The sequence below is a fragment of the Streptomyces solicamelliae genome (assembly GCF_045348655.1).
Lineage (GTDB): Bacteria > Actinomycetota > Actinomycetes > Streptomycetales > Streptomycetaceae > Streptomyces > Streptomyces solicamelliae.
This window is the reverse complement of sequence record NZ_CP160404.1, coordinates 3401524-3455471: the sequence shown is the minus strand read 5'-3', so window position 1 is coordinate 3455471 and position 53948 is coordinate 3401524. Positions and strand designations below refer to the sequence as shown.

Sequence of the window (53948 nt, the reverse complement as noted above, 5' to 3'; positions counted from 1 at the left end):
CGCCTCGCGGGCGAGCTCGGTCAGGTCGGACAGGGTCTCCACGTCGTCGAGTTCCGTGTCGCTCGCTTCCCACCCGTCTTCGGTGCGCGCGAGCAGTGCGGCGAAGTACACCGTGACTCTCCCACTGATCAGAGGTGTGTCGAACCGGCGGTGCGCTCCGTAGCCCCGCCCAATCGGCATCGTGGCAGAAAGAGCGGCTTCAGGAGAGGTCTTCTGCTCTTGCGTCGTGCATCAGTCTGACCTCCGGACGCGCTTGGCAGACCCGTGCGGGTCACCAGCGGAACGTCCGCATGCGCATCGCCTGGCGCATTCGGGCCGCCCTGGCCCGGCGTGGCTGGACGCGTTCGCGCAGCGCCCTGGCCTCGTTCAGATCGCGCAGGAACTGGGCGCGTCGCCGCCGGCGCTCGGCGTCGGTCTCGCGCGGTTCGTCGTCCTGTCGCTGCTGCGGCATGGCCCACCACCCCACGGGCAGGGTTCCGTGTACGACTCCGTGTACGGAACCGTGTACGAGCCCACCTTCTCTCCACGGCGTGGGTGGACGCCAGTGCGGGCTACTGTTGGCGCATGCGTCTCCACGTCGTCGATCACCCGCTGGTCGCCCACAAGCTCACCACTCTGCGCGACAAGCGCACCGATTCCCCGACCTTCCGCCGACTGGCCGACGAGCTGGTCACCCTGCTCGCCTACGAGGCCACCAGGGACGTGCGCACCGAGCAGGTCGACATCGAGACCCCCGTCACGCCGACGACCGGCGTGAAGCTGTCGTACCCGCGGCCGCTGGTGGTCCCGATCCTGCGGGCCGGCCTCGGCATGCTCGACGGCATGGTGCGGCTGCTGCCGACCGCCGAGGTGGGCTTCCTGGGCATGATCCGCAACGAGGAGACGCTGGAGGCGTCGACCTACGCCACGCGGATGCCGGAGGACCTCTCGGGCCGCCAGGTCTACGTCCTGGACCCGATGCTGGCCACCGGCGGCACGCTGGTCGCCGCGATCCAGGAGCTGATCAAGCGCGGCGCCGACGACGTGACCGCGGTCGTGCTGCTCGCCGCCCCGGAGGGCGTCGAGCTGATGGAGCGCGAGCTGGCGGGCACGCCGGTGACCGTCGTGACGGCCTCCGTCGACGAGCGGCTCAACGAGAACGGCTACATCGTGCCGGGCCTCGGCGACGCGGGCGACCGCATGTACGGCGCGGCGGAGTAACCGGCCGTACGACCGTACGGAAGACGGAACCGGCCGCGCGGGCCGGTTCCGTCAGCGCTTCAGCACTTCTTGGCGGGCGCGGGCTTGGGCGCGTTGAGCGCGACCAGGGCCGCGTCCGCCGTCGTCTTCGGGTCGAGGGTCTTGAAGGCCGTACCGATGATCAGGTCCACGTCGGCGGTGGCCCGGGTGTCGGTCTTCGTCGCCGCGCCCTTGAGCTGGGTGCCCAGGACCGGGAACGCGCCCTTCACGGCCGCCGGCGCGCCGAGCAGGATCGCGGAGCCGGGGACCTTCTTGTCGTACGCGACGGGGGCGTTGCCGACCTTGCCGATGGCGAAGCCGCGTTTCTTGAGCTCGTCGGCGGTCGCCTTGGCGAGTCCGCCGCGCGGGGTCGCGTTGTAGACGTTCACCGTGATCTGCGCGGGCTTCGGGAGCACGGCCGCGGGCGGGGCGGTGGGTTTCGCGACGGGTTTGCAGTCGGCGCCGCTGCGGGCGGCGGCGTTCGCGGTGTCTTCCCCTCCGGAGAAGACGTCGACCAGTTGCATCGTCCCCCACCCGGCCGCGCCCAGCACGACCACGGCGGCGAGCGAGGCGAGGACGATCCTGCGCCGGCGGCGGGGGCGGCGCATGCGCGGGTAGACGTCCCCCGTGATGCGGTACTTTCCGCCCATACCGGGTGGAGTGAGCATGCTCATGGGCGCAGCGTAATGCGGCCCGCCGGAGTTGCCTACTTGATGATCATGTGATCGCGTCCGGATGGACCAGTGGTGCCGTCGCGTCAGTCCAGTTCGAGCACGCGGGCGTGCAGCACCTGGCGCTGCTGGAGCGCGGCGCGGACGGCGCGGTGCAGCCCGTCCTCCAGGTAGAGGTCGCCCTGCCACTTGACCACGTGCGCGAAGAGGTCGCCGTAGAAGGTCGAGTCCTCGGCGAGCAGGGTCTCCAGGTCCAGCTGACCCTTGGTGGTCACGAGCTGATCGAGGCGGACCGGGCGCGGCGCGACGTCCGCCCACTGGCGGGTGCTTTCCCGGCCGTGGTCGGGATACGGCTTCCCGGTACCGATACGCTTGAAGATCACACGGAAAGCCTACCGGGCGACCGGTCCCCTGCGCAGCCACGCGGACGCGGTGCGATGCTGGTCGAAACACCGCAAACCCGGAATCGGGGTCCCGTGATGAGCGTGAGCGACCAGCCTCCGACCTCCACCGATGCGGTGCCGGAGGCCGTGTCGGGGGTCGTGCCGGAGGGGCCCGCCGCCGCGATCGCGGCCGGCTACGCCTTCCGGGGAGACGCACTCGATCTGGGGGCCCTGCTCTGGGACGGCGCCTGTCACCCGGGCGCGCGGATCCGCGTCCCGCTCGGCCTGCTCAACCGGCACGGACTGGTCGCCGGAGCGACCGGCACCGGCAAGACCAAGACCCTCCAGCTGATCGCCGAACAGCTCTCCGCGCAGGGCGTCCCGGTGTTCCTCGCGGACGTGAAGGGCGACCTGTCCGGGCTCTCCGCGCCGGGCCGGGACGGCGAGAAGGTACGGGAACGCGCCGCGCAGGTCGGCCAGGAGTGGACGGCCACCGGCTTCCCCTGCGCGTTCTACGGCCTCGGCGGTCTCGGCGCGGGCATCCCCGTACGGGCCACGGTGACCAGCTTCGGCCCGGTGCTGCTCGCGAAGGTGCTGCAGCTCAACCGGACGCAGGAGCAGTCGCTCGGCCTGATCTTCCACTACGCGGACCGGAAGGGTCTGGAGCTGGTGGACCTCAAGGACCTGCGGGCGGTGGTGGCCTTCCTCGTCTCGGACGAGGGCAGGCCGGAGCTGAAGGGCGTCGGCGGCCTGTCGACCGCGACGGCCGGGGTGATCCTGCGGTCCCTCACGGCCTTCGAGCAGCAGGGCACAGCCGAGTTCTTCGGGGAGCCGGAGTTCGACACCGCGGAGCTGCTGCGGACGGCGGAGGACGGGCGCGGGGTGGTGTCCGTGCTGGAGCTGCCGGCGGTCCAGGACAAGCCGCAGCTGTTCTCGACGTTCCTGATGTGGCTGCTCGCTGACCTGTTCCACGATCTTCCGGAGGTCGGCGACCTGGACCGGCCGAAGCTGGTGTTCTTCTTCGACGAGGCGCATCTGCTGTTCAGCGGGGCGTCGAAGGCGTTCCTGGAGTCGATCACGCAGACGGTGCGGCTGATCCGCTCGAAGGGCGTCGGGGTGTTCTTCGTGACCCAGACGCCGAAGGACGTCCCGGCGGACGTGCTCGCGCAGTTGGGCAACCGGGTGCAGCACGCGCTGCGGGCGTTCACACCGGACGACGCGAAGGCGCTGAAGGCGACGGTGCGGACGTTCCCGGACTCGGCGTACGACCTGGAGGAGGTTCTCACCGGCCTCGGCACCGGCGAGGCGGTGGTGACGGTGCTCGGCGAGACCGGCGCGCCCACGCCGGTGGCGGTGACGCGGCTGAGGGCCCCGGAGTCGCTGATGGGCCCGGTCGACGCGGCCGCGCTGGACGCGGCGGTGCGGGGCTCGGAGGCGTACGGGCGGTACGCGACGGCGGTGGACCGGGAGTCGGCGTACGAGCGGCTGACGGCGGAGCAGCCGAGAGCGGACGAGGAGCCGGTCCCGGAGAAACCGAGGGCGGCGGAGCCTGCGCGTCGGGCGCCGGAGTCGGGGGACGACGAGTCCCTCGTCCGGCAGGTCGTCGGCAGCGGGATGTTCAAGTCCCTTGCCCGGTCGGTGGGGACGCAGCTGGGCCGCGAGATCACCCGCTCGCTCTTCGGCACGTCGAGGAGAAGGAGGTAGGACCCGGCCCCCTGGGTGCCGGGTCCTACCAGGTGGTGCGGTGCTTACTCGGTGACCTCGTGGTCGTGGCCCTCGTGCAGACCGCCGCCGCCGCCCGAGCCGCCGTCGGTCGGGGTGGACACGACCGGACGCTTCAGGGAGCTGATGTCGTGGGCGTAGGTGCCCACGGCGTTGGCGATGACGTCGATGTTGGCGTCGAACGCCTTCATGTTGATGTTGCTGATGTCGTCGCCCGCGGCGTGGTAGTTCACGTCGTACGCGACACCCGCCTCGCCGCCGAACTTCTCCGCCTCGGCCGCCGTCTTGATGCCCTCGGCGCCGGTGAAGGTGCCGCCGGACGGGATGCCGACCTCGATGAACGGGCCGTAGTCGGAGCGGCCGGAGAAGTCGGTGCCCGCGTGCGGCAGACCGCGCTTGTCCATGAAGTCGGTGATGTCGCGCTCGAGCTGGGCCGAGCCCGTTGGGCCGGGGCCCGCGCCGACGCCGTCGGAGTTGTCGCCGTCGTACACGAACAGGCCGTAGTTGGGCGAGGCGATCATGTCGAAGTTGAGGTAGAGCTTGACTTCCTTCTTGTCCAGCTCGCTCATGTTCGCGACGTAGTGCTCGGAGCCGAGCAGGCCGTTCTCCTCGGCGGACCACCAGGCGAAGCGGACCTTGTTGGTCGGCTTCTTCTCGGCCTTGGCCAGCTTCAGGGCGACGTCGAGGATGCCGGCGGAGCCGGAGCCGTTGTCGTTGATGCCGGGGCCGGCGGTGACGGAGTCGAGGTGGGCGCCGAGCATCACGGTGTTGGCCGCGTTGCCGGTCTTCGTCTCCGCGATGACGTTGTTGGTGGTGCGCTTCTCCTGGAGCTGACGGATCTCGTAGGAGAGCTCGACCGGGCCCTTGGCCAGGTCGGCGGCGAGCTTCTCGCCCTCGGCCTGGGTGATGCCGCCGGTGGGCAGCTTGCCGGCGGCCGGGTCGCCGAGGGTGCCGGAGAGGGCGCCGTCGGTGTTGTTGTAGATGATCGCGCCGACCGCGCCCGCGGCGGCGGCGTTCTCCTGCTTGGCGGCGAAGGTGCAGCCGCCGCGCTTGATCAGGGCGATCTTGCCGGTGAACGTGCCGGCGGCGAAGTCGCCGGGCTCACAGCCGTTCGTGCCGTCGGCGTCGACCGGGGCGGCGGCCAGCTCGGCCTTGATGCCGCCGACCGGGGTCGACTTGGTGTACGTCATCGCCGCGACCTCGATGTCACGGGGCGCGGGCGAGACGACGGAGAGCTTCTCGGCCTGGGTCTCGGTGTACTGGAACTCGAACTTCTGGTACGAGACGTTGTATCCGGCCTTCTTGAGCAGCTGGTACACGTACGCCGCGGAGGCGTCGTGCCCGAGCGAGCCGGCGGCGCGGTGGCCGCCGGCCGAGTCGGCTATCGCCTGGAACCGCTCGAGGTGCTTGCGGGCGTCCTTGCCGGACGCCTCGCGGACCAGCTTCTGCGCCAGCTTGGCGGCGTCCTTGGACGCCGCCTTCCCCGGTTCGGGGGCGGCGGAGGCGGGGGAGGCGGCCAGCAGGAGCGGGGTCGCGAGTGCGGCTGCGGCCAGGGTGGCCGCGGCTCTGCGATGGGTTGCGTTCACAGAGGTCCTTCCCGGTGCGAACGAGGTTGAAGGGAAGTTAGCGATCTCCGGGGCAATCTGTGAACATCTCGGCGCCAATTCATGCGGCATTTAGCAGAATTGACATGCGGAATCGTCAATTCCCGCCCGCTTTTGCGGCTTTTGCGGCTCGTTTGGCCTCCTGCTTGAACTCGCGCACCTTCGCCAGCGACTCCGGTCCGGTGATGTCGGCGGCCGAGCGGTGGCAGTTCGCCTCCCCGTACGGACCGGCCGCCTCCCGCCAGCCCGTCGGCCGCACACCGTACTGCTTGCCCAGCAGGGCGAGGAAGATCTGCGCCTTCTGCGTCCCGAATCCGGGCAGCGCCTTGAGCCGCGCCAGCAGCTCCTTGCCGCTCTCCGCGTCCGCCCAGACGGCCGTCGCGTCCCCGCCGTACTCGTCGACCAGGAACTGGCACAGCTGCTGGATCCGCTTGGCCATGGAGCCGGGGTAGCGGTGCACGGCCGGCTTCTCGGACAGCAGCGCGGCGAACGCCTCGGGGTCGTAGGCCGCGATCTGCCCGGCGTCGAGGTCGTCCGTCCCCAGTCGCTGCGTGATCGTGTACGGCCCGGAGAACGCCCACTCCATGGGCACCTGCTGGTCCAGCAGCATCCCGGTGAGCGCCGCGAGCGAGGACCGCCCGAGGAGCGCGTCGGCCTCGGGCTGCTGGGCGAGATGGATCTCAGTACTCATGCTTCGATGATCCCGCCGCCCACGGCGTCACGCGAAGCGGGCGAGGGCCTCGCGGACGAGGTCGCGGGTCTCGGTGCCGCCGAGATGCCCCGCGGCCTCGACGACGTGCAGTTCGGCGTCCGGCCAGGCGCGGGCCAGTTCCCAGGCGGTGACCAGAGGGCTGCCCATGTCCTGACGGCCGTGGATCAGCACCCCGGGGATGCCGGCCAGGCGGTGCGCGTCGCGGATCAACGCGCCTTCCTCCAGCCACGCTCCGTGCGCGAAGTAGTGCGCGCAGATGCGGACGAAGCCGAGGCGGGCGGCGTCGACGCGGTCGGAGTACGGCGTGCCCTGCCCCTCCCCGGACAGCACGGCGTCCTCCCAGGCGCACCAGTCGGCGGCGGCGCGCTCGCGGACCGCAGGGTCGGGGTCGTCCATGAGCCGCGCGTACGCGGCGACGAGCTCGGCGGCGGTCGCGTCGTCGTCCGCGCCGACCGCGGCCCGGAAGCGGGCGTGCGCCTCGGGGAAGAAGCGGCCCACGCCCCCGTACAGCCAGGCGATCTCGGACCGCCGGGTGGTGGTGACGGCGGCGATCACGAGCGCGGAGACCCGCCAGGGGTGGGCCTGGGCGTACGCCAGGATCAGCGTGGATCCCCACGAGCCGCCGTAGAGCAGCCAGCGGTCGATCCCGAGGTGTTCGCGCAGTCGCTCCATGTCCGCGACCAGGTGCGCCGTGGTGTTCACGGACAGGTCCGCGGCGGGGTCGCTCGCGTGCGGCACGGAGCGCCCGCAGCCGCGCTGGTCGAACTGCACGATCCGGTACACGGCGGGGTCGAAGCCCCGCGGGGCGCTCGGGCCCGACCCGGAGCCCGGCCCGCCGTGCACGACGAGCGCGGGCCTGCCGTCGGGGTTCCCGAAGACCTCCCAGTGGATCCTGTTCCCGTCCCCGACCTCGAGCAGCCCCTGAGCGTGGGGTCCGGTGTCCGTGAGCATTCCGCCGACGTTACCGATTGCCGCCTACGCGCGTCTCGGGGTTCTCGCACCACTCCAGGATCGAGGGCCAGGGGCCGTAGCCGGAGTCCATGTTCAGGTGGGCGCCCGGGGGGATGTGGTCGGTGTCCAGGGAGAGCGGGGCGGCGTAGTGCACGTCGGCGCCTTCGGGGCAGTACGGGTCGTCGTCGCCGTACACCAGGCGGGTCGGGGCCTTCAGGCGGATGCGCGCGGGGTCGAGGCCGTCGGCGAAGGCGGCGATCTCGGGGATGGCGGCGGTCACCGGGGGCGACGGCGGGGCCACCAGAAGGACGCGGTCGGCGTCGGGGCGGCGGTCGCCGGCGCGGAGCCAGAGGAGGACGGACAGGCTGTGGGCGAGGACCACGAACTCGCCGTGCTCCGGGCGGCCGCCGTGCTCCTCCAGGGCCGCCACCCAGTCCTCCAGGACCGGCGCGTCCGGCTCCGGCAGCTGCGGGTACCGGACCTCGTGGCCGCGTTCGCGCAGCTCACCGGCGAGCCAGTGCTGCCAGTGGCCGACGGGGCGGTGGTTCTGGAAGCCGTGGAGGATGAGGAAGGTCTTCGGGTCGCGGCGCGTCGTCATGGCGTGATCGTCGGGCAGGGGCGGGGGTTCGGTCCAGGCGGTGTCTGAAGGGTGGACCGTGCCCCGTCACGCACCCAGCTTCAGCAGGTCCGCCATGCCGGACTTCAGGTCCTCCGCCGTGAGGTTCCGTTCCGCCGACAGGTGGTGCATCAGGCTCGGCGAGAACGGGGCGAGCAGCAGGTGCGCGAGGAGCGCGCCGTTCGCCTCCGGGCGGACCCGGCCGAGCAGCATCGTCAGATGGGCGTGCATCGCCAGGTACGCGCCCGAGGTGTAGCGGGCGCTCGGCGCGGCCGCCTGCGCCGCGAGCAGGATCTCCCGCTGCTCGATGACCCGGTCCACCAGCGCGTCCAGGAACGCGTGCAGCCGCTCCCCGGCCGGCGCGCCCGGCCCCAGCGGCGGCGGGCCCGCCAGGTACGCCTCCTGGAACTGCCGCTCCCGCTCGTCGAGCAGCGCCCACAGCAGCTGCGACACGTCGCCGAACCGCCGGTACACCGTCCCGACGCCGATACAGCTCGCATGCGCGACCGCGTTCATCGTGACGGCCTCGGGGCCCTGCTCGCTGACGATGCGCGCGGCGGCGTCCAGGATCTTGCGGCGGTTGCGGGCGGCATCGGCCCGCTCGCCCGCGGGGCGGTCCGCGGTGGGCAGCAGCGGGATCGCCAGCGGGATCGCCTGGGGTTCGTTCGTGCTCATCCGTGTCGCCGCCTTCCTGTCTTCCGAGCATATCGGGAGCGGTATCCGGTTCCCCGAGGGTCGCCCTTGCGAACTGGAACACTATCCGCTTAAGCTCGGGGACGGAAGAAGCGGAAACCAATCCGTTTGAGCGGTCTGTGGAGGCCTGAAACATGTCCGTGAAGGTTGCAGTCGTCTACTACTCGGCCACAGGGAACGTCCACCAGCTGGCGCAGGCCGTCGCCGAGGGCGCCGAGAAGTCCGGTGCCGAGGTCCGTCTTCGCCGCGTCCCCGAGCTCGCCCCCGACGCGGCCATCGACGGGAACCCCGCCTGGCGTGCCCACGTGGACGCCACCAGCGAGTCGATCCAGGTCGCCACGCTGGACGACCTGGAGTGGGCGGACGCGTACGCGTTCGGCTCCCCGACCCGGTACGGCAACGTCTCCGCGCAGCTGAAGCAGTACATCGACACCACCGGTGGCCTGTGGCAGCGCGGGGTCTTCGCGGACAAGCCCGCGACCGCCTTCACCAGCGCCCACAACGTGCACGGCGGCAACGAGTCGACGCTGCTCGCGCTCTACAACACCTTCCACCACTGGGGCTCGGTCATCGTCTCCCCCGGCTTCACCGACCCGTCCGTGTACGCGGCCGGCGGCAACCCGTACGGCACCGCCCACCCGGGTGCCAACGGTGCGCCGGAGGAGAACGTGCTGCAGGCCGCCCGCTACCAGGGTGAGCGGCTGGCGAAGATCGCGAAGCGGCTGAAGGGCATCGCGGTCGACTGATCATCTGCATCTACTGAAACGCCTGGTCAGAGGGCCGGGACTCCGTGCGACGGAGTCCCGGCCCTCTTCGTCGTGGGGTGGCGCTCCCCGGCGACTGAATACCCCCGGGGGTAATTCTGCTATGGTTGATACATACCCCGGGGGGTAATCGCAACCCATCGAAGGTGAAGGAGCGACCGTGTTCTTCGTGGACACCGTCGCGGTGCCGGGTCTCGGCAACCGCAGTTATCTGGCCGGCGGTCCCGCCACCGCCGTGGCGATCGACCCGCCCCGCGACATCGACCGCGTACTGGAGGCCGCCGCGCGCCGCGGTGTGCGGATCTCCCATGTGGTCGAGACCCATGTGCACAACGACTATGTGTCCGGCGGACTGGAGCTGGCCCGGATCGCCGGTGCGCAGTACGTCGTCCCGGCCGCGGCCGCCGTCTCGTACGCGCGGCTGCCGATCGCCGACGGCGACGAACTCCCCGTCGACGAGGGCCTGGTGCTGCGCGCCATGGCCACCCCCGGCCACACCCCGCACCACACCGCGTACGTCCTCGCCGAGGCGGGCGCCCCGGTGGCCGTCTTCACCGGCGGCTCCCTGCTCGTGGGCACCGTCGGCCGCCCCGACCTGGTCGAACCCCGGCTGACCGAGGCGCTCGCGCACGCCCAGCACGCCTCCGCGCACCGGCTCGCCGCCGAACTCCCCGACGACACCGCCGTCCTGCCCACGCACGGCTTCGGCTCCTTCTGCTCCGCCGGGGCGTCCCCCGCCGGGGCGGACGCCGCGCCGACGACGATCGGCGAGCAGGCCAAGGTCAACGAGGCGCTGCTGAAGGACGCGGACGACTTCGTCGCCGAGCTGCTCGCGGCGCTCGACGACGCCCCCGCGTACTACGCCCACATGGCGCCGATCAACACCGCGGGCCCCGCGCCCGTGGACCTCACCCCGCCGGCCGTCGCCGACGCCGGCGAGCTGGCGGCGCGGCTCGCGGCCGGCGAGTGGGTGGTCGACCTGCGCAGCCGGGTCGCCTTCGCGGCCGGGCACGTGGCCGGCTCGTACAACATCGAGGCGGGCGGCCAGCTCGCCACGTACCTGGCCTGGCTGATCCCGTGGGGTCGCCCGGTGACCCTGCTCGCCGAGTCCCCGGAGCAACTGGCGGAGGCGCAACGCGAGTTGGTGCGGGTCGGCATCGACCGCCCGGCCGCCGCGGCGACGGGCGGCCCGGAGGACTGGCTGCGGGCGGGGGACAAGCCGGAGTCGTACCGCCGGGCGACGTTCGCGGAGCTGTCCGCGGAGGACGGGGAAGGCGCTCTGGTCCTGGACGTCCGGCGTGCCTCGGAGCGGAAGTCGACCGGCGGCATCCTCGGCTCGGTCTCGATCCCCCTGCACGAACTGCGCGGCAGGACATCCGAGTTGCCGAAGGACCGGACGGTCTGGGTGCACTGCGCCGGCGGCATGCGGGCCTCGATCGCCGCGTCGATGCTGGCGGCCGCGGGGTACGACGTGGTGGCGGTGGACGACTCGTTCGCGAACGCGCCCGTACCGCCCCGATGCTGATCGCGCTCGCGGCCGGCGCGGTCGTCGGGCTGGCGCTCGGCGCGCTGGGCGGCGGGGGCAGCGTCCTCGCCGTACCGGCCCTGATCTACCTGCTCGGCTTCACCCCGCAGGCTGCGGCCACCGCAAGCCTGCTGATCGTGCTCGCGACCTCGGCGACGGCGCTGTACGGCCACGCCCGGGACGGCAGGGTGAGCTGGGCGACGGGCGCGCTGTTCGCGGCGGCCGGCCTCGTGCCGGCCGCGCTCGGCGGCCTGCTCTCCACGCGCCTGCCGGAACCGGTGCTGACCGTGGGGTTCGCGGCGGTGGCGGGACTGGCGGCGGTACGGATGATGCGCCGCGCACCGGCGGAGGCGGAACCCGCCACGGCATCGGGGTCGTCGGTCGCCGCCGCGGGCGCCGGGCTGGGCGCGGTGACGGGTGTCCTGGGAGTGGGCGGCGGGTTCCTGACGGTTCCGGCGCTGGTCCAGGTCGTCGGTCTGCGGATGCGTACGGCGGTGGGCACGAGCCTGCTGGTCGTCGCGGCGAACGCGCTGGTCGCGCTGCTGGCCCGGGCCGGCTCGTCCGTCCCGCTGGACTGGTCCGTGATCGCCCCGTTCACCGGTGCGGCCGTGCTGGCCGCCTGGGACGGCCGCCGGCTGTCCACGAAGATCCCGGCCGACACCCTCCGCCGCGTCTTCGGCGCCGCACTCCTCGCGGTGGCGGCGCTGATGCTGGTGGACGCGGTGGTCGGCGGGTGAGAACCGGCGCGGTGAGCCCGGCGGTCCGGCTCGGGCCGGCGGTCCGGCTCAGGCCAGCGAGAGGAACAGCTTCTCGAGCCGGGCCCGCATCTGCTCCGGGTCCTCCCCGTTCCTGCGGCCGCTCTCCATGTCCGTGAGGCACTGCTGCAGCCCCGTCGCGATGATCGCGAAGCCCGCGCGGTCCAGGGCGCGGGAGGCGGCGGCGAGCTGGGTCACGACCTCCTCGCAGTCCCGCCCCTCCTCGATCATCTTGATCACACCGGAGATCTGTCCCTGTGCCCGGCGCAGCCGGTTCAGGACGGCCTTCAGTTCCGCGCCCGCGAGATCGAGTTCCACAACCACTCCTCCAACAGATACCCCAGGGGGTAATTTACTCCCTTACACGGGGTTCCGTCGAAAACCAAGGATGACACTCTTCATGCAGCACCCCACCTCTCCCGCGTCTCCCGTCGACCTCGACGCCGACCAGGCCCTCGGCCGGCTCGCCGCGCTGACCGTCGTCGACGTCCGCACCCCCGCCGAGTACGCCTCCGGCCACGTCCCCGGCGCGCTCAACGTGCCGCTCGACCGGCTCGGCCAGGCGGTCCCCGCGCTGCGCGATGCCGCCGCGCGCGGCGAACTGCTCGTCGTCTGCCAGTCCGGCAACCGCTCCGCCACCGCCCGCGACCGCCTCGCCGCGGAGGGCGTCCCCGCGCTGAACCTCACCGGCGGCACCTCTGGCTGGGCCGCCCGCGGCCACGCCCTGGACCGCCCGGCCGGCGCCCCCGTGAAGCCGGTGTGGGCGATGGACCGCCAGGTCCGCCTGGTGGCCGGCTCCCTGGTCCTGATCGGCATCGCCCTCGGCCTCCTGATCCACCCGGCCTTCCAGCTCCTGTCGGCCGGCATCGCGGGCGGCCTCGTCTTCTCGGCCCTCACCAACACCTGCGGCATGGCCGCGATGCTCGGCAGGCTCCCCTACAACCGCGCCACCACCTGCGGCCTGCCCCTGGACACCACCCTGCAGCGCCTGCGCCAGGGTTGAGACCTCGGGAGGAAGCCGACCTCGTCGTCACGCGCCGGGGACGACCTCGTCGATCGGGCGGATGACGACCGGGTAGTCCTTGCTGCCGGGCGGGACCGGGCATTCGGTGATGCGGGCGGCGATCTCGGTGACGCGTTCGAGGGAGTCGCACTCGAGGATCCAATAGCCGGCCAGGAGCTCCTGCCCGCGGTCGTACGGGTCGTCCCGGACGGTCGGGGCGCCGCCGGACGGGTTCGCCGTGACGAAGCGGGCGCGGGCGGGTTCGGCGAGGCCCTGGCCGTCCAGCATCTCGCCGTTCGCGGTCAGCTCACCGTTGAGCTTGTCCATGAACGTGATCATCTTGCGCACGTCGTCCTGGCTCCACGCCGGGGAGCCCGAGGAGCCCTCGCCCCTCATCGCGTCGTAGTCCGCCTGCGAGCCGAGCACCATCACCATGTACTTCACGACCAACGCTCCCTCTGTGCGCCTTCCGGTCCATCCGGCGTCCTTCCAGGGGACGCCGTACTCCCCGGTAGGGCCCGTCAGCGCGCCCGTGGGGCGCTGATTCCACCCGGGAGGAGCACCGCTCCTTACACCGCCCCCGCCGACAGCAGCGCGTCCGCCACCGTCGTCCGCGCGTACAGCACCGAGCGTCCCGCCCGGTGCGCGGTGACCAGGCCCGCGTCCCGCAGCGCGGTGAGGTGCTGGGAGACGCCGGCGGCGGACAGCCCGGAGTGGCGGGCGAGTTGGGTGGTGGAGGCCGGGGTGTCCAACTCCGTGAGCAGCAGCGTCCGCGACTTGCCGATCACCGCGGCCACCGCCTCCGCCGCGGCCGTGGTCCGCGGCTCCCACAGCGTGCCGATCCCCCGCGCCGGGTAGGCGAGTTGCGGCGGCTCGGGCGGTACGGAGCGGGTGAACACCCGCGGCCAGGCGAAGGCGGACGGTACGAGCAGCAGCCCCGCGCCGGTCTCGTCGCGGCTCAGCGTGCAGTGCCGGCGCACCAGTCGCAGACTGCCGGCGTCCCAGGTCACCGACTCGTGCAGCTCGTTGAGGACGTGCGCGACCCCGTGCTCGGCGACCTGCCGGGCCCGGTGGAAGACGTCCGCCTCCAGGACGTCGCGGACCCGGGCCCAGTACGGCGCGAGCCCCAGCTCCCAGTACGCACGGATCTCGGCGACGATCTTCTCGAGCGCCGCCTCCGGGGCCTCCCGCAGCACCCGCAGCCGCGCCGCGGGCCGGCTGCCCGGCGGGGCGGCGTCGGCCAGCGAGTCGAGGTCGCTCTCCAGTTGCGCGGCCGTGGTGCGCAGGATCGCGTCGAGTTCGGTGTCGAGGGTCGGGAACGGGGAGCCGGGCGTCGGGTTGAGGAAGTCCGCCACGTACCGGGTGGGTGGGACCAGCTCCGCCAGCCACCCCCGGTCGAGCCCGGCCTCGACGAGCCGGGGCCGCACCTGCGCGGCCCAGCGCCGGTGCGGCCCGGCGTCGGCCCCCGCGTGCAGCACGCGGTAGCTGGTGACGACCTCCCACATCGGCGAGACCGCGAAGCGGGTCTGCGCCAGGTCGGCCGTGGAGAAGCTGAGTTGGGTCTCCATGCGCGTTCGTACCCCCGTCGCCGTAGCGTGCGCTACCGCCATCGCATCGTCGTTGGATTCGGTCTGAGCTTAATCATTGGAGTGGCCTGGGGGTGGGCGAGCACGCTGCACCGCATGGTCACCACCTTCCGCGGGCTGCCGCGCACCGTCTGGACCGTCTTCGCCGGCACCGTCGTCAACCGGATCGGCTTCATGGTCACGCCGTTCCTGGTGTTCTTCCTCGCCGAGCGGGACGTCACCGGCTCCGACGTCGGCTACGTCCTCGGCGCCCTCGGCGCCGGCAACCTGATCGGCCCGGCCGCGGGCGGCCTGCTCGCCGACCGCATCGGCCGCCGCCCGACCATGCTGGCCGGCCTCCTCGGCTCCTCGGCGGCGGTCGCCGCGCTGTACGTCGCCCCCGGCGTGTGGACGATGGCGGCCGCGGCGCTGCTGATGAGCGCCACCGGCATGATGGTTCCGCCCGCCGCGTACGCGCTGATGGCGGACGCGGTCGACGCGTCGCGGCGCCGGCAGGCGTACGCGCTGTTCGGCTGGGGCGTCAACATCGGCACCGCGGTGGCGGGCGTCCTCGGCGGCTTCCTGGCGGCGCGCGGGTACTGGCTGCTGTTCGCCGTCGACGCGGCGACGATGCTCGTGTACGCGATGGTCGTCGCGGCCCGCCTGACGGAGACGCGCCCGGCGCGGAAGCCGCGGGCGAGGGCTGACGACGGCATCGGGTACGGCGTCGTCCTGCGCGACCGGCTGCTGCTGGCCCTGCTCCCGCTGCTCGGCGTGCAGCTCTTCGTGTACTCGCTCACCGAGGTCGCCCTGCCGCTCGCCGTCCACGACAGCGGGCTCTCCCCGGCCGTGTACGGGACGATGGCCGCGATCAACGCGGTCCTGGTGGTCGCCCTTCAGCCCTTCGCCACCGCCCGTCTGGCCCACCTGCCGCAGTTGAGGGTGCAGGCCGCGGGCAGTGTGCTGATCGCGGTGGGCGTGGCGCTGACCGGCCTGGCCGACAGCGTCGCCGGATACGCGCTCTCGGTGGCCGTCTGGTCCCTGGGCGAGGTCGTGGTCGCGGGCATCGGCGCCGCGCTCGTCGCGAACCTGGCCCCGGCGCACGCCCGCGGCCGGTACCAGGGGGCGTTCAGCTGGACGTGGGGCGTGGCGCGGTTCGCCGCGCTGACGCTGGGCGTGACGGTGTACACGGAGCTGGGGGCAGCGACGCTGTGGTGGTCCGCCCTGGTCGCGGGCGTCGTGACGGCGGCGGGCGTGCTGACGCTGCGGGGGCGGGTGGAGCGGCGTACGGCGGAGACGCAGGAACAGGAGCAGGCGCAGGAGCAGGCGGAGGCGGAGGCGCAGGAACAGGCGACGGCGCAGAAGACCCCCACGCCCGAACCGGCCGCCGTGTGAAGCTACTCGGCCTCCCCGCCCTCCAACCGCCGTGCCAGCTCCGTCAGATGGCGCCGCTCCGGTGCACTGGTCGTGCGCCGGGCGGCCTCGCGGTACGCCTGCGCCGCCGGGCCGGTCTCGCCGCGCAGCTCCAGCAGATGCGCGCGGGTGGCCAGCAGCCGGTGGTGGCGGGCCATCCGCCTGTCGCCCTCCAGCGTGGCGAGCAGCTCCAGTCCGGCGGCCGGTCCCTGCACCATCGCGAGGGCGACGGCGCGGTTGAGGGTGACCATCGGGTTGGGCCCGAAGCGCTCCAGGAGCTCGTACAGGGCGAGGATCTGCGGCCAGTCGGTGGCGTCCGCGTCCGCCGCCTCGTCGTGGACGGCGGCGATGGCCGCCTGCACCTGGTACGGCCCGACCCGGCCCTGCGGCAGCGTACGGCTGATGAGCTCGACGCCCTCGGTGATCAGCGCGCCGTCCCAGCGCCCGCGGTCCTGCTCGGCGAGCGGGACGAGTTCGCCGAGCGGTCCGGTGCGCGCGGGGCGGCGGGCGTCGGTGAGCAGCATGAGGGCGAGCAGCCCGGCGGTCTCGGTGTCGTCGGGGACCAGGCGGTGCAGCAGCCGGGTGAGCCGGATCGCCTCACCGGACAGTTCGGGAGCGGTGAGGTCGGCGCCGGTGGTGGCGGTGTAGCCCTCGTTGAAGACGAGGTACAGCACATGCCGTACCTCGCCGAGGCGTTCGGCGCGGTCGGCGCCCTCGGGGAGGGCAAGCGAGGCGCTCTTGACCGTCTGCTTGGCGCGGCTGATGCGCTGCGCCATCGTCGCCTCGGGCACCAGGAACGCCGCCGCGATCTGCGCGGTCGTCAGACCGCCGACCGCGCGCAGGGTGAGCGCGATGCGGCTGGACGGCGAGAGGTCGGGGTGGCAGCAGAGGAACAGCAGGGCCAGCGAGTCGTCCCGGTCGGACGCGGGCCGTTCGTCGGCGGGGTGGGCGAGCAGCGCGGACTGCGGCGTGGCGAGGGCCAGGGTGTCCTCGCGCCGCCGCCGCGCGGCCTCGCTGCGCACCTGGTCGACGAGCCGGCGGGCGGCGACGGTGACCAGCCAGCCGCGCGGGTTGTCGGGCACGCCGTCCTTCGGCCATTGCAGGGCGGCGGCGAGCAGGGCCTCCTGCACCGCGTCCTCGGCCTCGTCGAAGCTCGCGTACCGGCGGACGAGCACGCCGAGGACCTGCGGCGCGAGTGCGCGCAGCAGGTCCTCGACGGGGGCGGGTCCGGTGCTCACAGGCCCGCCGGGTCCGCGGCCTCGTGCAGGACGGGCCACAGCTCGACCGGCTCGACGTCGGCGAACGGCATGTCCGCGGCGATCTCCTGCGCCCGCTCCAGGCTGTCGCAGTCGAGCAGGTAGAAGCTGGCGAGGTACTCCTTGGTCTCCAGGTACGGGCCGTCGGTCACCGCCGGGGCGCCGTCGCCGCTGCGCCGGACCAGCTGCGCGTTGGCCGCGTCGGCGAGCCCGTACGCGCCGAGCAGCTCGCCGGTCTCCCGGTACCTGCGGTTGAAGGCGTCCTGCCGGGCGATCGCCTCGGGCCAGGCGTCGGCGGGGAAGGCGTCCCACTTGGCCTGGTTGCCGTAGATCATCGCGACGTACTTCATCTCGGGTGTCCTCCCCGTCGGGCGCACCGGCCGGTGCGCGCTCACCCTGAGGTCGGAGCGAGCCGGGCCTCCTCGACATGGATGCCCGGCCTGTTTCACGAAATCTTGTGGATCTTATGGTCACGCCACTCGTCCGGGCGACGGGACAACGTTTCACCTGCGTCGATGCGCGTTCCGCGGATCGGGGCCGGGCAGTCTGGCGGGCGTGCGACGGTCGGTCCTGGCGTTACTGCTGCTCCTGGTGTCCCTCACGGCGTGTGCGCCGGGAGCGCCGCCCGATGCCGGGGATCCCCTGAGCCGGCAGGAGCAGCAGCTCCTGGCCCGGGCGGAGCAGACGCTGATCGCGCGGTGCCTGACCGGGCAGGGTTTCCGCTACGAGGTACGGGTCCCGCAGCCGCCGCCGCGCCGCTTCCCGTACGTCGGGGACGACGTCGGGTGGGCGCGGGCGCACGGTTTCGGCCGGGACGAGGAGCGCCGGCTCGCGGCGGCCAAGGCGGCCGACCCGAACGAGCGCTGGTTCCGCAGCCTGCCGCCGGCGCGGAAGCGGGCGGCGCTGGCGGCCCTGAACGGCCCGCGCCCGGTCGGCCTGCGGGCGCGGATGCCGGGCGGGGGGACCGTCGCCGCGAGCGACGAGGGCTGCACGGCGCGGGCGCAGCGCCACCTGTACGGCGATCTGCCGGCGTGGTTCGAGGCCCGGCTGACGGCGGCGAACCTGACACCCCTGTACGTGCCGCGGGTCCGCGCCGACCCGGCCTACCGGAAGGCGGTACGGGCCTGGTCGGCGTGCATGAAGCGGCGAGGCCACGCGTACCCGACCCCGGAGGCGCTGCGCGCGGCGCTGCCCGGGACGGGCGCCGCGGTGGGAGAGCGCGAGCTTGCCGTGGCGGAGGCGGAGTGCGCGGCGGACTCCGGCCTGGCGGCGACGGCGAAGGAGCTGGACGCCCGGTACGCCGCGGCGGCCCGCCGCGCCCACGCGGCCCCGCTCGCCACGAAGACCCGTCTGGAACGCGCCGCACTCCCCAGGGCCCGCGAGGTCCTCACGAACCGCCCGTGAGCACAGGCTCGGGGCGCTGAGAAAGGAAATGAGAACGGATGCGCAACGTAAAGCTGACGACGCTGGCAACCGCAGCCGCAGCCCTGATGGCCACCCTGACCCTGACCCCCCAGTCCCAGGCGTCGTCCCCCGCCACGGCGATGGCCGACGGCTACGTCCACGTCTGGGAGCACACCGGCGCGGGAGGCGCGACGTGCCGCTGGAGCGGCGACGACAGCGACTACCGCTTCAACACCGGCTGCGGCGACATGAACGACAAGGTCTCCTCGGCCCGCAACAGCGGCTACTCGGGCGCCTACGAGGACGTCCTCTTCTACGAGAACATCGACCGCCGGGGCTCCTTCGTCTGCCTCCCCAACGGCGCCTACTGGGAGTCCATGCCCGCCGGCTGGAACGACCGGGCCTCCTCCCACTCCTGGGGCAGCGCCTGCTGACCCACTGACCCCAGGGTCGCGACCGTCCGGCTGAGGACAACGGCGAAGGGCCCCGCTGATGATCAGCGGGACCCTTCGTTTCGCCTGTTCAGGCGGCTGCGGAGGATACGAGATTCGAACTCGTGAGGGGTTGCCCCCAACACGCTTTCCAAGCGTGCGCCCTAGGCCTCTAGGCGAATCCTCCGCCGGGAACATTACATGACCGAGGGGGGTGCTCGCGAACTCGTTGTTCCGGGGGTTCGGGGAGGTCGGTGGGGGTGGCGGGGGAGGGGTGCGGATCGGGTACTCTGGGCGGAGCCCCTCACGTGGCGCTATCTGACTGAACTCCCCCAGGGCCGGAAGGCAGCAAGGGTAGGTCGGCTCTGGCGGGTGCGTGGGGGGCGCTTGCGTTCTCGGGCCCGGGTTGTCGGTGCGCGCCTATAACCTCGTATACGTGTCGTCTCTCGCGCTGTACCGCCGCTACCGTCCCGAGTCCTTCGCCGAGGTCATCGGGCAGGAGCATGTCACCGACCCGTTGCAGCAGGCCCTGCGGAACAACCGGGTCAATCACGCGTACCTGTTCTCCGGGCCGCGCGGCTGCGGCAAGACGACCAGTGCCCGGATCCTCGCGCGGTGTCTGAACTGTGAGCAGGGGCCGACCCCGACGCCGTGCGGCGAGTGCCAGTCCTGTCGGGACCTCGCCCGGAACGGGCCGGGGTCCATCGATGTCATCGAGATCGACGCGGCCTCGCACGGTGGTGTCGACGATGCCCGTGACCTGCGGGAGAAGGCCTTCTTCGGGCCCGCCTCCAGCCGGTACAAGATCTACATCATCGACGAGGCGCACATGGTCACCTCGGCGGGCTTCAACGCCCTGCTGAAGGTGGTCGAGGAGCCGCCGGAGCACCTCAAGTTCATCTTTGCCACGACCGAGCCCGAGAAGGTCATCGGGACCATTCGGTCGCGGACGCACCACTATCCGTTCCGGCTCGTGCCTCCGGGGACGCTGCGCGAGTACCTCGGGGAGGTGTGCGGGCGGGAGGGGATTCCCGTCGAGGACGGGGTGCTTCCGCTCGTCGTGCGGGCCGGTGCCGGCTCTGTGCGTGACTCGATGTCCGTCATGGACCAGCTGCTGGCGGGGGCTGCCGATGACGGTGTGACGTATGCCATGGCCACCGCCCTGCTCGGGTACACCGACGGGTCGCTGCTCGACTCCGTGGTCGATTCGTTCGCCTCGGGGGACGGAGCTGCTGCCTTCGAGGTGGTCGACCGGGTCGTCGAGGGGGGCAACGATCCTCGGCGGTTCGTCGCCGATCTTCTCGAGCGGCTGCGCGATCTCGTGATCCTCGCCGCCGTGCCCGACGCCGTCGAGAAGGGGCTGATCGACGCTCCCGCCGACGTCATCGAGCGGATGCAGGCGCAGGCCTCCGTGTTCGGGGCCGCCGAGCTCAGCCGGGCCGCCGACCTCGTCAACGCCGGGCTCACCGAGATGCGCGGGGCCACCTCGCCGCGGCTGCAGCTGGAGCTGATCTGCGCGCGGGTTCTGCTGCCCGCCGCCTTCGACGACGAGCGGTCCCTCCTGGCCCGGCTCGACCGGCTCGAGCGGGGGGCTTCAGCCGCCTCCGTCGCGCCCGTGGTCACGGCCGCCCCGCCCGCGCCCGCGATGGGGTACGTGCCCGGGCCCGAGGCGCACACGCCGATGGCCCCGCCCCCGCCGGCCCCCGCACCTCAAGCCCCGGCCCCGACCCCGCAAGCCCCGCCGACCCCGCAGGCCCCGCCGGCCCCCGCGCCCGTACAGGCTCCTCCCGCCGGTGCCCGGCCCGGCGCCTGGCCCGGGGCCGCCGCGCCCGGCAGTGGTGCGGCGCCCGGTGCGTGGCCCGGTGCGGCCGCCCCGGGCAGCGGCGCGCCCGCGCCCGCTCCGACTCCGTCCGCGCCCCCGCCGCAGGCCGCGCCCGCCCCCGCGCCGGTCTCCGGCGACGCGGCGCAGGGTGCCGCCCAGGTGCGGAACATGTGGCCGTCGATCCTCGACGCCGTCAAGAACAAGCGACGTTTCACGTGGATCCTGCTCTCGCAGAACGCACAGGTCGCCGGCTTCGACGGCACCACCCTCCAGCTCGGCTTCCTCAACGCCGGCGCCCGCGACAACTTCGCGAGCAGCGGCAGCGAGGACGTGCTCAAGCAGGCGCTCGCCGAGCAGTTCAACGTGCACTGGAAGATCGAGGCGATCGTCGACCCCTCCGGCGGCTCCGCCCCGCCGCCGGCGGCGTCCGGCGGCTTCGGCGGCGGCCGTCCCGGCACGCCGCCCCCGGCCCCCGCCCCGCCCGTCCAGCACATGCCGCCGCAGGCCCCGCCGCAGGCCCAGGCGCCGCCGCAGGCCCCTGCCCCGGCCCCCGTACAGCCGCAGGCGCAGGCCCCCGCGCCCGTCCAGGCGCCGCCGCCGGTGGCCCCCGAGGACGACACCCCCGAGGAGGACGACCCGGACCTCGTGGAGTCCGCGCTCTCCGGGCACGACCTGATCGTGCGCGAGCTCGGGGCCACCGTGGTGGAGGAATACACGAACGAATAGGGCCGTCTCGCTCGGTGGCCCGCACAAAGGGCACGCCGCCCCGCGGGCTACCCTGGCTGGCGTGAAGGTCCTCGTCATCGGCGGCGGCGCCCGCGAACACGCCCTGTGCCGCTCCCTCTCCCTCGATCCCGACGTCACCGCACTGCACTGCGCGCCCGGCAACGCCGGCATCGCGGAAGTCGCCGAGGTGCACCCCGTCGACCAGCTGGACGGCGACGCCGTCGCCGCGCTGGCGCGACGCCTCGAAGCCGGCCTGGTCGTCGTCGGCCCGGAGGCCCCGCTCGTCGCCGGTGTCGCCGACGCCGTGCGCGCGGCCGGCATCCCCTGCTTCGGCCCGTCCCGTGAGGCGGCGCAGCTGGAGGGCTCCAAGGCGTTCGCCAAGGACGTGATGGCCGGGGCGAACGTCCCGACCGCCCGCTCGTACGTGTGCACCACCCCCGCCGAGATCGACGAGGCGCTGGACGCGTTCGGCGCCCCGTACGTCGTGAAGGACGACGGCCTGGCGGCCGGCAAGGGCGTGGTCGTGACCGACGACCTCGCCACCGCCCGCGAGCACGCGCTCGCCTGCGACCGCGTGGTCATCGAGGAGTTCCTGGACGGCCCCGAGGTCTCCCTCTTCGCGATCACCGACGGCACCACCGTGCTCCCGCTGAAGCCCGCGCAGGACTTCAAGCGCGCGCTCGACGGCGACGAGGGCCCCAACACCGGCGGCATGGGCGCGTACTCGCCGCTGCCGTGGGCCGACCCGAAGCTGGTCGACGAGGTCATGGACACCGTCCTGCAGCCGACCGTCGACGAACTGCGCCGCCGCGGCACCCCGTTCGCGGGTCTGCTGTACGCGGGTCTGGCGATCACCAGCCGCGGCGTGCGGGTGATCGAGTTCAACGCCCGCTTCGGCGACCCGGAGACCCAGGTCGTGCTGGCCCGTCTGAACACCCCGCTCGCGGGCGTCCTGCTGCACGCGGCGAACGGCACGCTGGAGGACCAGCCGCCGCTGAGCTGGAGCGAGGACGCGGCCGTCACGGTCGTCGTCGCCTCGCACAACTACCCGGGCACGCCGCGCACCGGCGACCCGATCGAGGGCCTGGCCGAGGTCGCCGCCGAGGACGCCCCGCACGCGTACGTGCTGCACGCCGGCACCAGGCGCGACGGCGAGCGCGTCCTGAGCGCGGGCGGCCGCGTCCTGTCCGTCACCGCCACCGGTACGGACCTGGCGCAGGCCCGCGAGCGGGCGTACGCGGCGGTCGGCCGTATCCGGCTTGACGGCTCGCAGCACCGTACGGACATCGCCCGCAAGGCGGCCGGGGAGTAACCGCCGGGCGCCCGGGAACGACCCGGCGGCAGCCCTGACGTGGGGCGGGAGTCATGAGCCTTTACTCCCGCCCCACTGCCATCACCTTTGCCCAAAGCCATTCCATCGAGTGACGGCTGAGCCATCCGGATGACGCCCGCCGAAGCCCTGACTAGGGTGCCGCGAAGGCGGTCCGGCACTTGGCCCACCGGCATTGCGATGTCGGTGACGGGTGCCACAGTGGGGGAGTGAGCTACACCGCCACAGGCAGTCCCGACGAGGGCACGAGGGGGGTGAGGTAGGGCATGTCCGGCATGAGTTCCGGTTCTTTCGCGACAGAGGAGCGGGGTGCGCGCGCCGCGCGCCTGCGCGCCCTCTCCGTGCTCCGCGTCCGCTCGTGGGCCACGGCCCTCGCGCTGCTCCCCGCGGCCGCCGCGGTCGTCCTGCTCGCGGCCGGGCCGGCCGGCCATCTCACCGGCGCGGGCTGGGACGCGGTCCGCTGGACGGTGACCGCGGTCGCGGTCCTCGTCCTGCTCGTGGCCGGCGTGGTCGCGCTGGTGATCGCGCGGGCCCGGCCCGCCGTCACGCCGACGGTCGAGCTCGCCGAGCCGGCCGCCCCCGATCTGTACCGGATGGTGCAGGACCTCGCCGACCGGCTCGGGGTCCCCGCGCCCTCCGCGATAGCCCTGACGCCGGACTGCGACAGCTGGCTGGAGGACCGTACGCACCCGGCGCACGGCCGCCGTCCCAACGGCCTGCGCCGGGCCGCCGACGCCCCGGTGCTGGTCATCGGCTCGCCCTTTCTCTGGTGGATGCGGGTCGGCGAGCTGCGCGCGGTGCTCGCGCCGGTCGTCGCCGGTACGGGACCGTCCGCCCACCCCGACATAGCCGCGGCCCGGCGCTTCGTGCAGGGGCTGGACGCGGCGGTGGCCGCGCACCGGCGCCCCGGGCTCGACCCGGTCCGCTGGCTCGGCGCCCGCGGGGTCGGCGCGGTCGCCCGGGTGCTGCTGCGCAGTTGCCGCGGCGCTGCCGCCGAGATGGAGCGGGGGGTCGCCGTCGCCGCGTCGGAGCGGGCGCAGGCGGTGGACTACGGGGTGCGGATCGTCGCCCAGGAGCAGGTCGGGCTCGCGTACGCGGGCTGGGACCGGCTGCTGACCCGCGTCGCGCTGCCCGCCTGGCGGATGGGCCGCTGGCCTTCGCGCCTCGACGTGGGCGTGGTCTCGGCGCTGACCGAGCTGTCCCGCCGCGACCGGCTCGCGGAGGGCTTCACGTCCCGGCTCGGCGAGCGCCCGGCCTGCGACCTGCTGGAGGAGCCCGGCGCCGTCGACGAGGCCGCCTCGCTGCTGGCCGCCCGGCTCTTCCACGGCGGTCCGGCGGAGCCCGGCCCGGACTGGTCGCCGGTGGACTGGGAGCAGTACCCGGACGAGGTCGTGGACCGGAAGTGGCGTACGGACGCGGCGCGTCTGCTCGCCGTACTGGACCGGCTCGGCGTCCTGGAGGCGTCCCCGGACCCCGCCGACCCGGTGGACGGCCCCACCCTGGCCCGGGTCCTGGGCCACCTCTCGACCGTGCCGGACGCCCCGGCGGAGCCTCCCGCCGATGTCCTCGCCGCCGCGCTCACCGCCGAGGCGGCGCGGGAGGAGGCCCGCAGGCCCGCCCCCGCGCCCGTCGCCCTGCCCGGCGCACCGGGCTCCGCGCACGCCCTCTACGGCTCCGACGCGCTCCCGCTTTTTCCGCTGCAGCCGCCCCGTACCGGGCGCGAGCTGCTCGCCGATCACGTGACGGCGATGGTCTGCTGCGCCGCGGTCGACACCGCGGGGGCCCGTCCCGGGCTCGACTGGCTGGACGGCCCCGCCCTGTTCCTGGGCGACGAGCGCCAGTCGGAGCTGGCCGGGTGTGTGCTGACCCTGGTCGAGGACGGCGATCCGGACCCCCTGAAGACCTGGCTGGCCCGCACCGGCGTGCGGCCCGAGAAGCCCGTCCGGCTGGTCTGAACCCACCCCTCCGCGCCACCCTCGGCACGGCAGGCGGAACCGCCTCCTGCGCCCCTCCACACCCTCCCGAATCCGGAAGGATCTCTTCCGTCTCCGTCAATTAGCGACGAACGGTGACGGACTGCGTGCGTTATGTGATGTGCTGGGTTTCGGCACTGACAACAGATCCGCGTCGACGCTCGCGCCAGGCTCGCGCCAGGCACGCCACGGCGCACGGCCGGCACACACACCACCACAGGCGCGGGGGAGTCGAGGGAGGGGCGCACCATGGGGTCGGAACACATCAGGCGGTGGGAATCGGGCGCGCTCGCCCACGCCGTCACGGACCCCTTCGGACAGGGCCCGCTGCCCTGGCTGCGCGGCAGCGAGCACTACTTCGACGACACCGGCCAGGTCGTCCCCTGGTACGCGGACACCGCGGTCGACGGCAGGAGCAAGACCGCGAGCAGCGGCGGCCCGCGCACGGCCGACGACGTGCGCCGCCAGATCAAGGGCTTCGCCGCCGACGCGGCCGTCGCCCCCGGCGAGGCGATCGACTTCCACATCACCGTGGACCCGCCCCAGCAGTTCTCCGTCGACGTCTACCGGATCGGCCACTACGGCGGCGACGGCGCCGCCAAGATCACCACCAGCCCCCGGCTCTCCGGCATCGTCCAGCCGCCCCCGCTCACCGCCGACCGCACCGTCTCCTGCCACCACTGGTGGCAGTCCTGGCGGCTGCAGATCCCCTCGTACTGGTCCGTCGGCGCGTACGTCGCCGTGCTCACCACCGTCGACGGCTACCGTTCCCACATCCCGTTCACGGTCCGCGACGACCGCCCCGCCGACCTGCTTCTCGTCCTGCCGGACATCACCTGGCAGGCGTACAACCTCTACCCGGAGGACGGCCACACCGGCGCCAGCCTCTACCACGCCTGGGACGAGGACGGCCGGCTGCTCGGCGAGGGGGACGCGGCGGTCACCGTCTCCTTCGACCGCCCGTACGCGGGCGCGGGCCTGCCGCTGCACGTGGGCCACGCGTACGACTTCATCCGCTGGGCCGAGCGCTACGGCTACGACCTCGCCTACGCCGAGACCCGCGACCTGCACGCCGGCCGCGTCGACCCCACCCGCTACCGCGGCCTGGTCTTCCCCGGCCACGACGAGTACTGGTCCGTCCCCATGCGCCGGACCGTGGAACTCGCCCGCGAGCAGGGCACCTCGCTGGTCTTCCTGTCCGCCAACACGCTGTACTGGCAGGTCGAACTCGGGCCCTCGCCGTCCGGCGCGCCCGACCGGCTGCTCACCTGCCGCAAGCGCCGCGGCCCCGGCCGCCCCGCGCTCTGGCGCGAAGTCGACCGTCCGGAGCAGCAGCTCCTCGGCATCCAGTACGCCGGGCGGGTCCCCGAACCGTCCCCGCTGGTCGTACGGAACGCCGAGCACTGGCTCTGGGAGGCCACCGGCGCGGGCGAGGGCGACGAGCTCTCCGGCCTGGTCGCCGGCGAGGCCGACCGGTACTTCCCGCGCACCGCCCTGCCGCCGCACGACAGCCGCATCCTGCTGGCCCACTCGCCCTACCGGGACGGCGAGGGAGCGGTCCGGCACCAGGAGACCTCGCTCTACCGATCCCCGTCCGGCGCCTGGGTGTTCGCCTCCGGTACCTTCGCCTGGTCGCCCGCGCTCGACCGCCCGGGCCACACCGATCTGCGTGTGCAGCGCGCCACGGCGAACCTCCTTGACCGCATCTGCAAGCGCGACTGACCGGGCCCTGAGCGGGCCCGACCTCCGGGTACGCCGCCCGATGGGAGAGAATCGGACAGCTCCTGGATCAACCTACGCGGAGGAACCGTGTCCGGATTCGTAGAAAAGCCCGAGCCCGTCCAGGTCCCGGGCCTCACCCATCTCCACACGGGCAAGGTGCGCGACCTGTACCGCGACGAGGCCGGCGACCTCGTCATGGTGGCCAGCGACCGCATGTCCGCGTACGACTGGGTGCTGCCCACGGAGATCCCCGACAAGGGCCGGGTGCTCACCAGGCTCTCCCTGTGGTGGTTCGACCTGCTCGCCGACCTGGTGCCCAACCACGTCCTGTCGACCGAGCTGCCCCAGGGCGCCCCGGCCGACTGGGAGGGCCGCACCCTCGTCTGCAAGTCGCTGGACATGGTGCCCGTCGAGTGCGTCGCCCGCGGCTACCTGACCGGCTCCGGCCTCGTCGAGTACCAGGAGTCCCGCACGGTCTGCGGCCTCGCCCTGCCCGAGGGCCTGACCGACGGCTCCGAGCTGCCCGCGCCGATCTTCACCCCGGCCACGAAGGCCGCCGTCGGCGACCACGACGAGAACGTCTCGTACGAGGAGGTCGCCCGCGAGGTCGGCGCGGAGACCGCCGCGCTGCTGCGCCAGACCACCCTCGCGGTGTACGGCCGGGCCCGCGACGTGGCCCGCGAGCGCGGGATCATCCTCGCGGACACCAAGTTCGAGTTCGGCTTCGAGGGGGAGTCGCTGGTCCTCGCCGACGAGGTCCTCACCCCGGACTCGTCCCGCTTCTGGCCGGCCGACCAGTGGCAGCCGGGCCGGGCCCAGCCCTCGTACGACAAGCAGTTCGTGCGCGACTGGCTGACCTCGCCGGCCTCCGGCTGGGACCGCAGGAGCGAGCAGCCGCCGCCGGCGCTGCCGCAGGAGATCGTGGACGCGACGCGCGCCAAGTACGTGGACGCGTACGAGCTCCTGACCGGCACGAGCTGGAGCTGACGACACGAAGAAGCCCCCGGTCGGATCGACCGGGGGCTTCTTTCATGGAGCGGACGACGAGATTCGAACTCGCGACCCTCACCTTGGCAAGGTGATGCTCTACCAACTGAGCCACGTCCGCCTGCGCCGAAGCGCTGCGCCTACTATACCCAACCTTTCGCCCGGGCGAGGCGCACGGCGGTGTGCCGGTTCTCCGCGCCGAGCTTCGCCGCGGCGGAGGACAGGTAGTTCCGGACGGTCCCCGGGGAGAGCGAGGCGCGCTCGGCGATCTCCGCGATGGGCGCTCCGTCGGCCGCGAGTTCCAGTACCTCCGCCTCCCGCACGGTCAGCGGGGAGTCGCCCGCGGAGATCGCGTCGGCCGCCAACTCCGGGTCCACGTAACGGTTTCCGTCCTGCACGGAGCGGATGATCTCGGCGAGCCGCTGGGCGCTGACGGTCTTCGGCACGAAGCCCCGCACGCCGGCGGCGAGGGCCCGCTTGAGGTGCCCGGGGCGGCCGTGACTGGTCACGATCATGGTCTTGCAGCCGGGCAGCCGGTCGCGCAGGGCTGTGGCGACCTTCACACCGTCCGCGCCGGGCATCTGCAGGTCGAGCACCGCGATGTCGGGCTCGTGCGCCAGCGCCATCGCGAGGGCCTCGGGCCCGGACGCGGCCTCGGCGACGACCACGAGATCCTCCTCGAGCGCGAGCAGCGCGGCGAGCGCTCCCCGGATCAGATGCTCGTCGTCGGCGAGCAGGACGCGGACGCTCACGCGGTGGTCTCCTTCGTCGTACGGTCCGGCAGGACGGGCTCGCGGGGCGCGGGCACGGATGATGCGGGCGCGGGCTCGGGTACGGGCGCGGGCTCCGGTACGGCCCCGGGCTCTGCCGCGGAGCCGCGCCCGGAAGGCGTGGCGGCTCCGGCGCCTTCCACGGGTTCGGCTTCCGCCTCGTCCGAGCCGACCGGCGGCGGAGTCTGTCCCGGCCGCGCCTTCGCCCCCGCCTCCGCCTCCGGGGTCAGCAGGACCCTCGCGGTCAGGCGGAAGCGGGCGCCCTTTTCCGGGCCCGCTTCCAGCGTTCCGTTCACCGCTGTCAGGCGTTCCCGCAGGCCCGTGAGGCCCGAGCCGGGGAGGCGGGGCGGGAGGGGGGACGGGCGTACGCCGTCGTTGGCCACGGTCAGCAGGACCGTGCCGTCCTCCTCCCGCAGCGAGATCCGGCAGTGCTTGGCGTCGCCGTGCCGCAGGACGTTCGTGGTGGCCTCGCGGACCACCCAGCCGAGCGCCGACTGCACCGCGCCGGGCAGTTCGATGCCGCCGCCGGGCTCCATCGTGCAGGCGATGCCCGCCGCGGCCAGCACCCCCCGCGCGCCCTCCAGTTCCACCCGCAGGTCCGCCTCGCGGTAGCCGCGCACCACGTCCCGCACCTCGCGCTGGGACTCGCGGGCGATCCGCTGTACCTCGGTCATCTGGTCCACGGCGCTGTCCGGCCGCCCGCGCCGGGCCAGTTGCACCGCGAGCTCGCTCTTCAGCGCGATCACCGACAGGTTGCGGCCCATGACGTCGTGCAGGTCGCGGCCGAACCGCAGCCGCTCCTCGGCGACGGCGAGCCGCGCCTTGAGCTCCCGGGAGCGCTCCAGCTCCCAGACGGTCCTCAGCAGCCAGCCGGAGAACCCGCAGGCGCCGACCATGAAGCCGCCGCTCAGCAGCACCCCGAGCGTGTAGGCCACGATCTGCGGCCAGTCCAGGCCGACGGCGAGGGCGGCGAGGCCGGCGGAGAGCCCGGCGGTCGCGGCGGCGCCGGTCATCCGCCGGGTCGACTTCAGGCACAGCGCCGTCGCTCCGAGCGCGAAGGAGGTCGTGCCGACGACGACCGCGCCGGCGACTCCGGGGTCCTCCAGGGCGTCGGCGCCCTGGAACGCGATGAGCGTCAGCGACGCCGCCGCGGTCAGCCCGAGCACGACGGCCAGGAGCCGTACCGGCCGTTCCCGGCGGTCGAGCTGCCAGTCGAGCGCGCGCGAGGAGAGCAGTCCGCACAGGGCGCCGTGCCCGGCGACCAGCGCGGCGACCGCGACGGCCGGGGCGACGGGGAAGTCCCCCCGGGCGTGGCTGCCGAGCGGGACGAGCCCGACACCGATGAACTCGAGCAGCACGAACAGATGGAAGGTCCACCGCGTGTACAGCTCGACCTTGGCCGCGCTGCTGCGACCGCTCCACCACCCCGTCAGCCTCGACACGGCCGCCCCCCTGTTCTCGCCACCCCTAGCGCCGCGGTTCCCAGCGGAACCACTTCCGGACAGCAAACACGCTCAGCACGATCCAGGCCACCGTCGTCAGGCCCGCACCCAGCAGTTCCTTGCCGCCGACCGCGTCCGCGCCCAGCCAGCCGGCCCGGATCAGCTCCATGACCCCGCTGAGCGGGAGCAGTCCGGCGACGGAGGCGACCGGGTCGGGCAGGGTGTCGACGGGGACCATCAGCCCCGAGCCCATCGCGGAGATCAGGAAGAACGGCAGCGTGGTCAGGCCCGCGCTCTCCGTGGTGCGGGTGATCACGGTGGTGACGGCGGCCAGCGCGACGAGCAGCAGGATCCCGGCGACGACGCCGGCGACCAGCAGGTCGGGGCGGTGTGGGGCCTCGGCGTCCAGGACGGCCGGGCCGAGCGCGGTGAGGATCGCGCACTGGGCGAGGGCGATCACGGAGGCGGGCAGCGCGCCGCCGGCCAGGATCTCGGCGTCGCGGGCCTCGCCGGTGCGCAGCCGCTTGAGGACCAGCTCCTCGCGGCGGGCGACGTAGGTGGAGACGAGGTTCATGTAGACGACGAGGACGAGGACCATCCCGGTGCCGCCGACCAGCGTGGCCCCGGCGATGCCCATCGGGAGGTCGCCGTCCAGGTTGGTGAGCGAGGAGCGCAGCAGGAAGATCATCAGCACCGGCATGAGCACCGCGATGAACAGGTTGTTCCTGTTGCGCGAGAGCAGGGTGAGCTCGGCCCGGCCGAGGGCGGTCAGGCGCGCGGCGGTGGCGTTCATCGGACCTCTTCCAGGTCGGTGGTGTTCAGGGGGGCTTCGGCGCGGGAGGCGATCTCCAGGAACGCCTCCTCCAGGGAGGCGGAGCGGGCGTCGAGCCCTTCGAGCCGTACGCCGGAGGCCGCGGCCCAGCCGAGCAGTTCGCCGAGCGTGTCCTGCAGCTCGTGGGTACGGATCTCCACGCGCCGTCCGTCGGCTGCGGCCCGCAGCCCGAGCGGCAGCTGCGCGGGGCCGGTGCCCTCGGGCAGGGTGAAGCGGATCCGGGCGGGCCGGGCGGCGGTGACCTCGGCGGGCGTGCCGGCGGTGACGATCCGGCCGCGGTGCATGATCGCCAGCCGGTCGGCGAGGGACTCGGCCTCCTCCAGGTAGTGCGTGGTGAGGAGGACGGTCGCGCCGCCCTCGCGCAGCTGCCGGACGAGGTCCCAGGTGTCGCGGCGGCCCTCGGCGTCCAGGCCGGTGGTGGGCTCGTCGAGGAACAGCACCTCGGGCCGGCCGAGCAGGGCGAGCGCCAGGTCGAGCCGGCGGCGCTCGCCGCCGGAGAGCTGCTTGATCCGGACCTTGGCGCGGTCGGCGAGGCCGACCATGTCGAGGGCCTCGCCGACGGGCCGGGCGTCCGTGGTGCAGCCGGCCCACATGCGTACGGTCTCGGCCACGGTCAGGTCGGAGGGGAAGCCGCCCTCCTGGAGCATCATGCCGATCCGGGGGCGTACGGCGGCCCGCTCGGCGTACGGGTCGTGGCCGAGCACCCGCACGGTGCCGCCGGTCGGCCGGGCCAGGCCCTCCAGGAGCTCCACGGTGGAGGTCTTGCCGGCGCCGTTGGTGCCGAGGAGCGCGAAGATCTCGCCCCGGGGCACGGTGAAGGAGATCCCCCGGACGGCCTCGAAGCCGCCGGAGTAGGTCCGGTGGAGGCCGTCTGCCTCGATCACGTTCGTCATGGGCACCAGACTCCCGGCGGACGAAGCCGGTCGGCAGTGCGCGCTGTCACGACTGCTCATGACAAATGTCATCGGGGAGCGAAGCGCAGGAACGGGGCGAACACGGCAAAGGCCCCGGTTCCGAAGAACCGGGGCCTTTATCCCGAGCGGACGACGAGATTCGAACTCGCGACCCTCACCTTGGCAAGGTGATGCTCTACCAACTGAGCCACGTCCGCATTGCTCCCGACCAGCTCTCACTGGGCGGTGCGAGCACCACTCTACCTGATCCACCGGAGTGGTCGGTATCACGATGCAGAGCGGGTGACAGGAATTGCACACTGCGCCTTCCCCCTGGAAGGGGGCTGTTCTGCTACTGAACTACACCCGCACGCTGCGTGAGGTCCGGCCTCTCGGCCTCGCCCCTCGGCGTGATCCAGACTTTAGCCGATCGGCAGGGGTGGATGGCAAATCGCTTCCTGGCTGCCCGTCAGTGCGGGGGCTCAACTGGCCTCGCGGAACGCCTCGTAGACCCGCTTGGGGATGCGCCCACGGGCGGGCACCTCCATCTTGTGGGACTGCGCCCAGGCGCGTACGGCGGCCGGGTCGGGGGCCAGCGCGGTCACCGTGCGGGGCTTCGCGACCGCGCCGGAGCGGCCGGCGCTCCGCTTTCGGCCGGCGGCCACGTAGGGCGCCAGGGCCTTGCGCAGTTTCTTTGCATTGGCGGGATTGAGGTCGATCTCGTACGTCTTACCGTCGAGGCCGAACGTGACCGTTTCCGCCGCTTCTCCGCCGTCGATGTCGTCGAAGAGCGTGACCACTACGCGCTGCGCCACGGATATCGGTCCTTTCCTGCGGTTCGTCGCGCCCGGCCTGCCTGCTGGGCCTGCCCTGACATGCGGCGATGCCGGATTTTCCGGCGGTTGAGGGGCAATGCTGCTTTCCTCTGGATTCCTTTGTACAGCGGTCGGCACGACATCGTGAAGCCCCGGCAATTCCATCAGCGTGTCACGTCGGCGGCAATGGGCGCCGCGATTTTTCACGTGGATTTTTCCTGGAGGTCTTTGTGTGCTCCTCCAAAAGTCTACTCGCGTAGAATTTGGAGGCAGGTACGCTGAGGGAACCGCCCACGCAACACACCACCGGGAGTGCCAGTGGCACGCGTCGTAGTCGACGTCATGCTCAAGCCGGAGATCCTCGACCCGCAGGGGCAGGCGGTGCACCGTGCACTGCCGCGCCTCGGTTTCCAGGGGATCGCCGACGTCCGTCAGGGGAAGCGCTTCGAGCTCGAGGTGGAGGGTCCCGTCGACGACGCCGCCCTCGCCCGCATCCATGAGATGGCCGAAACCTTCCTCGCCAACACCGTGATCGAGGACTTCACCGTGAAGGTGGAGTCGTGACCGCTCGCATCGGAGTCGTCACCTTTCCTGGGACTCTCGACGACCAGGACGCACTGCGCGCCGCCAGGCTGGCCGGCGCCGAGCCCGTCTCGCTCTGGCACCGTGACAAGGACCTGAAGCAGGTCGACGCGGTGGTCCTGGCCGGCGGCTTCTCCTACGGCGACTACCTGCGGGCCGGAGCCATCTCCCGCTTCTCGCCGGTGATGGAGACGATCATCGAGCAGGCGAAGGCGGGCATGCCCGTCCTCGGTATCTGCAACGGCTTCCAGATCCTCACCGAGGCCCATCTGCTGCCGGGCGCGATGCTGCGCAACAACCACCTGCACTTCATCTGCCGCGACCAGAAGCTGCGCGTGGAGAACGCGCAGACCGCCTGGACCGTGGACTACGAGCAGGGCCAGCAGATCGAGGTCCCGCTCAAGAACATGGACGGCCGGTACGTCGCCGACGAGCGCACGCTCGACGAGCTGGAGGCCGAGGGGCGGGTGGCCTTCCGCTACCTGGACATGAACCCCAACGGCTCGCTGCGCGACATCGCGGGCATCACCAACGCCGCGGGCAACGTGGTCGGCCTCATGCCGCACCCCGAGCACGCCGTCGAGCCGCTGGTCGGCACCGGCAAGACGGACGGGCTCGGATTCTTCACCTCGATCCTCAAGAAGCTGGTCAACGCCTGATGAGCCTCGACACCGTCAAGCACGCCTCCGAGACGCCGGACGTCGAGCAGCCGTGGGCCGAGCTCGGCCTGAAGCAGGACGAGTACGACCGGATCCGCGAGATCCTCGGCCGCCGTCCCACCGGCGCCGAGCTGGCCATGTACTCCGTCATGTGGTCCGAGCACTGCTCCTACAAGAGCAGCAAGGTCCACCTGAAGCAGTTCGGCGAGAAGGTCCCCGAGAACGACGCCATGCTCGTCGGCATCGGCGAGAACGCGGGCGTCGTCGACGTGGGCCAGGGTTACGCGGTCACCTTCAAGGTCGAGTCGCACAACCACCCGAGCTACATCGAGCCCTACCAGGGCGCGGCCACCGGCGTCGGCGGCATCGTCCGCGACATCCTCGCCATGGGCGCCCGCCCGGTCGCGGTCGTGGACCCGCTGCGCTTCGGCGCGGCCGACCACCCCGACACCAAGCGCGTCCTGCCCGGCGTCGTCGCCGGCATCGGCGGCTACGGCAACTGCCTGGGGCTGCCGAACATCGGCGGCGAGGTCGTCTTCGACGAGTGCTACCAGGGCAACCCGCTGGTCAACGCCGGCTGCATCGGCGTGATGAAGCACGAGGACATCCACCTCGCCAAGGCCTCCGGCCCCGGCAACAAGGTGATCCTCTACGGCGCCCGCACCGGCGGCGACGGCATCGGCGGTGTCTCGGTCCTCGCGTCCGAGACCTTCGACGACACCAAGCCCACCAAGCGCCCCGCCGTCCAGGTCGGCGACCCGTTCCAGGAGAAGCTCCTCATCGAGTGCACCCTGGAGATCTTCAAGGAGAAGCTGGTCGCGGGCATCCAGGACCTCGGCGGCGCCGGCCTGTCCTGCGCCACCTCCGAGCTGGCCTCGGCCGGCTCCGGCGGCATGAAGGTCGAGCTGGACACCGTGCCGCTGCGCGACGCCACGCTCTCTCCTGAGGAGATCCTCATGAGCGAGTCGCAGGAGCGCATGTGCGCGATCGTCGAGCCGCAGCACGTCGACCGCTTCATGGAGATCTGCGAGAAGTGGGACGTCACCGCCACCGTCATCGGTGAGGTCACGGACGGCGACCACCTGGAGATCTTCTGGCACGGCGAGCTGATCGTGGACGTGCCCCCGGGCACCGTCGCCCACGAGGGCCCGACGTACCACCGCCCGTACGCCCGCCCCGAGTGGCAGGACGCGCTGCAGGCGGACGACGCCGGCAAGCTGGCCCGCCCGCAGACCGGCGCGGAGCTGAAGGACCAGGTCCTGAAGGTCGTCTCGTCGCCCAACCAGGCGTCGAAGTCCTGGATCACGGACCAGTACGACCGCTTCGTGCAGGGCAACACCGTGCTCGCCCAGCCCGAGGACGCGGGCATGGTCCGCATCGACGAGGAGACCAACCTCGGCGTCGCCATGGCGACCGACGGCAACGGCCGGTACGCCAAGCTCGACCCGTACACCGGCGCGCAGCTCGCGCTGGCGGAGGCGTACCGCAACGTCGCCGCCTCCGGCGCCAAGCCGCTGGCGATCTCCGACTGCCTGAACTTCGGCTCGCCCGAGGACCCGGCCGTCATGTGGCAGTTCGCCGAGGCCACCCGTGGTCTCGCGGACGGCTGCCTGCAGCTCGGCACCCCGGTCACCGGCGGCAACGTGTCGCTGTACAACCAGACCGGTGAGGTGGCGATCCACCCGACGCCGGTCGTGGCCGTGCTCGGTGTGATCGACGACGTCAACCGCCGCACCCCGATCGCCTTCGCGGAAGAGGGCCAGCTCCTCTACCTGCTGGGCGACACCAAGGAGGAGTTCGGCGGCTCGGCGTGGTCCGAGGTCATCCACCGGCACCTCGGCGGTCTGCCGCCGGCCGTGGACCTCGACCGCGAGAAGCTGCTGGCCGAGATCCTGATCTCGGGCTCCCGCGACGGGATGATCGACGCGGCGCACGACCTCTCGGACGGCGGTCTGGTCCAGGCGGTCGTCGAGTCCTGCCTGCGCGGCGGGACGGGCGCGCGCCTGGTCGTGCCCGAGGGTCTGGACGCCTTCACGTTCCTCTTCAGCGAGTCGGCCGGCCGTGCGGTCGTGTCCGTCCCGCGCAGCGAGGAGCTCCGCTTCACCGACATGTGCGGGGCGCGCGGTCTGCCCGCGACCCGCATCGGTGTCGTCGACGGCGACGCGGTCGACGTCCAGGGCGAGTTCACGCTCTCCCTGGAGGAGCTGCGCACCGCGCACGAGGCGACGATCCCGGGCCTGCTGGCCTGACCCGTCGCTCTGACGCGCAGGGCCCCCGCCGTGATGGCGGGGGCCTTCGTGTTTCCCACCCGCCCTCCCTCTCACGCTTGCACGAGATTACGTGATTACGTAATCTCGAATCCATGGAGCTGGAGGAGCGCGTCGCCGAACTCGAGCGGCGCATGGCGGCCCTGGAGAGCGCCGGGCGTACGGAGCACCCGCAGGCCGAGGGCGACTTCTGGGCCCTCGACGGCCTCAAGGCGCAGCTCGCCGAGGCCGGCGAGGCGGCGGCGGACGGCGGGGTGCTGTTCACCGGGGCGGTCCGGCTGCCCACGGCGGAGCGGTACGAGTGGCAGTTCGGCGCGCTCGCGGAGGACCTGCTCGACCGCGACTGGTCCGAGGCCGCCGACGCGTTCGCCGCGCTCGGCCATCCCGTACGGCTCCGGCTGCTGCGGGAGATCCTCGGCGGCCGCCGTACCGCCGCCGAACTGGCGGAGCTGGAGGAGATCGGCACGACCGGCCAGATCTACCACCACCTGCGCCAGCTGACCGCCGCCGGCTGGCTCCACACCACCGGACGCGGCCGCCACGAGGTGCCGGGAACGCGGGTCGTCCCCCTCCTGGTGCTGCTCACGGCGGCCCGTCCCTAGACCGCACACGTCTTCAGGGGGAAGCGCTCATGTCCGTACGCAAGGCCGCGGTGATCGTCCACCGCGCACTCTGGCTGGTGTTCGTCGTCCAGGCCGTCGCCTCGGTCTTCGTCGAGCCGCCGTATCCGTACTGGGCCGGCTGGCTGCCCGCCGCGGCCGGCGGCGCGCTCGGGCTCACGCTCGCGCTGACCAGGCACCGGGAGCTCGGGGCGCTGCCGGAGCGGGAGCCGGTCGAGGTACTGCCGCCGGTCACCGGCCGCTGGTCGGCGCTGAACAGCCCGGCGGACCGCACGCCCAGCCACGGCACGCACCAGTTCGGGCAGACGTACGCGATCGACATCACCGCGGAGTCCGACGAGCAGCCGCGCCCCCGGCCCGTCCTGTTCTGGCCGCTCGCCCGGCGGAGCGCGGACTTCCCCGCCTTCGGTGCCCCGCTGCACGCGGTCGCCGACGCCACCGTCGTGCACGCCGAGGACGGCCGGCGCGACCACCTGAGCCGCAACTCGCTGCCGGCCGTGCTGTACCTGCTGGTCGTCGAGTCCGCCGTGCGCGCGATGCTCGGCGCCCGCCGGGTCACCGGCAACCACCTGGTCCTGGACCTCGGCGACGGCACGTACGCGATGTACGCGCACCTGCAGCGGAACTCGCTGGCCGTGCGGCCCGGCGACCGGGTCGCCGCCGGGCAGCTGCTCGCCCGCTGCGGCAACTCGGGCAACTCCAGCGAGCCGCACGTCCACTTCCAGCTGATGGACGGCCCGGACCTGGACACCGCGCGCGGTGTGCCGTTCACCTGGCGCGGTGTCGGCGTGCCGAGGAACCGGGAGACGTTCGAGGCGGAGCCCGCGGTCTACTCGGCCTGACCCCAGAAGGCGTCGGACTCGTCGATGTCCGCGACGCACTCGTCGACGTCGGTCATCTTGTCCCCGACGATCGTGAAGAAGAGGCCGCCCTTCATCTCGATACCGCGGTCGCCGCGGTCACCGTGCCACTTGTGCACGGACATGACGTGGCCCCGACCGTCCGGGTAGACGTCCAGCAGCTCCACGCGGAAGGTGCCGTTGGTCAGCTCCATGAGCTTGGCGAAATGGGCCAGGATGTTCTCGCGGCCCTTGACGTGCCCGGACATCTGGCTCTCGCCGGGCGCGTGGTGGACACAGTCGCCGGTCATCAGGTCGGCGAGCGTCTCCATGTCTCCTCTGCCGAAGGCCTCGTAGCCCTTGCGCACCAACGCGGCGTGCGGGTGTTCCGCCATGATCCCTCCACCCCCCTCGTAGCCCTCTTCCCAGTCTCCGCCGGGGGTAGCGGCCCTGCCACACGGTGCCCGGACCGGCCGGCACTGGCTAGCCTCGGGCCCATGCCCCCTGCCAAGAAGCGCCCGCGTTCGTACGACTCCGCCAAGATCCGGGCCGCCGTGCTCGCCCAGTTCGGGAACGTGCGGGCGGCGGTGGAGCGGCTCACGCCCGAGCAGCTCGCCGCGCCGACCCGGCTGGGGGACTGGACGGTACGGGACCTGGCCGCGCACCTGACGATGGCGGTCGGGGCGGTCTCCCGGTACCTCGACGGGCCGGAGCCCGCGAAGCTGGAGCTGGCCCTCCTGCAGTGGCCGCTCGCCACGGCCTCCGCGGCCGGGCGGATCGACGAGGACACCCGCGCGATCGAGGCCGGCGACCTGCCGGCGCTGTACGCAGAGACGGCGGAGCGGTACACGCGGAGCCTGGCCGGCGCCGGGGACGAGCGGCTGGTGCCGACCCGGTTCGGCGCGATGCGCCTGGCGGATTTCCTGGTCACCCGCACCGTCGAGCTGGTCGTCCACACCGACGACCTCAACGCGGCGGCGGGCCTGGAGATCCCGTACGACCGCCAGGCCCTCGCCGCCTGCACCCGGCTGCTCGCCGACGCGCTCGCCGCCAAGGTCCCGGGCGGCGCGGTGGAGGTGCGGATCCCGCCGTACGCGGTCGTGCAGTGCGTCCCGGGCCCGCGGCACACCCGCGGCACCCCGCCCAACGTCGTCGAGACCGACCCGCTGACGTGGCTCCGCCTGGCCACCGGCCGTGCGCACTGGGCCACCGAACTCGACGCGGCCCGTGTCTCGGCGAGCGGCGAGCGCGCGGACCTCACGGATCTGCTGCCGCTGATGGGCTGACGCACACGGAACCGGGACGGCGGCGGCGCCGTCCCATCGGCATGCAGAAGCCGCGTATCACCGCAGTCGCCGCCCTGGCCTCCCTCGTCCTGCTCGCCGCCTGCGGTACCGAGAGCGGTACGGGTGCCGGGTCCGGCACGGTCGACGCGGACGTGTTCGTCGCCAACGTCCGCTGGACCTTCGACACGATCACCGCGGACGGGAAGAAGACCACCGCCCCGGCCGGCGCGTACGTGGAGTTCACCGAGAACGGCCGAGCCGCCGGCAACTCCGGCTGCAACCACTTCGGCGGCGCGGCCACGGTGGAGGACGACACCGTGACCGTCAGCCTCGGCGAGACCACCGAGATGGGCTGTGACGCGGAGCGGCAGAGCTTCGAGAAGCTGCTGCACCGGACCTTCGACGGCAGGCTCAAGGCCGTCGTCGACGGGGACACCCTGACTCTGACCCGCCCGGACGGCGACACGCTCGTGCTCAGCTCCCAGCCGCCCGCCCCGCTCAAGGGCACGAAGTGGACGGTCGACACCCTGGTCTCCGGCGAGACCGCCTCCTCGCTGCCCGCCGGCACCGAGGGCCGCGCGCACTTCGTCATCGGCGCGGACGGCCGGGTCGCCGGGAACCTCGGCTGCAACCGCTTCTCCACGACGGCCACGGTCTCCGGCTCGACGATCTCCTTCGGCCGGGTCGTCTCCACGCGGATGGTCTGCGCCCCGCCGCAGATGACCGTGGAGAAGGCGATGCTGAAGGTCTTCGAGAGCCGGGACGCCACGTACGCGCTCCACGTCCGTCAGCTCACCCTCACCACCCCGGACGGCTCGGGCGTGGCGGCCTCCGCAACGCGCGTAGTCAAGGACTGAGGCCGCATCCGGGGACGGGTGTCACTGGGACCTCCGTCACACTCACCGCCCGCCCCCGGCCCCCGTACGAGCGTCCGCTCGCCGCAGGGCGCCGCTCCGGCGACCCGCTGGACCCCTTCTCTCACCAGGGGTGCGGGGCACCCGGACGTTCTCGCGTACGCCGGTGGATCAGCTCGTGCGATCGCACGACCTGCGCCCTCCCGTACTTTCCCCAATTCGGACCAGTGGTCGATCTCGCCTACACTCGGAGCCGTGCCACGTGGTGACGGTCGACTCAATCACGACCTGCTCCCCGGCGAGAAAGGCCCCCAGGACGCGTGTGGCGTCTTCGGTGTCTGGGCTCCGGGCGAAGAGGTCGCAAAGCTCACGTACTTCGGGCTCTACGCCCTCCAGCATCGGGGTCAGGAATCCGCGGGAATCGCGGTCAGCAACGGCTCCCAGATCCTCGTCTTCAAGGACATGGGCCTCGTGTCCCAGGTCTTCGACGAGACCTCTCTCGGTTCCCTCCAAGGTCATATCGCGGTCGGTCACGCCCGCTACTCGACCACCGGGGCCTCCGTGTGGGAGAACGCGCAGCCGACGTTCCGGGCAACCGCCCACGGCTCGATCGCGCTCGGCCACAACGGCAACCTGGTGAACACGGCGCAGCTCGCCGACATGGTCGCCGACCTGCCCAAGAAGGACGGCCGCGCCACCCAGGTCGCCGCCACCAACGACACCGACCTGGTCACCGCGCTGCTCGCGGGCCAGGTCGACGAGGACGGCAAGCCGCTCACCATCGAGCAGGCCGCCGCGAAGATCCTCCCCGAGGTCCGGGGCGCCTTCTCCCTCGTCTTCATGGACGAGCACACGCTCTACGCGGCGCGTGACCCGCAGGGCATCCGCCCGCTGGTCCTCGGCCGCCTCGAGCGCGGCTGGGTCGTCGCGTCCGAGTCCGCCGCCCTCGACATCTGCGGCGCCAGCTTCGTCCGCGAGGTCGAGCCGGGCGAGATGATCGCGATCGACGAGAACGGCATCCGAACGTCGCGATTCGCGGAAGCGAAGCCCAAGGGCTGTGTCTTCGAGTACGTGTACCTGGCCCGCCCGGACACCGACATCGCCGGCCGGAACGTGTACCTCTCCCGCGTGGAGATGGGCCGCCGGCTCGCGAAGGAGGCCCCGGTCGAGGCCGACCTGGTCATAGCCACGCCCGAGTCCGGCACCCCCGCCGCGATCGGCTACGCGGAGGCCTCCGGCATCCCGTTCGGCGCCGGCCTGGTGAAGAACGCGTACGTCGGCCGGACCTTCATCCAGCCGTCCCAGACCATCCGCCAGCTCGGCATCCGGCTGAAGCTGAACCCCCTGAAGGAAGTCATCAAGGGGAAGAAGCTGGTCGTCGTCGACGACTCGATCGTCCGCGGCAACACGCAGCGCGCCCTCGTCCGGATGCTCCGCGAGGCGGGCGCCGCCGAGGTCCACATCCGGATCTCCTCCCCGCCGGTCAAGTGGCCGTGCTTCTTCGGCATCGACTTCGCCACCCGCGCGGAGCTGATCGCCAACGGCATGACCGTCGACGAGATCGGCAAGTCGCTCGGCGCGGACTCGCTCTCGTACATCTCGCTCGACGGGATGATCGAGGCGACCACCATCGACAAGCCGAACCTCTGCCGGGCCTGCTTCGACGGCGAGTACCCGATGGAGCTCCCGGACCCGGAGCTGCTCGGCAAGCAGCTGCTCGAGACGGAGCTGGCCGCCGGCCCCGCCGCCACCGCGGCCGCCGACGCCCTGCGCCGCCCGTAAGACCCCGCTGCACACACCGCAGTACCGACAGGAAAGCTCTTCAGCATGTCTGAGACCACTGGTGCCAGCTACGCAGCCGCGGGCGTCGACATCGAGGCGGGCGACCGCGCCGTCGAGCTCATGAAGGAGTGGGTGAAGAAGACCCAGCGCCCCGAGGTCCTCGGCGGCCTCGGAGGCTTCGCCGGCCTCTTCGACGCCTCCGCCCTCAAGCGCTACGAGCGCCCGCTGCTCGCCTCGGCGACGGACGGCGTCGGCACGAAGGTCGACATCGCCCGCCAGATGGGCGTGTACGACACGATCGGCCACGACCTGGTCGCGATGGTCATGGACGACATCGTCGTCTGCGGCGCCGAGCCGCTGTTCATGACCGACTACATCTGCGTCGGAAAGGTCCACCCCGAGCGGGTCGCCGCCATCGTCAAGGGCATCGCCGAGGGCTGCGTCCTGGCCGGCTGCGCGCTGGTCGGCGGCGAGACGGCGGAGCACCCGGGCCTCCTCGGCCCGGACGACTTCGACGTCGCGGGCGCCGGTACGGGCGTCGTGGAGTACGACCGGCTGCTCGGCGCGGATCGCATCCGTTCGGGTGACGCGGTCATCGCCATGGAGTCCTCCGGTCTTCACTCCAACGGGTACTCGCTCGTCCGGCACGTGGTCTTCGACCGAGCCGGCATGACCCTCGACCAGCAGGTCGAGGAGCTCGGCCGGACGCTCGGCGAGGAGCTCCTGGAGCCCACCAAGATCTACTCCCTGGACTGCCTGGCGCTGACCCGGACCACCGACGTCCACGCCTTCAGCCACATCACCGGCGGCGGTCTCGCGGCCAACCTGGCGCGGGTGATCCCGGACGGGCTGCACGCCACGGTCGACCGTTCGACCTGGACCCCGGGCGCGATCTTCGACCTGGTCGGCAAGGCCGGACAGGTCGAGCGGCTCGAGCTCGAGAAGACCCTGAACATGGGCGTCGGCATGATGGCCGTCGTCCCGGCGGACTCCGTCGACGTGGCCCTGGCCACGCTCGCGGACCGCGGGGTGGAGTCCTGGGTGGCCGGCGAGATCACCGAGCGCGGCGCGCACACCACGGGCGCGGAACTGGTCGGCGACTACGCCGCCTGATCGTCCTTCTCCCGAGCCCTTGTGGTCCATGGACTGCAAGGGCTCGCGGGGTCCGGTCGTCAGGACCTGCGCAGAACGCACAGAAACCCGGTCCAGGAAGCCCGGACCGGGTTGGTGTGGATCAGGATGAGGTCGTCAAGCGCGACGCTGGGACGACGCCGCAGGACCGGACTCGTCGTCCTCGTCCTCGTCATCGTCGTCGTTGTAACGATCCGCGTACTGCGCGTACGGGTCGTCTTCCTCGTCGTCGTCCTCGAACGGCTCGCCATTCGGCGGCTGGCTCGAAGTCGATGCGCCCAGCTCGTTGGCCAGACGCGACAGGTCCGTCCCGCCGCTGCTGTACTTCAGCTGGCGGGCGACCTTCGTCTGCTTGGCCTTTGCCCGGCCGCGCCCCATGGCTCGACCCCCTCGGTGACGGGGCTCGACGGCCCCAGAGTCTTGACACGCGTTCATGATTCGGAACGGGCTCTCGGAGGAGAGACCGGTCCGTAGGGCTTCAACGGTACCTGCTTCCTCGGCCATACGGTACGCCGCCCGCATCACGTGCCCCGGAGCAGAACCTTCGAGGAGCCCTGTCCTCGCTGGTCAACCGCGATTTTAACCCCATCTTGAGGTCGACCCGCCGACCGGCGTGAGTCTTGTCTCTGCCTCTGGGTGAACCTCCAAAGAGGGACCCGGCGGGCCGACCTGTCAAGAATCAGCCGCGGCGTGCCTCGGCCATCCGCTGCTCGGCGATCCGGTCGGCCGCGGCGGCCGGCGGAACGCCGTCCGACTTCGCACGTGCGAAGATCTCGAGCGTGGTGTCGAAAATCTTCGACGCCTTCTTCTTGCAGCGGTCGAAGTCGAAGCCGTGCAGCTCGTCGGCCACCTGGATCACGCCGCCGGCGTTGACGACGTAGTCGGGCGCGTAGAGGATCCCGCGGTCGGCGAGGTCCTTCTCGACGCCCGGGTGGGCGAGCTGGTTGTTCGCCGCGCCGCAGACCACCTTGGCGGTCAGCACGGGCACGGTGTCGTCGTTCAGGGCGCCGCCGAGCGCGCAGGGCGCGTACACGTCCAGGCCCTCGACACGGATCAGCGCGTCGGTGTCGGCGACCACGGTGACCTGCGGGTGCTTGTCGGTGATCCGGCGGACCGACTCCTCGCGGACGTCCGTGATCACGACCTCGGCGCCGTCCTCGAGGAGGTGCTCGACCAGGTAGTGGCCGACCTTGCCGACGCCCGCGACGCCGACCTTGCGGCCGCGCAGCGTCGGGTCGCCCCAGACGGTCTGGGCGGAGGCGCGCATGCCCTGGAAGACGCCGTACGCGGTGAGCACGGAGGAGTCGCCGGCGCCGCCGTTCTCGGGGGAGCGGCCGGTGGTCCAGCGGTTCTCGCGGGCGACGACGTCCATGTCGGCGACGTAGGTGCCGACGTCGCAGGCCGTCACGTACCGGCCGCCGAGGGAGGCCACGAACCGGCCGTAGGCCAGCAGCAGCTCCTCGCTCTTGATCTTCTCCGGGTCGCCGATGATCACGGCCTTGCCGCCGCCGTGCTCCAGACCGGCCATGGCGTTCTTGTACGACATCCCGCGCGCGAGGTTCAGCGCGTCGGCGACGGCCTCCGCCTCGTTGGCGTACGGGTAGAAGCGGGTGCCGCCGAGGGCCGGGCCCAGGGCGGTGGAGTGGAGGGCGATGACGGCCTTCAGGCCGGAGGCGCGGTCCTGGCACAGCACGACTTGTTCGTGGCCTCCCTGCTCCGAGTGGAACAGGGTGTGCAGGACGCCGTCGGTCACATCGGTCACGGTGGTGACTCCCAAGTACGAAGCGGCGGTAGAAGTCCCTCCTGCGGGTGGGGAGGGACCGGTTCGGCAGCAGCGTAAGTCCTACGGGTTGGTAGATCCGCCGCAGTGCTGCGGATCACCCCCTGGCGGAGTACCCGCGTGGAAGGATTCGCGGCATGTCGGTCGTCTCCTCCGCGCGCGTCCCTTACGCCTCCTATCTGCGTGTGTACGAGCCGCTGGCGGCCTTCCCGGAGCCGGAACGGGCGCACTGGGCGCGGTACGCGCGGCGCGCCGAGACCCCCACGGCGCAGGACGAACTGCGGCGTTCGCTGGCGGACTTGGCGCCGACGCCGCCGGTCCCGGTGCCGGTCCACGAGAGCGCGGACGCCTTCGTGGCGGAGGCGGACGGGGTGGTCTGCGTCTGTCCGTGGCGGACCCGGCTGCGGGGCTGGCTGGCGATGACGGAGCTGGTGGAGACGCTGCCGGGGCCGTTGCTCGACGCGATGCTGCCGCCGGTGGTGCGGGCGCAGGCCGCGGCGGACTTCGAGGAGTGGCGGGAGCGGAACCCGGACGCGCGGCCGTGGATCCGTACCTCGGTGTGGGAGGTGCCGGTGCGGTGGTTCGCGCTGTTCGCCGACGAGGAGCGCGAGTACGTGCCCGGGGGCGCGGCGGAGGGCGCCGCGGAGGACGGGTCGGGGGTCCCCGCGGAGGGCGCGCCTGCGGTGCTGCGGTACCGGACGCCGATGGTGCAGGCGCGGCGGCGGCTCGCCCGGGCGCTGCGGACGCTGCGGGAGACGATCGACGAGGGGCCGCTGACGGAGGGTCTGGTCGACGTGGGCCGCTGGCTGGAGGAGTTCCATCCGCGCTCGCTGGTGGAGCTGGACTACGGGGGCCTGGTGCACGCGATGCCGGCGGCGGCGCTGGAGGAGGACCGGTCGGCGGCGGACGTGGCCGAGGGGATCGCGGCGCTGCGGGACGGCGACGCCGAGGCGGCGGGCGAGGCGTACGGGCGGCTGATGGAGCGGTGGCGCGCGGTGCGGGACCGGCAGTTCGCGAACTGAGCGGGGGCGTGCGCGGGGGATGTCGGCGAACTGTTGATCGAGGAACCGTCGACAAGCGGCGGGCGTCTGATGTAAATGATCTTTAAGGGCGCAGGGTCCTTGGGGCGGGTCGGCGCGGGACGTAGGTCCCGATCCGGGCCTTTGGCTCAAGCGTGACGGACAGCACTTAGTGCACCCTTGCGCCGATCGCCCACCCTCGTGCCAAAATAGGACAAGGAGTCCGGGGAGGGTTCCTTCCGTCCAACTGTGGGCGGAATGCTCAGCATTGCACTCCATGGGGGGTCTTGGGCCTCCTGATCACCGTGTGACTGATCGTCACTGCGGTGTGACTGTCCGCTATGGCATGGTCCATCGGCTTCCGTCGCTGATGGACACCTGAGAGGGCAATTCCATCGGTTTGGCCGACGTGGCTGGACAGATGGTGTAGTTGTAGTGCCGAGGACAAGCCGTTCGTCCTATAACCGACTCGGCTCGCGTCCGCCATTTCGGGCAACGCGGGTCAAGGTGCAGAATTTAGAGGAAAGAACCGAGATGGTTCGGTTCTCCCGAGGAGGCCGCTCATGACCGCTCGCACCCCTGATGCCGAGCCGCTGCTTACCCCCGCCGAGGTTGCCACGATGTTCCGCGTGGACCCGAAGACGGTGACCCGCTGGGCGAAGGCGGGCAAGCTCACGTCCATCCGGACGCTGGGTGGGCACCGCCGGTACCGCGAGGCAGAGGTCCGCGCCCTGCTGGCGGGTATTCCGCAGCAGCGCAGCGAGGCCTGAGCCAGCAGCAACACCCCGTAACACCGGGCTGATCCGGGTCCCCCAATCCGGCCGCCCACCCCTAGCTCTGCCGACCGGTCGCCTGCCCCAACAGGCTCTGTGTCATCGATCGCGCTGGACTCCGCCGGGTCCAGCGCGATCTTCTTTTTGGCCGGCGAGAGTGGTGCAATTGCACATATTAAATGGGCTGGCTGTAGGGAGGGTGTAAGTGAAAGAGTTTCTGAAAGTCTTTCAGTGACTCGCGTCACACTGCGGGAGGGGGGTTCCGTCCTCGCCCTCGCCGTCCTCCGCGGCCCCGTCCGCGCTCTCCGCGACCGGATCGTCCGCCTCCATGGCGAGCCGCTGGAGGCGATGACAGACGGGGCAGGTGCGGGTGGCATGGCCGTACCGCGATGCGGCCGCCAGATGCGCGCGCAGCAGCGCGCCGGTCTCGTGCCTCGCCGTCGACGCCGCCGCCATGCGCGCCACCTCCGCTGTGGGCCCCGCATCCCTGCATCCGGGGTACCGGCGCGGGATGACTCCGTCAAGACGCCCGGGCATAGGCGGAACGGCTCGTATACGACGCAAGGCCCGCACCTTCCGGTGCGGGCCTTGCGTTCTACTGCGGTCCTGACGGGATTTGCCCTGTCGATTCGCGGCTCCGCCGCGTGGCGCGGCCTTTTGACGGCTGCGTCCTACGACGACGAAGGCCCACACCTTGTGGTGTGGGCCTTCGCTCTTCACTGCGGTCCTGACGGGATTTGAACCCGCGGCCTCCACCTTGACAGGGTGGCGAGCACTCCAAACTGCTCCACAGGACCTTGCTCGCAGCCTTGTTGCCGTGGCTGCGAGGATGACTGTACAGCAGGTCAGACGGTCAGGTCGAACTGGCGCGGGGCCGCGCTCCCGGGGCCCCGGCCGCTACGGGACGGCCGCGTCGATCGCCTTCACGATCCGCTTGTCCGAGACCGGGTACGCCGTGCCCAGGGCGTGGGCGAAGTAGCTCACCCGCAGCTCCTCGATCATCCAGCGGATGTCCGTGACCTCCGCCGGCACCGGGCGGCCCTTCGGGAGCTGTTCGAGCAGCCAGGCGTACTCGTCGAGCATCTCGTGGACCTTCTCCATACGGGTGGTGTCCCGCTGGACGCCCGTCGGCATCTGCTGCAGCCGGCGGTCCGCCGCGACCAGATAGCGCATCAGGTCCGGCAGCCGCCGCAGGCCCGTACGGGTGACGAAGCCGGCCGGCATCAGCCAGGCGAGCTGGTTCCGGACGTCCGTCACGTTGTTGATCAGCGCCAGGCTGTTCGTCGCCTTCAGACGGCGCTCACAGGCCTGCCAGGCCGCCAGGACCTGCTGGACCTGGCTCACCGTGCGGATGGTCAGCTCGACCAGGTCCGTCCGGACCTTGTCGAACAGCTTCCGGAACGACTCCTCGTCCCACGCCGGCCCGCCGTGGTCCGCGATCAGCTTGTCCGCCGCCGCGGTCGCGCAGTCCTCGAAGAGCGCCTGCACCGAGCCGTGCGGGTTCCGGGAGAGCGCCAGCTTCTGCTGGTTCGTGAGCTTGTCCCCGGCGAACTTCGCCGGGTTCACGGGCACGTTCAGCATGATCAGCTTCCGGGTGCCCTGCCACATCGCCGCCGCCTGCTCGGCCTCCGTGTCGAAGAGCCGTACGGACACGGTGTCGCCCGCGTCCACCAGCGCCGGGTACGCCTTGACCGGCTGCCCGGCCCGACGCGTCTCGAAGACCTTCGTCAGCGTGCCGATCGTCCAGTCGGTGAGCCCCGTGCGCTCCAGGGACTGCCCCGAGCCGCTCGGGCCGGCGGTGGCCGCCGCGGCGGCCTTGGAGAGGGCCTGACGGGCCTTGGGGCGCAGCTTCAGCTTCAGCGCCTCCAGGTCCTTGTCCTCGGCCAGCCTGCGCCGCCGCTCGTCGACGATCCGGAAGGTGATCTTGAGGTGCTCGGGGACCTTGGCCCAGTCGAAGTCCTCCTCCGCGACCGGCACCCCGACCATCCGCTGCAGCTCGCGCGCCAGCGCCGACGTCAGCGGCTCCTGCACGGGCACGACGGAGTCGAGGAAGCGGGCGGCGAAGTTCGGCGCCGGGACGTAGTTGCGGCGGATCGGCTTCGGCAGGGAGCGGATCAGCTCCGTCACGACCTCCTCGCGCAGGCCCGGGATCTGCCAGTCGAAGCCGTCGTCGGTGACCTGGTTCAGCACCTGCAGCGGGACGTGGACGGTCACGCCGTCCGCGTCCGCGCCCGGCTCGAACTGGTACGTCACCCGGAACTTCAGCTGCCCCTGCCGCCACGAGTCCGGGTAGTCGTCCTTGGTGACCGCACCCGCCTTCTCGTTGATGAGCATCTCGCGCTCGAAGTCGAGGAACTCCGGTTCCTCATGGCGCTTGTGCTTCCACCAGGAGTCGAAGTGCGCGCCGGACACGACGTGTTCGGGCACGCGCTTGTCGTAGAAGTCGAAGAGCGTCTCGTCGTCGACGAGGATGTCGCGGCGCCGCGCCCGGTGCTCCAACTCCTCGACCTCGGTGAGAAGTTTGCGGTTGTCGGAGAAGAACTTGTGGTGGGTGCGCCAGTCGCCCTCGACCAGCGCGTTGCGGATGAACAGCTCGCGGGAGGCCTCGGGGTCGATCTTCCCGTAGTTCACCTTGCGGTCGGTGACGATCGGCACGCCGTACAGCGTGACCTTCTCGATCGCCATGACCGCCGCCTGGTCCTTCTCCCAGTGCGGCTCGCTGTACGTCTTCTTCACCAGGTGCTGGGCGAGCGGCTCGATCCACTCCGGCTCGATCCTCGCGTTGACCCGCGCCCAGAGGCGGGAGGTCTCCACGAGCTCGGCGGACATCACGAACCGCGGCGGCTTCTTGAACAGCGCCGAGCCGGGGAAGATCGCGAACTTGGCGTTGCGTGCGCCCAGGTAGTCGTTCTTCGCCCCCTCCTTCACGTCCTTCATGCCGACGTGGGAGAGCAGGCCCGCGAGGAGCGAGGTGTGGACGGACTGCTCCGGCGCGTCCTCCTCGTTGAGGTGGATCCCCATCTGCTTGGCGACCGTCCGCAGCTGGGCGTAGATGTCCTGCCACTCGCGGATCCGCAGGAAGTTCAGGTACTCCTGCTTGCACATCCGGCGGAAGGAGCTGGAGCCGCGCTCCTTCTGCTGCTCGCGGATGTACCGCCACAGGTTGAGGAAGGCGAGGAAGTCGCTGGTCTCGTCCTTGAAGCGGGCGTGCTGCTGGTCGGCCTGGGCCTGCTTCTCGGCGGGCCGCTCGCGTGGGTCCTGGATGGACAGCGCGGCCGCGATCACCATGACCTCGCGCACGCAGCCGTTCCGGTCCGCCTCCAGGACCATCCGGGCGAGCCGCGGGTCGACGGGCAGCTGGGAGAGCTTGCGGCCCTGCTGGGTGAGCCGCTTCTTCGGATCCTTCTGCGCGGGGTCCAGCGCGCCCAGCTCCTGCAGGAGCTGCACGCCGTCGCGGATGTTGCGGTGGTCCGGCGGGTCGATGAAGGGGAACTTCTCGATGTCGCCGAGGCCGGCCGCGGTCATCTGCAGGATGACCGACGCCAGGTTCGTCCGGAGGATCTCCGCGTCCGTGAACTCGGGCCGGGTGACGAAGTCGTCCTCGGAGTACAGCCGGATGCAGATGCCGTCCGACGTACGGCCGCAGCGGCCCTTGCGCTGGTTGGCGCTGGCCTGGCTGACCGGCTCGATCGGGAGCCGCTGCACCTTGGTGCGGTGCGAGTAGCGGGAGATCCTGGCGGTGCCCGGGTCGATCACGTACTTGATGCCGGGGACCGTCAGCGAGGTCTCGGCGACGTTCGTGGCGAGCACGATCCGGCGGCCGGTGTGGGCCTGGAAGACGCGGTGCTGCTCGGCGTGCGACAGGCGCGCGTAGAGGGGGAGGACCTCCGTGTTGCGGAGCTTCTTCTTGAGCAGCGCGTCCGCGGTGTCGCGGATCTCCCGCTCGCCCGAGAGGAAGACGAGGATGTCGCCCGGACCCTCGGACTGGAGCTCGTCGACGGCGTCGCAGATCGCGGTGATCTGGTCCCGGTCGGCGTCTTCGCCGTCCTCCTCCAGGAGGGGGCGATAGCGGACCTCGACGGGATACGTACGGCCGCTGACCTCGACGATCGGGGCGTCGCCGAAGTGGCGGGAGAAGCGCTCCGGGTCGATGGTCGCCGAGGTGATCACGACCTTGAGGTCGGGGCGCTTCGGGAGCAGCTGGGCCAGATAGCCGAGCAGGAAGTCGATGTTGAGGGACCGCTCGTGGGCCTCGTCGATGATGATCGTGTCGTAGGCGCGCAGCTCGCGGTCCGTCTGGATCTCGGCGAGCAGGATGCCGTCCGTCATCAGCTTGACGAAGGTCTGGTCCTGGTTGACCTGGTCGGTGAACCGGACCTTCCAGCCGACCGCCTCGCCGAGCGGGGTGCGGAGCTCCTCCGCGACGCGTTCGGCGACGGTGCGGGCGGCGATCCGGCGGGGCTGGGTGTGCCCGATCATGCCCCGGACGCCTCGGCCCAGCTCCAGACAGATCTTCGGGATCTGCGTCGTCTTGCCGGAGCCGGTCTCACCGGCGACGATCACGACCTGGTGGTCGCGTATCGCCTCGGCGATCTCGTCCTTCTTCTGCGAGACGGGCAGCTGCTCGGGGTACGTGACCGCGGGCACGCGGGCGGCGCGCCCGTCGACGCGCTCCTTGGCCTTGCCGGCCTCGGCGGCGATCTCGTCCAGGACGGCCGCGCGGGCCTCGGGCTTGCGGATGCGGCGGGCGCCCTCGAGACGGCGGCCGAGCCGGTGGGCGTCCCGCAGCGAGACCTCGGCCAGGACGGTCTGGAGGGCGGCGAAGGAAGTAGACATACGGAATCCAGGATCGCACCTGCCGCCGAGAACCGGCGAACCGATTTACGGCGCTGTTTCCGGGGTCACAGGGCTCCTGGGCCGGGCCTTCCAAGGCGCGCGACGGGCGGTGCGTAATATTTCGGGCACCCCGACCGGAAGGCCCCCCATGTCCCGCACCGCCGCCCGCGCTCTGGCGGCGTTCGCCGTGCTGGCGGCCGTGGTGCTGGGGCTCCTGATCTGCGCGGCGCCCCCGGGCACCCCGGCCGTGACCGCCGTCGCCGGTGCCGTGGTGGACACCGGGGAGCCCGGCTGCGGGCCGGGGCATCCGGCCGGCGAGGGGGCCGTGAGCCCCGCCGTGCCGCCGCGCGCCCAAGGCTTCGGGGAGCTGCTGCCGGCGCTCGCGGGCGGCCGGGCGGTCTGCGGGGCGGGGGCGCCGGACGCCCTCGTCCACGATCTCGTACCGGGGCCGGAGCCGCCGGATCTCGTGCCGCCGTCCCCGCCGGAGCTGTCGGTCCTGAGGGTCTAGACGGGCGGCCGTTCCTTGCCGCCGTCCGTCTCTTCTTCCTGCTCAGGAGTGCTTCCGCATGTCCAGGTCCTCCAGGTCCAAGCCCGTCGTGATCGTCGCCGGGGTGGCCGTGGCCGCCGCCCTGCTCGGCCTCGTCTCGTACACCGCCACCAAGCCCGACGCCCGTCCCTCCGCCGACTCCGGCACGTCCGTGGCCGCCGAGCCGACCTCCGGCGTCTACCCGGAGCTGGAGTCGTACGCCCGGCGCGACGCCTCCGACGGGCTCGCGCTCGGCCGCGCCGACGCGCCCGTCGTGCTCATCGAGTACGCGGACTTCAAGTGCGGGTACTGCGGGCAGTTCGCCCGCGACACCGAGCCGAAGCTGATCGAGAAGTACGTCGAGAACGGCACCCTGCGCATCGAGTGGCGGAACTTCCCGATCTTCGGCGAGGAGTCGGAGGCCGCGGCCCGCGCCTCGTGGGCGGCGGCGCGGCAGGGGCGGTTCTGGGAGTTCCACAGGGCGGCGTACGCGAAGGGCGCGAAGGAGAAGGGCTTCGGCGAGGCGCGGCTGACGGCCCTGGCACGCGAGGCCGGGGTGCCGGACCTGGCGAAGTTCGCCGCGGACTCGGCGGGCGCGGCGGCCCGCGAGGCGGTGTCGGCGGACCAGGAGCAGGGGTACTCGCTCGGCGCGACGTCGACCCCGTCGTTCCTGGTGAACGGTCGGCCGATCGCCGGGGCGCAGCCGATGGAGACCTTCGTGGAGGCCATCGAGGCGGCGGCCCGGACGGCGAAGGCGAAGGGGACGAAGGCGGCGGGCCCGTCGGGGACGCCGTCCGGTTCGCCGGGCGCCCCGGGTTCCGCCGCTCCGTCGGCGGCCGCGCGGTGACCGGCGAGTTCGGCTATCCGGCCGCCCTCCTGGGCGGCCTGCTCGCGCTGCTCAGCCCGTGCAGCGCCCTGCTGCTGCCGGCGTTCTTCGCGTACTCGATCGACTCGCCGGGCCGGCTGCTCGCCCGTACCGGCGTCTTCTACGCGGGCCTGGCGACCACGCTCGTCCCGCTGGGCGCGGCCGGCTCGTTCGCCGGCCGTCTCTTCTACGGTCACCGGGACCTCCTGGTGACCGCCGGCGGCTGGCTGATCATCGGCCTCGGCGTGCTGCAGATCCTGGGCCTGGGCTTCGCCTCGCGCCGGATCGCCGAGGTCAGCGGCCGGATCCGGCCGACCACGGCGGTCTCCGTGTACGCGCTCGGCCTGGTGTACGGCCTGGCCGGTTTCTGCGCGGGCCCGATCCTCGGCAGCATCCTGACGGTGGCGGCGCTCAGCGGCAGTCCGGCGTACGGCGGACTGCTCCTCGCGGTGTACGCGTTGGGCATGGCGGTCCCGCTGTTCCTGCTCGCGCTGCTCTGGGAGCGGTACGACCTGGGGCGGCGGCGCTGGCTGCGGGGCCGGCCGCTGCGGATCGGCCGCTTCGAGGCGCATTCGACGTCGCTGCTGTCCGGGCTGTTCTTCGTGCTGCTCGGCACGCTCTTCCTGGTCTTCGACGGCACGACGGCCCTGCCGGGCCTGCTGTCGGTGGACGCCTCGTTCGCGGTGGAGCAGCGGGTGGCGGCGCTGGGCAAGGTGATCCCGGACTGGGCGCTGCTGGTCGCGTCGGTCGCGGTGGTGGGCGCGGTGTTCGGCGTACGGGCGCTGAAGCAGAAGGCGCAGGGATAAGGAGAAGGCCCCCGTCCATCGGACGGGGGCCTTCGGCTGTGGCTGGGGCCGGGGTCGAACCGGCGACCTATCGCTTTTCAGGCGATCGCTCGTACCAACTGAGCTACCCAGCCACGAGGTCGTTTCCGACCTCAGCGACTCTGACGGGACTTGAACCCGCGACCTCCACCTTGACAGGGTGGCGAGCTAACCAACTGCTCCACAGAGCCTTGCTTGTGTGTGAGAACCAGTCTCGCACACGGTTGTGCGTGCCCCCAACGGGATTCGAACCCGTGCTACCGCCTTGAAAGGGCGGCGTCCTGGGCCACTAGACGATGAGGGCTAAGGGCCCACCTGAGCACTTCGTCAGCGCCTCGGGGACGTGAGAAGCATATGGGATGCCGGCGGGTATCGCCAAAACGGTTTCCCCGGGGCCGGCGAGAGCCGCCCCGGGCGGGGCCCGCGGAGGGACAATGGCCGCGTGCTGGAGATGACACGCGAGGAGTTCGAGGAACTGGTCGCCGAGGCGCTGGACAGGATCCCGCCGGAGCTGACGCGGCTGATGGACAACGTCGCGGTGTTCGTGGAGGACGAGCCGTCTCCGGACGACCCCGAACTGCTGGGCCTCTACGAGGGAACGCCGCTGACGGACCGCGGCGAGTGGTACGCCGGGGTGCTGCCGGACCGGATCACGATCTACCGCGGGCCGACGCTGCGGTTCTGCGAGTCGCGGGAGGACGTGGTCGCGGAGACGGAGATCACCGTCGTGCACGAGATCGCGCACCACTTCGGGATCGACGACGAGCGGCTGCACGCCCTCGGTTACGGCTGAGCCGCGGCCGCTGCTGATCCTTTCGGATCCCTCGGGTTCCGGGCGTGTCCCCCATGGTGCGCGGGGAGTTGGGCTGTGAAACGCGTTCCCCCCGGTTTCCTGGAGGTGCCCTCCGTGCGCCCACTGCCCACCCCCGTGAGATGGGCCGCCACCGCGCTGGCGGTCGCCGCCTGCGCCGGACTCAGCGGCTGCATGAGTGTGACCGACGACGCCACGAAGCCCGCGCCCGGCACGTCGGCGGGGAAGCGGGAGGGCGCGGCGGCCGAGTCGGCCGGTGCGGGCGGCGGGGGCGGTGTGCAGGAGGGCGCGTACGAGCACGGCGGCTCGGGGAAGGGCCGGGAGAAGGACAAGAAGCGCGACGACGAGTCGCCCGGGCCCGACGCCTCGCCGGAGCGGTCCGGGAAGCCGGGGAAGGCCGGCGGCGGGGCCGGGAAGCCCGGCCCGCAGAAGCCGCCGGAGCCGCCGGGGCCGGGGGATCCGCACGGGCCGGGCGAGCCGAGCCCGCCGGGGAACC

The 53948-nt window shown here is 72.2% G+C and carries 54 protein-coding genes, 8 tRNA genes and 1 other RNA gene (2 of these 63 only partly in view); 31 read left to right on the top strand and 32 right to left on the bottom strand.

Going from position 1 to position 53948, the window contains the following annotated elements; all coding sequences use genetic code 11:
* On the bottom strand, positions 1-111 hold the 5' end (the start) of the coding sequence (locus ABZO31_RS16015; RefSeq protein WP_406861898.1) for a hypothetical protein. The gene continues 426 nt to the left of window position 1, outside the view; only the first 111 of its 537 coding nucleotides appear in the window; its start codon is at positions 109-111; its stop codon lies beyond the left edge, outside the window.
* A 160-nt stretch (positions 112-271) separates the two neighbouring features.
* Positions 272-451 (bottom strand): hypothetical protein, encoded by a 180-nt coding sequence (locus tag ABZO31_RS16010; RefSeq protein ID WP_406861897.1) that lies wholly within the window; start codon positions 449-451, stop codon positions 272-274.
* Positions 452-564: 113 nt separating this feature from the next.
* On the opposite strand from ABZO31_RS16010, the gene upp reads away from it, so the two are divergent.
* Positions 565-1200, top strand: coding sequence for a uracil phosphoribosyltransferase (gene upp / locus ABZO31_RS16005; protein WP_406861896.1), 636 nt, complete (start codon positions 565-567; stop codon positions 1198-1200).
* Between the two features lie 59 nt (positions 1201-1259).
* Here the strand turns inward: upp and ABZO31_RS16000 are convergent, their stop codons facing one another.
* On the bottom strand, positions 1260-1892 hold the full coding sequence (locus tag ABZO31_RS16000; protein WP_406861895.1) for a LytR C-terminal domain-containing protein: 633 nt from the start codon (positions 1890-1892) through the stop codon (positions 1260-1262).
* Positions 1893-1975: 83 nt separating this feature from the next.
* Positions 1976-2272: a type II toxin-antitoxin system VapB family antitoxin gene (locus ABZO31_RS15995; RefSeq protein ID WP_393649399.1), complete on the bottom strand. Its 297-nt coding sequence runs from the start codon at positions 2270-2272 to the stop codon at positions 1976-1978.
* 96 nt (positions 2273-2368) lie between these two features.
* Between ABZO31_RS15995 and ABZO31_RS15990 the strand changes: the two genes are divergently transcribed.
* Positions 2369-3976: a helicase HerA-like domain-containing protein gene (locus tag ABZO31_RS15990; RefSeq protein WP_406861894.1), complete on the top strand. Its 1608-nt coding sequence runs from the start codon at positions 2369-2371 to the stop codon at positions 3974-3976.
* 44 nt (positions 3977-4020) lie between these two features.
* On the opposite strand, the gene ABZO31_RS15985 is transcribed toward ABZO31_RS15990, so the two are convergent.
* The 5 genes from ABZO31_RS15985 to ABZO31_RS15965 all read right to left on the bottom strand — a co-directional run bounded on the left by ABZO31_RS15985 (position 4021) and on the right by ABZO31_RS15965 (position 8552).
* The gene (locus ABZO31_RS15985) at positions 4021-5580 is read right to left on the bottom strand and encodes a M28 family metallopeptidase (protein ID WP_406861893.1); all 1560 of its coding nucleotides are present in this window, start codon (positions 5578-5580) and stop codon (positions 4021-4023) included.
* 115 nt (positions 5581-5695) lie between these two features.
* Complete coding sequence (locus tag ABZO31_RS15980) at positions 5696-6289, bottom strand: HhH-GPD-type base excision DNA repair protein (protein WP_406861892.1); 594 nt, start codon at positions 6287-6289, stop codon at positions 5696-5698.
* A gap of 27 nt (positions 6290-6316) precedes the next feature.
* A complete protein-coding gene (gene pip / locus ABZO31_RS15975) occupies positions 6317-7261 on the bottom strand; it encodes a prolyl aminopeptidase (protein WP_406861891.1) in 945 nt (314 codons plus the stop codon).
* A 10-nt stretch (positions 7262-7271) separates the two neighbouring features.
* Positions 7272-7859 (bottom strand): RBBP9/YdeN family alpha/beta hydrolase, encoded by a 588-nt coding sequence (locus ABZO31_RS15970; protein WP_406861890.1) that lies wholly within the window; start codon positions 7857-7859, stop codon positions 7272-7274.
* A gap of 66 nt (positions 7860-7925) precedes the next feature.
* Positions 7926-8552, bottom strand: coding sequence for a TetR/AcrR family transcriptional regulator (locus tag ABZO31_RS15965; RefSeq protein WP_406861889.1), 627 nt, complete (start codon positions 8550-8552; stop codon positions 7926-7928).
* A gap of 152 nt (positions 8553-8704) precedes the next feature.
* Between ABZO31_RS15965 and wrbA the strand changes: the two genes are divergently transcribed.
* The 3 genes from wrbA to ABZO31_RS15950 all read left to right on the top strand — a co-directional run bounded on the left by wrbA (position 8705) and on the right by ABZO31_RS15950 (position 11596).
* Positions 8705-9316 (top strand): NAD(P)H:quinone oxidoreductase, encoded by a 612-nt coding sequence (gene wrbA, locus ABZO31_RS15960; RefSeq protein WP_406861888.1) that lies wholly within the window; start codon positions 8705-8707, stop codon positions 9314-9316.
* Positions 9317-9494: 178 nt separating this feature from the next.
* Positions 9495-10859 (top strand): MBL fold metallo-hydrolase, encoded by a 1365-nt coding sequence (locus ABZO31_RS15955; protein WP_406861887.1) that lies wholly within the window; start codon positions 9495-9497, stop codon positions 10857-10859.
* Positions 10853-11596, top strand: coding sequence for a sulfite exporter TauE/SafE family protein (locus ABZO31_RS15950; RefSeq protein ID WP_406861886.1), 744 nt, complete (start codon positions 10853-10855; stop codon positions 11594-11596). Before ABZO31_RS15955 ends, ABZO31_RS15950 begins: the two co-directional genes overlap by 7 nt.
* A 48-nt stretch (positions 11597-11644) precedes the next feature.
* Here ABZO31_RS15950 and ABZO31_RS15945 read toward each other — a convergent pair whose 3' ends face one another.
* The gene (locus ABZO31_RS15945) at positions 11645-11932 is read right to left on the bottom strand and encodes a metal-sensitive transcriptional regulator (RefSeq protein WP_406861885.1); all 288 of its coding nucleotides are present in this window, start codon (positions 11930-11932) and stop codon (positions 11645-11647) included.
* An 82-nt stretch (positions 11933-12014) separates the two neighbouring features.
* On the opposite strand from ABZO31_RS15945, the gene ABZO31_RS15940 reads away from it, so the two are divergent.
* Positions 12015-12617, top strand: coding sequence for a rhodanese-like domain-containing protein (locus ABZO31_RS15940; RefSeq protein ID WP_406861884.1), 603 nt, complete (start codon positions 12015-12017; stop codon positions 12615-12617).
* A gap of 27 nt (positions 12618-12644) precedes the next feature.
* On the opposite strand, the gene ABZO31_RS15935 is transcribed toward ABZO31_RS15940, so the two are convergent.
* Complete coding sequence (locus ABZO31_RS15935) at positions 12645-13061, bottom strand: YciI family protein (protein ID WP_406861883.1); 417 nt, start codon at positions 13059-13061, stop codon at positions 12645-12647.
* Positions 13062-13186: 125 nt separating this feature from the next.
* On the bottom strand, positions 13187-14185 hold the full coding sequence (locus ABZO31_RS15930) for an ArsR/SmtB family transcription factor (RefSeq protein WP_406861882.1): 999 nt from the start codon (positions 14183-14185) through the stop codon (positions 13187-13189).
* A gap of 114 nt (positions 14186-14299) precedes the next feature.
* Between ABZO31_RS15930 and ABZO31_RS15925 the strand changes: the two genes are divergently transcribed.
* Positions 14300-15577 (top strand): MFS transporter, encoded by a 1278-nt coding sequence (locus tag ABZO31_RS15925; protein WP_406861881.1) that lies wholly within the window; start codon positions 14300-14302, stop codon positions 15575-15577.
* Between the two features lie 2 nt (positions 15578-15579).
* Here ABZO31_RS15925 and ABZO31_RS15920 read toward each other — a convergent pair whose 3' ends face one another.
* Together ABZO31_RS15920 and ABZO31_RS15915 are read right to left on the bottom strand one after the other, a co-directional pair.
* Positions 15580-16833 (bottom strand): RNA polymerase sigma factor, encoded by a 1254-nt coding sequence (locus tag ABZO31_RS15920; protein WP_406861880.1) that lies wholly within the window; start codon positions 16831-16833, stop codon positions 15580-15582.
* The gene (locus ABZO31_RS15915) at positions 16830-17201 is read right to left on the bottom strand and encodes a YciI family protein (RefSeq protein ID WP_406861879.1); all 372 of its coding nucleotides are present in this window, start codon (positions 17199-17201) and stop codon (positions 16830-16832) included. Before ABZO31_RS15915 ends, ABZO31_RS15920 begins: the two co-directional genes overlap by 4 nt.
* Before the next feature lie 205 nt (positions 17202-17406).
* Between ABZO31_RS15915 and ABZO31_RS15910 the strand changes: the two genes are divergently transcribed.
* The gene (locus ABZO31_RS15910) at positions 17407-18255 is read left to right on the top strand and encodes a hypothetical protein (protein ID WP_406861878.1); all 849 of its coding nucleotides are present in this window, start codon (positions 17407-17409) and stop codon (positions 18253-18255) included.
* A 38-nt stretch (positions 18256-18293) separates the two neighbouring features.
* The gene (locus ABZO31_RS15905) at positions 18294-18689 is read left to right on the top strand and encodes a peptidase inhibitor family I36 protein (protein ID WP_406861877.1); all 396 of its coding nucleotides are present in this window, start codon (positions 18294-18296) and stop codon (positions 18687-18689) included.
* Between the two features lie 99 nt (positions 18690-18788).
* On the opposite strand, the gene ABZO31_RS15900 is transcribed toward ABZO31_RS15905, so the two are convergent.
* A tRNA-Ser gene (locus ABZO31_RS15900) sits at positions 18789-18873 on the bottom strand.
* Positions 18874-18981: 108 nt separating this feature from the next.
* On the opposite strand from ABZO31_RS15900, the gene ffs reads away from it, so the two are divergent.
* The 6 genes from ffs to ABZO31_RS15870 all read left to right on the top strand — a co-directional run bounded on the left by ffs (position 18982) and on the right by ABZO31_RS15870 (position 27246).
* Positions 18982-19080, top strand: an RNA gene (gene ffs / locus ABZO31_RS15895) — signal recognition particle sRNA small type.
* Positions 19081-19122: 42 nt separating this feature from the next.
* Positions 19123-21234: a DNA polymerase III subunit gamma and tau gene (locus ABZO31_RS15890; RefSeq protein WP_406861876.1), complete on the top strand. Its 2112-nt coding sequence runs from the start codon at positions 19123-19125 to the stop codon at positions 21232-21234.
* Between the two features lie 61 nt (positions 21235-21295).
* Positions 21296-22546 (top strand): phosphoribosylamine--glycine ligase, encoded by a 1251-nt coding sequence (purD, locus tag ABZO31_RS15885; protein ID WP_406861875.1) that lies wholly within the window; start codon positions 21296-21298, stop codon positions 22544-22546.
* Positions 22547-22830: 284 nt separating this feature from the next.
* Positions 22831-24519, top strand: coding sequence for a hypothetical protein (locus tag ABZO31_RS15880; protein ID WP_406861874.1), 1689 nt, complete (start codon positions 22831-22833; stop codon positions 24517-24519).
* 267 nt (positions 24520-24786) lie between these two features.
* Positions 24787-26259: a N,N-dimethylformamidase beta subunit family domain-containing protein gene (locus ABZO31_RS15875; protein WP_406861873.1), complete on the top strand. Its 1473-nt coding sequence runs from the start codon at positions 24787-24789 to the stop codon at positions 26257-26259.
* A gap of 87 nt (positions 26260-26346) precedes the next feature.
* A complete protein-coding gene (locus ABZO31_RS15870; protein ID WP_406861872.1) occupies positions 26347-27246 on the top strand; it encodes a phosphoribosylaminoimidazolesuccinocarboxamide synthase in 900 nt (299 codons plus the stop codon).
* Positions 27247-27291: 45 nt separating this feature from the next.
* Here the strand turns inward: ABZO31_RS15870 and ABZO31_RS15865 are convergent.
* The 8 genes from ABZO31_RS15865 to ABZO31_RS15830 all read right to left on the bottom strand — a co-directional run bounded on the left by ABZO31_RS15865 (position 27292) and on the right by ABZO31_RS15830 (position 31998).
* Positions 27292-27367: transfer RNA gene (locus ABZO31_RS15865), tRNA-Gly, on the bottom strand.
* A gap of 22 nt (positions 27368-27389) precedes the next feature.
* Positions 27390-27998 (bottom strand): response regulator, encoded by a 609-nt coding sequence (locus tag ABZO31_RS15860; RefSeq protein WP_406861871.1) that lies wholly within the window; start codon positions 27996-27998, stop codon positions 27390-27392.
* The gene (locus ABZO31_RS15855) at positions 27995-29458 is read right to left on the bottom strand and encodes a sensor histidine kinase (RefSeq protein WP_406861869.1); all 1464 of its coding nucleotides are present in this window, start codon (positions 29456-29458) and stop codon (positions 27995-27997) included. Before ABZO31_RS15855 ends, ABZO31_RS15860 begins: the two co-directional genes overlap by 4 nt.
* A gap of 25 nt (positions 29459-29483) precedes the next feature.
* The gene (locus ABZO31_RS15850; protein WP_406861868.1) at positions 29484-30251 is read right to left on the bottom strand and encodes an ABC transporter permease; all 768 of its coding nucleotides are present in this window, start codon (positions 30249-30251) and stop codon (positions 29484-29486) included.
* Entirely contained in the window at positions 30248-31183 is a 936-nt protein-coding gene (locus ABZO31_RS15845) for an ABC transporter ATP-binding protein (protein WP_406861866.1), read from the bottom strand. The genes ABZO31_RS15850 and ABZO31_RS15845 overlap by 4 nt, the downstream gene beginning before the upstream one ends.
* Positions 31184-31328: 145 nt before the next feature.
* Positions 31329-31401 (bottom strand) — tRNA-Gly (locus tag ABZO31_RS15840).
* 80 nt (positions 31402-31481) lie between these two features.
* A tRNA-Gly gene (locus ABZO31_RS15835) sits at positions 31482-31553 on the bottom strand.
* Positions 31554-31665: 112 nt separating this feature from the next.
* Positions 31666-31998 carry a histone-like nucleoid-structuring protein Lsr2 gene (locus ABZO31_RS15830; RefSeq protein ID WP_406861865.1) on the bottom strand — a complete coding sequence of 111 codons (333 nt, stop codon included), beginning with the start codon at positions 31996-31998 and terminating at the stop codon, positions 31666-31668.
* Positions 31999-32316: 318 nt separating this feature from the next.
* Here ABZO31_RS15830 and purS point away from each other — a divergent pair, with 318 nt between their 5' ends.
* The 5 genes from purS to ABZO31_RS15805 all read left to right on the top strand — a co-directional run bounded on the left by purS (position 32317) and on the right by ABZO31_RS15805 (position 36968).
* A complete protein-coding gene (gene purS, locus ABZO31_RS15825) occupies positions 32317-32562 on the top strand; it encodes a phosphoribosylformylglycinamidine synthase subunit PurS (protein ID WP_393649424.1) in 246 nt (81 codons plus the stop codon).
* A complete protein-coding gene (gene purQ, locus ABZO31_RS15820) occupies positions 32559-33239 on the top strand; it encodes a phosphoribosylformylglycinamidine synthase subunit PurQ (protein WP_406861864.1) in 681 nt (226 codons plus the stop codon). Before purS ends, purQ begins: the two co-directional genes overlap by 4 nt.
* On the top strand, positions 33239-35488 hold the full coding sequence (purL, locus tag ABZO31_RS15815) for a phosphoribosylformylglycinamidine synthase subunit PurL (RefSeq protein ID WP_406861863.1): 2250 nt from the start codon (positions 33239-33241) through the stop codon (positions 35486-35488). The genes purQ and purL overlap by 1 nt, the downstream gene beginning before the upstream one ends.
* A 113-nt stretch (positions 35489-35601) precedes the next feature.
* Positions 35602-36108 (top strand): ArsR/SmtB family transcription factor, encoded by a 507-nt coding sequence (locus ABZO31_RS15810; protein WP_406861862.1) that lies wholly within the window; start codon positions 35602-35604, stop codon positions 36106-36108.
* 29 nt (positions 36109-36137) lie between these two features.
* Positions 36138-36968, top strand: a complete 831-nt coding sequence (locus tag ABZO31_RS15805) for a M23 family metallopeptidase (RefSeq protein WP_406861861.1) — start codon at positions 36138-36140, stop codon at positions 36966-36968.
* On the opposite strand, the gene ABZO31_RS15800 is transcribed toward ABZO31_RS15805, so the two are convergent.
* Entirely contained in the window at positions 36956-37360 is a 405-nt protein-coding gene (locus ABZO31_RS15800) for a nuclear transport factor 2 family protein (RefSeq protein ID WP_406861860.1), read from the bottom strand. The two genes, ABZO31_RS15805 and ABZO31_RS15800, sit on opposite strands and share 13 nt — an antisense overlap.
* A gap of 102 nt (positions 37361-37462) precedes the next feature.
* On the opposite strand from ABZO31_RS15800, the gene ABZO31_RS15795 reads away from it, so the two are divergent.
* The 4 genes from ABZO31_RS15795 to purM all read left to right on the top strand — a co-directional run bounded on the left by ABZO31_RS15795 (position 37463) and on the right by purM (position 42000).
* Positions 37463-38251: a maleylpyruvate isomerase family mycothiol-dependent enzyme gene (locus ABZO31_RS15795; RefSeq protein WP_406861859.1), complete on the top strand. Its 789-nt coding sequence runs from the start codon at positions 37463-37465 to the stop codon at positions 38249-38251.
* A 41-nt stretch (positions 38252-38292) separates the two neighbouring features.
* Positions 38293-39108, top strand: coding sequence for an META domain-containing protein (locus ABZO31_RS15790; RefSeq protein ID WP_406861858.1), 816 nt, complete (start codon positions 38293-38295; stop codon positions 39106-39108).
* 252 nt (positions 39109-39360) lie between these two features.
* Positions 39361-40887, top strand: a complete 1527-nt coding sequence (purF, locus tag ABZO31_RS15785; protein ID WP_406861857.1) for an amidophosphoribosyltransferase — start codon at positions 39361-39363, stop codon at positions 40885-40887.
* A gap of 45 nt (positions 40888-40932) precedes the next feature.
* A complete protein-coding gene (gene purM, locus ABZO31_RS15780) occupies positions 40933-42000 on the top strand; it encodes a phosphoribosylformylglycinamidine cyclo-ligase (RefSeq protein WP_406861856.1) in 1068 nt (355 codons plus the stop codon).
* Between the two features lie 135 nt (positions 42001-42135).
* On the opposite strand, the gene ABZO31_RS15775 is transcribed toward purM, so the two are convergent.
* Together ABZO31_RS15775 and ABZO31_RS15770 are read right to left on the bottom strand one after the other, a co-directional pair.
* Positions 42136-42396, bottom strand: coding sequence for a DUF3073 domain-containing protein (locus ABZO31_RS15775; RefSeq protein ID WP_406861855.1), 261 nt, complete (start codon positions 42394-42396; stop codon positions 42136-42138).
* Positions 42397-42697: 301 nt separating this feature from the next.
* A complete protein-coding gene (locus tag ABZO31_RS15770; RefSeq protein WP_406861854.1) occupies positions 42698-43780 on the bottom strand; it encodes a Leu/Phe/Val dehydrogenase in 1083 nt (360 codons plus the stop codon).
* Positions 43781-43935: 155 nt separating this feature from the next.
* Between ABZO31_RS15770 and ABZO31_RS15765 the strand changes: the two genes are divergently transcribed.
* On the top strand, positions 43936-44820 hold the full coding sequence (locus ABZO31_RS15765; RefSeq protein ID WP_406861853.1) for a hypothetical protein: 885 nt from the start codon (positions 43936-43938) through the stop codon (positions 44818-44820).
* A 560-nt stretch (positions 44821-45380) separates the two neighbouring features.
* On the top strand, positions 45381-45587 hold the full coding sequence (bldC, locus tag ABZO31_RS15760) for a developmental transcriptional regulator BldC (protein WP_003949541.1): 207 nt from the start codon (positions 45381-45383) through the stop codon (positions 45585-45587).
* Between the two features lie 231 nt (positions 45588-45818).
* On the opposite strand, the gene ABZO31_RS15755 is transcribed toward bldC, so the two are convergent.
* The 3 genes from ABZO31_RS15755 to hrpA all read right to left on the bottom strand — a co-directional run bounded on the left by ABZO31_RS15755 (position 45819) and on the right by hrpA (position 50426).
* Positions 45819-46046 carry a DUF6274 family protein gene (locus tag ABZO31_RS15755; RefSeq protein ID WP_406861852.1) on the bottom strand — a complete coding sequence of 76 codons (228 nt, stop codon included), beginning with the start codon at positions 46044-46046 and terminating at the stop codon, positions 45819-45821.
* A 266-nt stretch (positions 46047-46312) separates the two neighbouring features.
* A tRNA-Asp gene (locus ABZO31_RS15750) sits at positions 46313-46387 on the bottom strand.
* 100 nt (positions 46388-46487) lie between these two features.
* Positions 46488-50426 carry an ATP-dependent RNA helicase HrpA gene (gene hrpA / locus ABZO31_RS15745; protein ID WP_406861851.1) on the bottom strand — a complete coding sequence of 1313 codons (3939 nt, stop codon included), beginning with the start codon at positions 50424-50426 and terminating at the stop codon, positions 46488-46490.
* Between the two features lie 148 nt (positions 50427-50574).
* Between hrpA and ABZO31_RS15740 the strand changes: the two genes are divergently transcribed.
* The 3 genes from ABZO31_RS15740 to ABZO31_RS15730 are packed head-to-tail and all read left to right on the top strand — an operon-like array spanning position 50575 to position 52623.
* Positions 50575-50934 carry a hypothetical protein gene (locus ABZO31_RS15740; protein WP_406861850.1) on the top strand — a complete coding sequence of 120 codons (360 nt, stop codon included), beginning with the start codon at positions 50575-50577 and terminating at the stop codon, positions 50932-50934.
* Positions 50935-50992: 58 nt separating this feature from the next.
* The gene (locus ABZO31_RS15735; RefSeq protein ID WP_406861849.1) at positions 50993-51799 is read left to right on the top strand and encodes a DsbA family protein; all 807 of its coding nucleotides are present in this window, start codon (positions 50993-50995) and stop codon (positions 51797-51799) included.
* Entirely contained in the window at positions 51796-52623 is an 828-nt protein-coding gene (locus ABZO31_RS15730; protein WP_406861848.1) for a cytochrome c biogenesis CcdA family protein, read from the top strand. The genes ABZO31_RS15735 and ABZO31_RS15730 overlap by 4 nt, the downstream gene beginning before the upstream one ends.
* Before the next feature lie 39 nt (positions 52624-52662).
* Here the strand turns inward: ABZO31_RS15730 and ABZO31_RS15725 are convergent.
* The 3 genes from ABZO31_RS15725 to ABZO31_RS15715 form a co-directional block, all read right to left on the bottom strand.
* Positions 52663-52736: transfer RNA gene (locus tag ABZO31_RS15725), tRNA-Phe, on the bottom strand.
* Positions 52737-52758: 22 nt separating this feature from the next.
* A tRNA-Asp gene (locus tag ABZO31_RS15720) sits at positions 52759-52832 on the bottom strand.
* 40 nt (positions 52833-52872) lie between these two features.
* A tRNA-Glu gene (locus ABZO31_RS15715) sits at positions 52873-52945 on the bottom strand.
* Positions 52946-53083: 138 nt separating this feature from the next.
* Between ABZO31_RS15715 and ABZO31_RS15710 the strand changes: the two genes are divergently transcribed.
* Complete coding sequence (locus ABZO31_RS15710) at positions 53084-53434, top strand: metallopeptidase family protein (RefSeq protein WP_406861847.1); 351 nt, start codon at positions 53084-53086, stop codon at positions 53432-53434.
* A 114-nt stretch (positions 53435-53548) separates the two neighbouring features.
* Positions 53549-53948, top strand: partial view of a hypothetical protein gene (locus ABZO31_RS15705; protein ID WP_406861846.1) — the 5' portion only. It continues 218 nt past the right edge of the window; the window shows 400 of its 618 coding nt (coding positions 1-400); the start codon lies at positions 53549-53551; its stop codon lies off the right edge, out of view.

What these genes read in the sequence shown, in the direction of transcription:
- ABZO31_RS15915 (WP_406861879.1), bottom strand. Translation starts at nt 17,201, where the DNA reads ATGAAGTACGTCGCGATGATCTACGGCAACCAGGCCAAGTGGGACGCC.
- ABZO31_RS15875 (WP_406861873.1), top strand. Translation starts at nt 24,787, where the DNA reads ATGGGGTCGGAACACATCAGGCGGTGGGAATCGGGCGCGCTCGCCCAC.
- ABZO31_RS15740 (WP_406861850.1), top strand. Translation starts at nt 50,575, where the DNA reads ATGTCCCGCACCGCCGCCCGCGCTCTGGCGGCGTTCGCCGTGCTGGCG.
- ABZO31_RS15755 (WP_406861852.1), bottom strand. Translation starts at nt 46,046, where the DNA reads ATGGCGGCGGCGTCGACGGCGAGGCACGAGACCGGCGCGCTGCTGCGC.
- ABZO31_RS15990 (WP_406861894.1), top strand. Translation starts at nt 2,369, where the DNA reads ATGAGCGTGAGCGACCAGCCTCCGACCTCCACCGATGCGGTGCCGGAG.
- ABZO31_RS15765 (WP_406861853.1), top strand. Translation starts at nt 43,936, where the DNA reads ATGTCGGTCGTCTCCTCCGCGCGCGTCCCTTACGCCTCCTATCTGCGT.
- ABZO31_RS15940 (WP_406861884.1), top strand. Translation starts at nt 12,015, where the DNA reads ATGCAGCACCCCACCTCTCCCGCGTCTCCCGTCGACCTCGACGCCGAC.
- purM (WP_406861856.1), top strand. Translation starts at nt 40,933, where the DNA reads ATGTCTGAGACCACTGGTGCCAGCTACGCAGCCGCGGGCGTCGACATC.
- ABZO31_RS16010 (WP_406861897.1), bottom strand. Translation starts at nt 451, where the DNA reads ATGCCGCAGCAGCGACAGGACGACGAACCGCGCGAGACCGACGCCGAG.
- ABZO31_RS15880 (WP_406861874.1), top strand. Translation starts at nt 22,831, where the DNA reads ATGTCCGGCATGAGTTCCGGTTCTTTCGCGACAGAGGAGCGGGGTGCG.
- ABZO31_RS15950 (WP_406861886.1), top strand. Translation starts at nt 10,853, where the DNA reads ATGCTGATCGCGCTCGCGGCCGGCGCGGTCGTCGGGCTGGCGCTCGGC.
- bldC (WP_003949541.1), top strand. Translation starts at nt 45,381, where the DNA reads ATGACCGCTCGCACCCCTGATGCCGAGCCGCTGCTTACCCCCGCCGAG.
- ABZO31_RS15970 (WP_406861890.1), bottom strand. Translation starts at nt 7,859, where the DNA reads ATGACGACGCGCCGCGACCCGAAGACCTTCCTCATCCTCCACGGCTTC.
- ABZO31_RS15735 (WP_406861849.1), top strand. Translation starts at nt 50,993, where the DNA reads ATGTCCAGGTCCTCCAGGTCCAAGCCCGTCGTGATCGTCGCCGGGGTG.
- ABZO31_RS15905 (WP_406861877.1), top strand. Translation starts at nt 18,294, where the DNA reads ATGCGCAACGTAAAGCTGACGACGCTGGCAACCGCAGCCGCAGCCCTG.
- wrbA (WP_406861888.1), top strand. Translation starts at nt 8,705, where the DNA reads ATGTCCGTGAAGGTTGCAGTCGTCTACTACTCGGCCACAGGGAACGTC.
- upp (WP_406861896.1), top strand. Translation starts at nt 565, where the DNA reads ATGCGTCTCCACGTCGTCGATCACCCGCTGGTCGCCCACAAGCTCACC.
- ABZO31_RS15845 (WP_406861866.1), bottom strand. Translation starts at nt 31,183, where the DNA reads ATGACGAACGTGATCGAGGCAGACGGCCTCCACCGGACCTACTCCGGC.
- ABZO31_RS15805 (WP_406861861.1), top strand. Translation starts at nt 36,138, where the DNA reads ATGTCCGTACGCAAGGCCGCGGTGATCGTCCACCGCGCACTCTGGCTG.
- ABZO31_RS15775 (WP_406861855.1), bottom strand. Translation starts at nt 42,396, where the DNA reads ATGGGGCGCGGCCGGGCAAAGGCCAAGCAGACGAAGGTCGCCCGCCAG.
- ABZO31_RS15930 (WP_406861882.1), bottom strand. Translation starts at nt 14,185, where the DNA reads ATGGAGACCCAACTCAGCTTCTCCACGGCCGACCTGGCGCAGACCCGC.
- hrpA (WP_406861851.1), bottom strand. Translation starts at nt 50,426, where the DNA reads ATGTCTACTTCCTTCGCCGCCCTCCAGACCGTCCTGGCCGAGGTCTCG.
- ABZO31_RS15795 (WP_406861859.1), top strand. Translation starts at nt 37,463, where the DNA reads ATGCCCCCTGCCAAGAAGCGCCCGCGTTCGTACGACTCCGCCAAGATC.
- ABZO31_RS16000 (WP_406861895.1), bottom strand. Translation starts at nt 1,892, where the DNA reads ATGAGCATGCTCACTCCACCCGGTATGGGCGGAAAGTACCGCATCACG.
- ABZO31_RS15965 (WP_406861889.1), bottom strand. Translation starts at nt 8,552, where the DNA reads ATGAGCACGAACGAACCCCAGGCGATCCCGCTGGCGATCCCGCTGCTG.
- ABZO31_RS15790 (WP_406861858.1), top strand. Translation starts at nt 38,293, where the DNA reads ATGCAGAAGCCGCGTATCACCGCAGTCGCCGCCCTGGCCTCCCTCGTC.
- ABZO31_RS15810 (WP_406861862.1), top strand. Translation starts at nt 35,602, where the DNA reads ATGGAGCTGGAGGAGCGCGTCGCCGAACTCGAGCGGCGCATGGCGGCC.
- purL (WP_406861863.1), top strand. Translation starts at nt 33,239, where the DNA reads ATGAGCCTCGACACCGTCAAGCACGCCTCCGAGACGCCGGACGTCGAG.
- ABZO31_RS15925 (WP_406861881.1), top strand. Translation starts at nt 14,300, where the DNA reads ATGGTCACCACCTTCCGCGGGCTGCCGCGCACCGTCTGGACCGTCTTC.
- ABZO31_RS15800 (WP_406861860.1), bottom strand. Translation starts at nt 37,360, where the DNA reads ATGGCGGAACACCCGCACGCCGCGTTGGTGCGCAAGGGCTACGAGGCC.
- pip (WP_406861891.1), bottom strand. Translation starts at nt 7,261, where the DNA reads ATGCTCACGGACACCGGACCCCACGCTCAGGGGCTGCTCGAGGTCGGG.
- ABZO31_RS15980 (WP_406861892.1), bottom strand. Translation starts at nt 6,289, where the DNA reads ATGAGTACTGAGATCCATCTCGCCCAGCAGCCCGAGGCCGACGCGCTC.
- ABZO31_RS15850 (WP_406861868.1), bottom strand. Translation starts at nt 30,251, where the DNA reads ATGAACGCCACCGCCGCGCGCCTGACCGCCCTCGGCCGGGCCGAGCTC.